Raw genomic sequence first — 57,671 nt, forward strand, 5'->3', positions numbered from 1 at the left:
GCGATTGATTTTCCATTATGTCAATCTGAAAAAGAATAATTTATTTTATCATTAATAATATTATTAGTGTTTTTTCAATTATTATAATAAATAGCCACTAGATTATTACTTTTATCAAAAATTCAATTTAATGAATAGTTTTTAGTAGTTAATGTTAGTGGTGATTTATTCAAAAAATTATAAACATTTTGATTATCAATAATTAAATTAATAATGTTACTAGTTAATTGATTGTTAATTTGCCCTTTTAAACTAGTTTGATTAATAAAATACACTGCTAAGTTATTAGCTATTGTCTTACTAATTTTATTATCATGTGTTGCTTTAGCAATATAATATAAACCTAGTGTTTCATTTAGATTATTGCTATGTTCAACTTTATCAGCACCTGCTTGATTAGAAATATCAATATGTTTTTCAATATCACCTTGTTGAATATATTTTCAATTATTATAACCAGTAAAGTATGAATCATAATATTCACTTTTACTATATGGATTATAATCATCTTTAATAATAGTTACTTTTTTGTGGCTGTTCATTTCTTGTTTTGTATTTTCAATATTTACTTTATCTTTATCAGGAATATTTATATTAGGGTTATAAACTAGGTTACCATAGTTATCTACTAAAAAAGTATTCCTTGCTTTAGGAAAAGTGTATTTTGCTAAAGATAATGTATCATAACTATAAAATTTATGATCTGTTATTGATTGATTAGTAATTCACTCACTATTGCTTAAATAGTTAAATTGGTTATTGAATGAAGTATTATTTTCTTCTAATTGATTTATTAGTACAGTATTTTCAATATTTTTATTATTAATATTGTTTCCTAAAAAAGTTAAAGGTGGTATCACACTTAAAAAAATTAAATATTTATTCATAATTTTATACCTCTATTTTTTAAATAATTATTTAAAAAATTAATAATTATATATTTTATAACACTTTAGTCATTAAAAAGTGTTGATTTAATTATAAACATTTTATTTGAAATTAGCAAAAACTAAAAAACTTAAATAAATAATGTGTATTAAATGTACTTTACAATATGTTTCAATATTAATAATTTGCATATTAAATAAGTTCTTTTTTAAGTTATAATATTTATTTATAACCCAATGAAAAAAAATAATAATTTATTTATTGGAAAAATATTATTATTATGATAATATTCTACAAAAGAATATAAAGTTTTTTAATCCTCTTATTTTAATTTTAAAATAAATGGGTTTTTTATTTTTAGAAAGGAAGAAAAAATAATGGCAGCTGAAACTTATATTAGAAAATTAAAATTATCGCCAACATTTGCATTCACAACACAACAAATCCGTTCATTGACAAAAGAGCAAAGAGAAGCGATTGATAAAAAACAAACACCAGTATTTACAATGGAACAAATAAGAACATTCACACTTGAACAAATGGAACAACTTGCAATTGATCCAAATCTTATTGCTGAAGCGATGAGATTATCAGAAGAAGAAGAACAAGTGGAACTGGCAAAAAAATTATCGTTAGAAAAAGAAAAACAATCTGACATAATAGTAAAAGAATTTAAAGAAACATCAATGCCCTCATCACAAACATTTAAAGTAGAGACAGAAGTAAAATTAGTTACTGAAGAGGAAATACTAAAACAAGGAGTAAGACCCAAAGGAAGTAAGATTATTCAACATACAAATAATAATCATCAAGAAAAGGTAATAATTTCCGAACCAACCATTTCACCATCTCTTTATGAAAGTAGTTTAGATTTACAAGCAACCAATGAAGATGATGAATTTGGTTTTGTAGTTGTTGATGAACCTTATAAAACATTACCATCAGAAGAAGTATCTGAGAAAGAAAGAGAAGATATTGATAGAGCGATTGCATTAGAGGCTTTATCATTAAAAAGACAGGAAAGAAATAATAAAGCAATTGGTTTATATTTAGAAGAACAAGAAGAACTTGAAAAATCAGCAAAAACACAATCAAATTTAATGCAAGTAATCAAAAAATCTGAAATAGAAGAAATTAAAGTTTTAGAACAACAAAAAATAAATATAATTTTAAATTTCTTAATTAAATTAGTAACTTTTGGAAAAATTAATAAAAATAAGAAAATTGAAATAGAAATTAGTCAAAAATGAAAAAAAATATCAGAATCATGTAGTAAAAAACCAAAAACAAATCCAACATTATTTTCAAAATCATCTGGAAAAGATTTTAATAAACAACAAGTAAACAATGAATCAGCAAACCTACCATTAATAAACTTAAATAAACCAAGAACATCACAAATGTAAAATATTAAGAAAAGAGTTATCTTATTTAAGATGAAATATTATTTTTTTTATCTTGGGGTGACCTTTTCTTTTTTAATTTGTTCAAAGATTCAATTTAGTTAAAATAAAATTATATTTTTTGTCATTATTATTTATACTTTTTTAATTATTTTTAAAAAATTACCTATTTTATTAAGAATATTGTTAATATTATATTAAATAATAACTATTAAAAATTTAAGGAGAAATTATGGAAAATAAAATTAATTTAGATAAATTAACTATTAATTCAATTCGTATGTTAGGAGTACAAGCAGTTAATGCTGCTAAAAGTGGCCATCCTGGTATTGTTTTAGGTGCTTCACCAATGACTTTTTCTTTATTTAAAAATCATTTATCTTTTAATCCAAAAAATCCAAAATGATTTAATCGTGATCGATTTGTTTTATCAGCAGGTCATGGTAGTGCTTTATTATATTCAATATTACATCATGCTGGTTATAAATATACAATCAATGATATAAAACAATTCCGTCAATTAAATAGTAATACACCTGGTCATCCCGAATATCATTTAGACTATGGAGTAGAGACGGCTACTGGACCATTAGGTCAGGGTATCGCTAATGCTGTTGGAATGGCGCTTACTGAGACTTTTCTTAGTGCTAAATATAATCAAAAAGATCTTAATATTATTGATCATTATACATATGCAATTTGTGGTGATGGTGATTTACAAGAAGGTATTGCACAAGAAGCACTTAGTTTTGCTGGACATTTTAAATTAAATAAACTAATTATTTTATATGATTCAAATGATGTTCAATTAGATTCATCTGTTAAATTAGTATATTCAGAAAATTTAAAAATGCGTCTTCAAGCATTAGAGTGAAATTATTTAAAAGTTGAAGATGGTGAAGATGATAAACTTATTTCTGAAGCTATTAAAAAAGCAAAAGTTAGTGATAAACCAACTTTAATTGAAATTAAAACTATAATTGGTTATGGGGCTAGTAAACAAGGAACACCGAGTGTTCATGGCTCTCCTTTAATGGAAGATATTAAAACAGTTGCTAAAAATTTAAACTGAGAATATCCTGAATTTACTGTTCCAAAAGAAGTAATTACTTACTTCACACAAACAGCACTTAATCATGGTTCTAAAATAGAATTAGTTTGAAATCAAAAAGTTGAAAAATATGCAAAATTATATCCAAAATTGTATAAAGAAATTAAATCAGCATTGAAAAATGAAATTTTTAATGAAGATTATCAATTAAATAAAATTGATTGAACTTCAATTATTGTGGTAAATCCACAAGCAACAAGAGTAGACTCTGGTAATATTTTAAAACTTTTATCAGCTCATTGTCCAACATTAATTGGTGGTAGTGCTGATTTAGCTGGCTCAACTAAAGCATTAGTAACAGACAAAGACTTTCTACCTCTTGATCATTCAGGAAGACATATTCATTATGGAGTAAGAGAATTTGCAATGGGCGCTATTGTTAACGGTATGACGTTACATCAAGGCACAATTCCTTTTGGTTCTACTTTTCTTGTGTTTAGTGATTATCTAAAGCCTGCATTACGATTAGCAGCTTTAATGTCAATTCCATCTTTGTTTATTTTTAGTCATGATAGTATCGCAGTTGGCGAAGATGGTCCTACCCATGAACCAGTTGAACAACTAACAATGTTAAGAACTATTCCTAATTTTAATGTAATTCGCCCCGCTGATACAAAAGAAACAATTGGTGCATATTTAATGGCATTATCTAGTAAAACTAACCCTAGTGCTATTATTATTACTAGACAAAATTTACCACAACTTGCAAATAGTAATATTGAGGCAGTTCAAAAAGGTGCTTATATTATTAGTAAAGAGAATAGTAGTAAAGCTTTAGATTTAATTATTATTGCTACCGGTAGTGAAGTTTCATTAGCTATTGCTAGTCAAGAACAACTATGAAACGATCAAAAACTTAATGTTCGTGTAGTTTCAATGCCTTCTACTTTTATTTTTGATAAACAAGATAAAACATATCAAAATAAAATTTTACCTAATGATATTATAAAAGTTGCTATTGAAATGGGTTCTAAAGATAGTTGATATAAATATGTTGCAGGTAATGGCTTTGTTATTGGCGTAAGTACTTTTGGTATTTCTGCTCCTGATAAGGTAGTACTAGAAAAATATGGCTTTACATCAAATCAAGTGTGTGATAAAATTAATAAGTTTTTAAACAATAAGTAAGGAGAAATTAATAATGATGGTTTGGTGAGCAGTATTAATCATTGGCATTGCTAGTGCGTTAATTGGTGGATTAGTTGGTTTTATTGTTACTAAGAAGATTTTCGAAAAACAATTACAGAAAAATCCTCCTATTAATGAAAATATGATTCGTGCAATGTATTTACAAATGGGGCGTAAACCTACTGAATCTCAAATTAAATCAGTAATGCAAGCAATGAAACGTCAACAAAGTACTACTAAAAAACGATAATTTTTATTAAATATAAGTTGTAAAATAGTTACCATTATGGTAACTATTTTTATTCATTATATTTGTGATAAATTTAATGTTTTATATATCCACTTGTTGATGACTTATTTTGTGGATAATTTTCTTCATTTAATTCTTGTTTAATTTTTTTCTGTCATTTTTTTCTTTTTCTTGATTAGTATTTAATTTATATGTTACATTTAAATATTTTCTTTATTTTTTGTTCAATTTTTAAAATTCTTTTCTTATCAATTTTGGACAGTTGTCAAAGTTACGAAATAATTTATTATCATATTAGTAACTTATTTCCAAAATTACCATTTAAAAATGATGATAGACAAATTAAATTCTCTTTTACCCTTAAATTTATATTCGACGTATTTTAAAAAAATATAGATTTTATAAGATAAAATAAAAATTATTAACAAGGAAAAAGACAAGAAATAATCTTGTCTTTTTTTTGTAATTGTAAAATTTTAAAATTTTTAATAAACCTCTTTAACGCTATTATCAACACGTGTTAGGGAACTAAAAAAGTGAACTACAACACAGTTGTTAAAAATAGTAGCTAGCATGTGGACTTGCATGGATAAATAAAAAGTGGAGTGATACCTAATAAAATATACTAACCATTAATGGTAATTCTTGGGGTGGGAGCGAATTGGAAACTAGTATATATAGACCTGTTGTAGGGACCTATTGTATTAATTCTATTCTTTATTTAACCAACCTTGCCACTCCCCAGTGAGCAAGTGTTGGTTTTATTTTTTATTTTTTTTGAAATTTATTTTTGAGCCCAGTTTTCATGGAATGAATAAAACTAATAGTAGTATTATTAATAATCTAAAAATCAAATTATATGTCCTTTATGCTAGGAAGCAACAGGACATATTAGGAAAGGATTATTATGCAAATAGAATTTAAAAAAGAACAAATTGTTAAAGATAAACCACAATCTATTCTTATTGATTATGGTGAATATAAATTACAATGTCCAAAATGAATGGTTAAAAATAATAGTTTTATTGCTGATGATAAATATACATATTGAGTTTTTAATTTAGAAAATATTAAAAGAGAATTAAGCGGTAATGAATTAATAAAATTATTAGAACCATATATTAAAGACCAAAAAATAACTGTTAATAAACCAACTATTCCAAAAGAATATTATATTAATGATATAAAACTTGAACCATTAACATTTTATGAACAGCATAATAGTTGATTTATGGGTGAAATAACAGATAACAAAACTAAAATTACTAATCCTTGTTTTAAATATAACATTACGTGAGAAGAAAACAGAAAAGGTTTTAAAATAAATAATCCATATAATAAAGATGATTTACCAATTAATTACATAGTTACTTCATATAAGGAAATTTCAACTCATAATGAAAAAGTATTTTTGTTGAACATGTAAACAACATAAATTTGATTATTTATTCTTTAATACTAATGATATAAAAACAAGAAAAAACTTTTTAAGAGACAAAAACGGTAAAGCAATTTGTTATGACTGTATCTTAAATATTAGGTTAAGTAGGAGGTATAAATATGAATAAACAAAAATCATTTTCTTATAAAGACCAAGAAATTATTAATGAATATAATAAAAAACGTAATCAAGAAATAACAAAAGAACATTTAAATAATATAGAAAAATTAAGAGAAGGTTTTAAAAAAGAAATAATTAATGAATATAAAGAAAAAATTATTAATAGAATACTTGATTATGAAACCTTTTATATTGGTGATACACAAGGTTTAACTCCATTCGGATTTATTATTAAATTAAGATATGAAATTAAAAATGGAAACTTTGATTAATAATGCAATATGACTTAATTATTGGAATTGACCCTGCTGGAATTGGTAATAATGGAATCGTTATATATTCAAATGAAACTAATAATATTGTTTTTAATGAAACATTCAATACATTAACTGTTTTATGAACTAAAAATATTTATAAAGAAAAATTTATTGATAAAAAAATATTAGTTATTGTAGAAAATTTCTTTTTAAGTTCAAAACAATTATTAACTAATCCATTAGCAACCCCTAAAATTATTGGTGCATTAATGGTATTAGTACAAGATGTTATAAATTGAGATTATCTAGAAAGTGAACCAAAAAATAAAACTAAAATAGAAAATTATAAAGGAAATATAAAATTAACAAAACATGAACAAGATGCTTATAAACATATTCAATATTATTTAAAAAATCATAAAAAAATATTAATTTTTGATAATTATTTAAGGAAATTATAAAAATGAAAGATAAAACAAATTATGTCAAATTAACAGTAAAACTTAGTAACACTATTGAAGCAAAATATTACGAAAAAGGTAATAAAGAATTATATTATAGTGTTCGTGGTCAATGAAATGGATTAAACTATGTTATTTTAATTTTTAATAAACCAAAACTTTATAGACGCTGTATTTTATTAAACAAAAACGATGAAATTATAGTAACTGGTGAAATCTTTAATACTTTAAATATTCAAAAAAATCGTGCATTTTGTTCAATTAATGTTAAATGATTTAAAAAATGAAAAGAGTAAAAAATGATATTATGAAAAATTTTATTAATAGTACCAATATTAATAACAAGTATAACACTAATAATAATTTTAATATTTATTATTAAAGAATTAAAAAATGAATATAAAGTATTGAAAATATTAAATGAAATTGCTAATCAAATTAAAAATAAGGAAATAAAATAATGAAATGTTTTCTTTGTATGGATGGAGAAATATATTCCCCAAAAACCTTATATAAAATAAAAAAACTGAAAAATTTAATTTATAAAGATAGAGATATTGATAGTGAAGATTTTAAAAAAAGATATGAATATCTTTTAAAAAAATTAGGTGACATTGATAAACAAATAATTTTAATAAATTTATTAATACATCAAGAAAAAAAATATAGAAAGGAAAGTAAATAATGAATAAAGAAAATATACCATGTTGTTTTAGTGAAGTTAATGAAGTTGGTAAACATAGCCACTTGCCACTTAGCCCTTTTTACTAGACCATTAATTTAAAAAATCTGAATGTATTCTAAAAACAATTGTGTTATATAATGAACACTAATTTTGACCTGAAAGGATTTTTATTAATGGATAAAATTAAACAAATAGCATTAATAATTAACAAATTAAATATCAAAGAAAAAATTAAAATTATCGATGATTGCAAAAATCAATATTCAATTAGAAACTTATGTCAATATCTTCAATTAAACAGATCAACATATTACTTTTTAAAAAATAAACAAAAACTTATTAAAAAAGAAAAAAATCATATTATTAATTGCAATCATAAATATCAAGAATTATGCCAACTTTTAATCGAATTTCATTCTACAAGAAAAGGTAGAATTTATGGATATTTAAGAATTTTTTCAGCTTTTAAAGAGTGATTAAAACAAGAGAAAAATATCATTTTAAATATAGAATTATCAACAAAACAAATGCGAAAAATTATGAAAAAACACAATATTCAAGGATTAAAACAAACTAAAAATAACTATCCTAAAAACAAAAAAAATCCAAATAAGTGAATACCTACAATGGATAAAGTAAACAAAGATTACAAAAGTACAACCGCTTCAAATCAAATTTGATCAATGGATACTAAACAAATAAACACCAAAGAAGGTTGACTATATCTTTTTGTAATTATTGATTTTTATTCAAATAATGTTGTTAGTTATAATACATTTTCAAATAAATCATATCAAGATTTAATTCTTCCTGCACTTGAAAAAATAAACAACCAATTTTCTTGAAATCAAATAAAAAACGTTATTTTACATTCAGATAACGCCAACGAATTTTATTGTCAAGAAATTACAAAATGAGCAAAAAACAAACAAATAATTTTAAGCAAAAAACAACCATATGATATTGGCGGTAATGTCATATCTGAAAATTGATTTTCACATTTATCTCAAGAATGATTGCCTAAAGACTCAAATCAATATTTAACAATCAATGAAGCTATTAATGATGTAAATCAATATGTTATGTTTTATAATTATGAAAGAATACATTCTAAATTTTTAAAACCACCAATATTACAAATAAAAATTTAGAAATATCTATCAAAATATGGTCCAGTAATTAGGGCTAACCACCACTAAATTAATTAGAACTGGTATAAGTCCAATTTGTGCAATGATTGGTACAAGTGCTTATTATGGTCAAGTAATTTCAAATCCAGTATTAGGTTCAATTAATAGTTTATTATTTGGTAAAAAATTAGGTTTAGATATTTGAAATTTAAATCAAATGCCAAGTGCAAAAACTAAATTAATTAATAGTAGTAAAAAAATATTACTAGGTTTAGGAACAATTGGTTTAGCAAATTATAGTAAATGAACAGAAAATAATATTACTCCAATTATTCCAACAACACCAACTCCAATAACTACTACAACTACAACTGAGGGTCCACCATGATTATTATTAGATAAACAAGATAATCAGTCATTAATGGATTGAGATACATATAGCTAACGAAAGTAATGTTTACTCATAAATAATGTAAAATAATAATATGTAATTTAAACAATTCTTGCACTTACAAGTATAATTCAGCAATAATTAAAATAGATTAGGAAGATTAAATTATGCCAAAACCATACAGTGAGGACTTACGAAGAAAAGTAATAGAAGTTTATGAAAGTAAAAACATGAAAATTAAAGAAATTTGTAAAGTGTTCAATATCACTAGAAAGACTTTATTTTTATGAAGAAAAAGAAAGCAAAAAACCGGAAATATAAAACCAATTTTGAATTATCAAAAAGGACATAGCCACAAAATAAAGGATTTAGATGAATTAAAAAATTATTTAGCAGAAAATAAAGATGTTACAGTTCAAAAAGTAATTGAAAAATTTGGTGATATGACAAAAGAAACAGTTTATAACTATTTCAAAAAACTAAATTATACATATAAAAAAAACTTTTCTATATGAACAAAGAGATAAAAATAAACAAGAAGATTTTTTAAAAGAAATAGCGAAAATAATGAATGAAGATTTGGTATATATTGATGAATCTGGAATTGATGATAATGAATTTTATAAATATGGTTGGTCTGAAAAAGGTAAAAGATTATTTGATAATAAACCTGCATATAAAATAAAGAGAATGAGTATAATTGGTGCACTAAATAAAGGTAAATTAAAAGCTCTATGAGCATTTGAAGGACATTGCAATAGTAAAATTTTTGAATCATATGTTAAAAATATACTAATTCCAGTATTAAAGTGTGGACAAATTATAGTTTTAGATAATGCGACGTTTCATAAATCTAAAGCAACAAAACAATTAATTGAAAATGCTGGATGCAAACTATTATTTCTTCCACCATATTCTCCTAATTTAAATCCAATTGAACATTTTTGATTTGCTATAAAACATAATATAAGAAAAATATTACCAAATTATTGACCAAATATTAAAAACGCGATTGATTTTGTTTTTCAAGATATGAGTAAACATTACTTTAGTTAGCTATATATTAGTTTAAATGCTTATGGTATTTCAAATCTTATTAGTGGATTAACTGAGTTAATACCTAATAAATTTGAAACAATAAGAAAAATTTGTAATATGGCAACTGGTGGATGTTTAATATCAAGTGGTGTAGCAATGGGTATAAATAATGATTTTAATAATGCTTATGCAGTACCTACCATAATTGCTGGTGCAAGTGAAATTATACATAATTTACTACCTATGGAAACTACACATCATAATGAAGAAATGCAAGAAACATCATTTAATGATGAAACTGCAAGATTAATTAATGACAATAGATTTAGTATTAATAGTGAAACAACTAGTCAATATGGTAGTGATAATATGAGGGAAGTACCATTAAATAATGATAATGCTTCATTAAATTGAGATTACAATCACATGAGTTTATAAGGGAGGTGAAAAGCAATGAATAAAGAAAAAATAATTGAATATTATAATCAAGAAATAAAAACATATAAAGAAAGAATGGAACAATTAAATAAAGAAATATCTTTATTAGTAAGTATTATAAGTAATTCACAATCAATGATTGAAAGAATTAATGGTGGTCAATTTGATGAATAATTAAAAATTAAAAATAAATAGTTGAAAGGAAAATATTCAAATGAAAGAATTTTTACATGAATTAATAATTATTGGAACAAGTGTTGGAACATTAATTTGCAGAGAAATTATTGTTTTATTAAAAAGATTTATCACAACTCCAAAACATGTTAGAGCAAATAACAAAATTATCAAACATCAAAAAAAATTAGAAAAATTAAACGAAAAAATTAATAAAGGAGAAAAATAATATGACAAAAATTGAATTTAATGAAAAATATAGAAAACAAGATATCAGTATTGATAGAGATTTTGATTTACATATTGATAATTGTTTTAAATTTTCTGATATTGATATATTAGAAAATGCAATTAATGATTATAAAAAATTAATAAGTGAAATTCCACAATTAGTTAAAGATTGATTATTGGGATAAGATTAGGAGAATGTTAAATGTTAGAAAATGAAAATAATGTTCAACAAACAACTGAACCTTTAACTGAAAACAATGCTTCTTCACAAGAAATAGAAAATAAAATTAATGAAGCAGAAAATAAGTTAAATAAACTTAATCAAGAAATTAAAGAAAAAGAAATTATTAATATATTTAAAAAATATCAAGTTAAAAATGAATTTTATGATTTTTTAAAATTTAAAACTAATAATTTAGAAAATTCAAAAATTGAAGAAACTATTAAAAAAATGATTAAAGAACAACCAGTATTTAAAGAAACAATTAATACAGGTGGCAAACCACAGACAATAATAACAAATCAACCAAATTCAATAAAAAGCACTTTATTAGATTATAAAAAGAAAAATAATTTATAACAGAAAGGAAAATAAAAAATGGCAGTACCATTCAATAAAAATTTAGATAATACCGAAAAATTAGTAGAAGCACCAGAATTTATAGAATTTTATAAACAATCAAATTCACCATGAGCAAGTTTTTTTCCCATTGAAATGGTTAATTCTACAAAAATTGAATTTATAGTTAAAAAACCAAAAAATCCAGAAATGAAAATACTAAAATGAAATGATAAAAGCAAAGGATTAGATGTTAGTTATGCTGAAACTATTAAAATTTTAAAAGAAATTAAAGAAGAAGCAGTTGCAGGTGAAATAATTGCTAATGTTGATTTAAATGCTGAAAATGGACAAAATTTATTAAATACAATGCAATATGAAGTTGCTAATGATTTAGCAGATTATTTAGCAAATAATGATACAAATGTAATTGCAAAATATGCAACTAAAGTAGATATTACTGATAAGTCACCAGTAGGATATTTAAAATCAATGTTAGATGCTTGAAATACTTTATTTCAATTAAGAAATAGTAATAATTGTCGTTTTTTTATTACTAATAATCTTTATGATAATATTGTTTATTTAGCTAATAATAAAGGTTTAATTACTGATAATCAGATTGCACAACAATTAAGATTAAATGGAAATGACTTATATATTAAAGGTGTGCTGTGTCAAATTGTAATGGATGATTATATGACTTTTACTGATAATAATGAAACTAAAATTATGTCTTTTGTTTTAGCTACACCAAGAGCAATGAAAAGATATATGTTACAAAATACAGTTGTATATGTTCAAGATATTGCTGATGGTAAAGTTGGAAGAAGATATTTAGTTGGAGGAGAAGTAACTGGTGAAGCAATACCCTATATAACAGATGAAGAAACAACTTCACGCTGAATGTTATGTGGAATTATTAATAGTAATAAAACTGATTTAAAAACTAAAATTACAAGTTTAACAACTGATATTACTGCAAATGTTAATAACAATAATAGTGAATTAAATACACAAATAAAAAGTACTAATGAACTTAAATCATTAAATCCTAATTTAACAAATCCAACTATTAAATATTTTAGTGATGCACAAGGAAAAACTAATGTAAGTAATCAAAAACAAAAAGCAAGTGACTTATATATAACTATTACTGCAAATGTTAATGACTTAAATTATAAAGGAACAACAAATCCAATTAAAATAACTCTTAAATAAAGGAAAATAAATGCCATGCCAATCGGTACAACTAGTACAGCAATACTTTTGAACATAAATAAATCCAAACATACTAGAATAAGTAAACAGCAAGAAAATAAAAGTTTTTGATGAGAAATTTTAGAAATGATTGGTGTACAGGTCATAGCAGTAGCACTTGCCCCTTTTACTGGTGGATTAAGTGAAAGTATAGCACTTGGATTAGGTGCAAGTGATTTAGTTGCTAGTATTAGTGCTGTTGGTGTAGAATTTTAACTGATTTTACTATTAATCAAGTTTATGATTATTTAAAAGGAAATGTAACAAAATTAAATACTTTCTTTAACATACTTCCTGCATTTGCTGGACTTAATAAAATTAGTCGTGGTTATCGCACTACTAAATTTATTAAGTTAGCACAAAAAACTAAAACATTAGAACAAGTTGGTATTAAAGAAGCAAAAAACTTACAAGAAATTATTAGTCAAGTAAGTGAAAAAGAAATTTTAACAGATAAAATTATTGGTAATAAACGTTATTTAATGAATTATAGTTTTACTCCTAATCGTGAAACAGTATTACGAGATTTAGGTTATGTTGCTGAAAGACAATATAAGAATAATTTTCAAAAATTAGAAACAGAAAAATTAATGGAACACTTATTATTACAAAATACATTAATAAAATTAAGTCCACAATTAATTCCTAAATTTAAAATTAAAGATATCGAAAAAGCAAATAACTTTTTAAAAAAATTTAATACTGATTTAAAAAAAGTACTATCTATGAATCAGCATGATTGATTAAATTTAGTTCATACAATACATACAGAAAATAGATATGGAAAAACTTTAATTTTAGATTTACAAAAAATTCGTGCTAATGCTATTAAATTTGATTTTAAAAATAATGTTATTCATCAACTTGTTTTAAAAGCAAATCAAACTTTTAAATATTTTGATATTAGATTTTACTTAAAAAAAGGTTTTAATAAATTTTGAAAAGAAACACCATATTTTGAAAAATTACGAGAAAGTATATATAAATTACAAGAAAAATTTGAAAAATTAGAAAAACAAGCATTTGAAAAAATTAATAAATTAAAAGAAAAAGCAACTGACTTATTTACTAGTGCAGAAAAACGAGCAATTAAACACGCACAATTAATTCCATTAAATTCACCAGTATTTATAGGTTGTAAAGTTCAACCTTTGTCATTAGATAAATGTGCAATTACTATTTATCATCGCAATCCTAAATATAAACCAATTACAGTTGTTGATAGTATTCTTAAAGCAAAAACTTTTGTTACTCAAATACATCCATTTCATTGATATCGTTGATATAGTGGTTGATACATTGGTTATGGTGTTAATCGTAATAAATGATTAAAAGCAATAGCATTTGCTCCACCAGTTGTTCAACAAATAATTAAAGATAGTTTTAAAGTATATAGAGAAATATTTAGAACTATTAGAACTTATCATAAAGTAGTAAATGTTATTAATAATCCTATTGAAAATATTAACAAATCATTTAAAAATATTGGTTTAAAATTTTCAGTAAATACTTTATTTGGTACAGGATTATTACATCATTTAGAAAAATTTGCATATAGTCAAGTTATAGCAAAAAGTAAGAAAAAATTAAAAAAAGGTAAAAATAAAATACAAAAAGAAATTGAGCATATAAGAACCTGTTTAGAATCTTTTTAATAAAATTGAAATAAAGGAAAGAACAACCATTTGTAAACTAGTATTTAGTTTTCTTTCACAATTTTTTCATAATCTTCTGCATTTTTCTAATCATGCAAAGCTTCGTTCTACAACTCATCTTTTTGGCAATACTACAAAAGAATGTAATTCATTACGTTTTACAACTTCAACATTTGCATTTATGATTGTTTTGATTGCAGAAGCAAATTTTTCACCAGTATAGCCAGCATCTACTATTATTTTTTGAACTGTAGAAAGATTTTCTTTTGGTAATGTTTAGTAATCTGTGTAACTTACAAAAATAACTATGTTTAATTAGTTCTAGTAAATATAATTAATTTTCTAGAAAGAGTGAGTTACAGATGGCTAAAAAGCAAAATATTAATAACAATGATCCAATATCACAAGCAGTAGATTTATTATTAGAAAATACTGAAGATTTAACAACAGTTTTTAAAGAGGGAGGATTATATAAAGAATTAACAAAAAGATTAGTAGAAAAAATGTTGAATTCTGAGATGCAAAATTATTTAGGATATGATAAGAATCAACATAGTAATAGTGACAATGCTCGTAATGGTATAAGTTCAAAAAAATTAATAACCCAACAAGGTAAAATTGAAATTGATGTACCAAGAGATCGTAATAGTAATTTTAATCCTGTAATAGTTGCAAAAAGACAAAGAAGATTTGATGGTTTTGATCAACAAGTTCTTTCTTTATATGCAAAAGGTATGACATTATCAGATATTAGAATGCAATTACAAGAGTTATATCATGGTGCTGATATTAGTGAAAGTGTTATTAGTCAAATTACTGATGATGTTATTGATGACGTCAAAGCATGGCAAAATCGACCATTAGATAGTGTTTATCCGATTGTTTATTTTGATTGTATAGTAGTTAAAGTACGACAAGATAAACGGATTATTAATAAATCAGTTTATATAGCTTTAGGAGTTGATTTAGAAGGTAAAAAAGATGTTTTAGGTTTATGAATTAGTGAAAATGAAGGTTCTAAATTTTGATTAGCCAATTTCACAGAAATGAAAAATCGTGGCTTAAATGATATTCTGATTGCTTGTAGTGATAATTTAACAGGCATGTCAGAAGCAATACAATCAGTTTATCCTAAAACCGAACATCAATTATGCATCGTTCATCAAATTAGAAATAGTTTGAAATATGTCTCATATAAGCATAGAAAATCTCTAGTTGCAGATTTAAAACCAATTTATACTGCATGTAGTGAAGAACAAGCAATGCAAGCTTTAGAATCATTTGAAAATAAATGAACTAAACAATATCCACAAATTGCTAAATCTTGATATAAAAATTGAGATAATTTAATGGTTTTTATTAGTTATCCTGCAGAAATAAAAAGGGTAATTTATACCACAAATGCTATTGAATCTGTTAATAGTCAATTACGAAAAGTCATCAGAAATAAAAAAGTTTTTCCTAACGATATGTCAGTTTTTAAAATATTTTATTTAGCAATTGACAATATAACAAAAAAATGAACAATGCCCATTCAAAATTGAAATACAGCAATTGCTCATTTTATGATAAAATTTGAAGACAGAATTAATCTGAATTAGTAACTTTGTAAAACAAAGAAACACAGATTATTAAAAAGCCTCTTTCTTTTTCACTTTTAATCATTATGATAGCACTATTACGATCTGTTTTTTCTGCTGTAGTTATGTAAATTGCATGTGGTAAACCTTGCGTATCAACTGCAATATGACGTTTTATTCCTGAAATCTTTTTACCAGCATCATAACCTTTATTTTCAGTAGTATCTGTATTTTTAACACTTTGCGAATCAATTATACAAAAACTAGTTTTTTCTTTTCGATGATTCTTAATACGAATCTTTTTAACTAATTTTTTTTAAAATTAATTGCAATACACTAGGTTCTTTATCATTGTTTTTACTTCAAATTTGGAAATAATAATATACAGTTTGTCATTTTGGAAAATTTTTTGGTAACATTCTTCATTGACAACCACTTTTTAATACATATAAAACTGCACAAAACACTTCATATAAATCTAAATTTCTTGGTTTTGTTTTCTTTTTGCTGTTTTCTAAAGTTGATTTTATGTTCTCAAATTGTTCTTTAGTAACATGACTTGGATAATTTTTATGCATATATACCTCTTATTTTAAAATATATAGTAATTTTACATTATTTTCTAAAAGATTCTAAACAGGTTCTAACACATAAAAAAACAAAAAAACATACTCATCATTATAAACAAGCATTTTTTAAGGAATGATAAATTATGATTAATAAACTTTGAACTGGTGTCAGTCTAGAAAATTATAATAACTGATATCCATTAACTGGAAAAATTACAGAAACCCCACCACAATATATCAATACATGACCAAATGTTAATGATTGATTTAAAACTTTTGCTATTCGCGCGCAAAATGATATTAATGCTTATCTTGATTTTATTTTATCTAAATTTCCTTTTGATAGTTTTAAAGATGAATTAATTAAAGAAACATTAAAAGATATGGTTTATGTAATGGTTGAACATTGAGTTTTTAATCGTACACCAATTGAATTTAATGTTGATGCTACTATTCAATTTAATAATGGTACTCAATTTAGTGCAAATAGTACTCCTACAATTAATGTTTGAGATTTAGCACCTAGTAGAATGAAAATATGAGCAAGATTAACAGAATTAAAACAAATATTTTCAAGTTATAATGATGATGAAATAGATGTTGAAAAAATTGACTTAAAAGCATTTTATACTAGAAATCAAGTTGATGAATTAATTGAACAACAAAAAGAATTTACATTATCAAAACAAATTAAATTATATGATGATTTAGTTGATGATAATGAAAATGAAATATATAGAGGTCCTGTTAGTAAATTTATTAATAAAGGTTATGTTGCAACAGATTACGATAAAGAAACTGAAACAATGATTTTAGATTGACCTGATGAAATTGGTACATTACCACCAGAAGCATTACAAAATAATCCGCAAATTGGTGATTTTACTCATGCACCAACTTGTGATTTTTCTGCTAAACAACAAAAACGAATTACTACTAATGAAAATGAAATTACCAAATTAAATAGTGAATTAATTAAAGCAAACGAAAATATTAATGATGTTAAAAATAATTGATTTAATATTGAAACTAGTCCTTTATGAAAGAAAGTTGAAAATAATAATATAGAAATATTTAAATGATATTTTATTAAAATCAGTTATCAATATTCAACAGAAAATAACTTTATGAAATTTTATAAAATAATTAAAATTTATTTAAATAATGTTTTTAATGAATTTGAATTGCTAAATGTTGATTCCATGACGTATAGTGAACAAATCCAAAATAAAAGAATTTTAAATACCGGAACGATTTACTATAACAATAAAAAGAAAGAATTTAGTGGTGGCGGTAATTCTTATCCTGAACGTGGAAAAATTAATTTAATTGGTGATATAGAAGAAATATATCAATATATAGGAAAAGATACACCAACTGAATTTATAGAAGAAGAAGATACTGAACGTGATTATTATACAAAACAAGAAACTAATATTGGAATGGCAACACTTTTTAGGACTATTTTTTGGTAGACATTTGTTGTTGATATTTAACTGGAGTTAAGTAGTTTAAAGTGCTGTGAATTCTTATATTGTTATATCAATTGATGTAATCAAATAATTCTAATTTTAATTGGATTAATGATGTAAAATTTTTATCATTAATAAATTCGGTTTTAAAAGTTTTAAAAGTTGCTTCAGCAACAGCATTATCATAAGGACAACCTTTTTTACTTAAAGAACGGTTAATGTTGAATGCTAGTAAAAGTTTATCAATAATTTTATTGTTAAATTCATTACCGCGATCACTATGAAATATTTGAATATCTTTTAAACAGCGATTTGATTGCATAAATGCTTGATGTACTAATGATGCATCTTTTTTAACTCCAACACTATGTCCGATAATTTCGCGGTTAAATAGGTCTATTAATAGGCAAATATAGTTTCACCTACCATTAACTTGTACATAAGTTAAATCACTAACAATAACTTCATTTTTAATCCTATTCTTAAATTTTCTATTAACAAGATTAGTTATTTGACTATCGTTAATTTTGTTATTATGATTTTTGAATGATAATTTAGTATATTTTGATATTAAATTATGTTCATTCATAATTTTTTTAATTTTTCTGCGCGATAAATAAATTTCTTGGTTTTCTAGAATTTTTTTTAATCTTCTAGTACCATAAACTTCTTTATTTTCTTTAAAAGCACTAATAACAGCTTCATCATAAATATTATTTTTGATTTTATTTTCTTTTTTCTTTAAATTAAAATAATATGTTGATTTAGATATTTTTAAAAAACGACACATTGTGCGAATTTTATATTTAGCTTTATTTTTGACAATAATTTCTATTTTCTGCCTATTATTAGTGCTGCTTGCTTTAAAATATCATTTTCCATTCGTAATTGCTTTAATTCTTTTCTTAATTTAATTAATTCATTTTCTTCAAAAGAACGATTATCTTTAGTTTTAAAACTTCCTGAATTACTAAATTGCTTAATTCAATTGTAAGTAGCTGCTCTTGTAACATTATATTCTTTAGCAAGGCAAGATACTGATTTGCCACTTTGATATAAAGCGGTGGTTAGCCCTAATTACTGGACCATATTTTGATAGATATTTCTAAATTTTTATTTGTAATATTGGTGGTTTTAAAAATTTAGAATGTATTCTTTCATAATTATAAAACATAACATATTGATTTACATCATTAATAGCTTCATTGATTGTTAAATATTGATTTGAGTCTTTAGGCAATCATTCTTGAGATAAATGTGAAAATCAATTTTCAGATATGACATTACCGCCAATATCATATGGTTGTTTTTTGCTTAAAATTATTTGTTTGTTTTTTGCTCATTTTGTAATTTCTTGACAATAAAATTCGTTGGCGTTATCTGAATGTAAAATAACGTTTTTTATTTGATTTCAAGAAAATTGGTTGTTTATTTTTTCAAGTGCAGGAAGAATTAAATCTTGATATGATTTATTTGAAAATGTATTATAACTAACAACATTATTTGAATAAAAATCAATAATTACAAAAAGATATAGTCAACCTTCTTTGGTGTTTATTTGTTTAGTATCCATTGATCAAATTTGATTTGAAGCGGTTGTACTTTTGTAATCTTTGTTTACTTTATCCATTGTAGGTATTCACTTATTTGGATTTTTTTTGTTTTTAGGATAGTTATTTTTAGTTTGTTTTAATCCTTGAATATTGTGTTTTTTCATAATTTTTCGCATTTGTTTTGTTGATAATTCTATATTTAAAATGATATTTTTCTCTTGTTTTAATCACTCTTTAAAAGCTGAAAAAATTCTTAAATATCCATAAATTCTACCTTTTCTTGTAGAATGAAATTCGATTAAAAGTTGGCATAATTCTTGATATTTATGATTGCAATTAATAATATGATTTTTTTCTTTTTTAATAAGTTTTTGTTTATTTTTTAAAAAGTAATATGTTGATCTGTTTAATTGAAGATATTGACATAAGTTTCTAATTGAATATTGATTTTTGCAATCATCGATAATTTTAATTTTTTCTTTGATATTTAATTTGTTAATTATTAATGCTATTTGTTTAATTTTATCCATTAATAAAAATCCTTTCAGGTCAAAATTAGTGTTCATTATATAACACAATTGTTTTTAGAATACATTCAGATTTTTTAAATTAATGGTCTAGTAAAAAGGGCTAAGTGGCCCATCCAAATACTTTAAAATTTTCAGCAAATACTATTAAAATTGGTTTTATTGATATTAATAAAGTATTAAAAACTATTGCAGTTGAAACATCTGATTTTACTATGCAATTAAATCAAAGAGCAAGTACAAATATTAATGATAATACAATTGAATATAGTATGACTGATATTAAAAATTTAATATTTCAAGAAATAAATTTATTAAATCAATTTAAGTTATATGCTGTATCTATTAATGAACCATTAACTGAAAATAATATTGATAATTTATATATCATTAATAATTATTCACAACCTTATCAAAATCCAAAAACTAGAAGTACTAAAAGTATAACTATTATTAAAATTAAAGATTTTAAAACAAGAGATGGTTATCCAATCATTATTAAATTACAAAAACCATTAGATAAAGATACCAAAGTAATTGGTTTAAAAATTAAATCCCCTAGAAGCATGATTTTTGGCAATATAAAGGTACTTGGTGAAGTTGACAATATGGAAGTATACCCAAAGTTATTTGTCAAAGATAAGATAGCATTTCCCTTGTTATCAATGCCTATTGAAACTCAACCAAAAGTTAGAATATTACAACAATGATTTAGTGAACAAATTTTACCTTGAAATTTAGCAAAACAATTTATTGGACAAGAAAAATCAGTTTTAGATTTAATTGCTATTGGTGGTGGCACTGAAACAAGAAAAGAAATTATTAATAATGCAAAAATAACATATGCCAAAATTGGTAAATATGATGGACCAGCACCAATACCTAAAAAATTAACTGATTTTGAAATGAAAAAGAATGAACAATATATAGCTAACTAAAGTAATGTTTACTCATATCTTGAAAAACAAAATCAATCGCGTTTTTAATATTTGGTCAATAATTTGGTAATATTTTTCTTATATTATGTTTTATAGCAAATCAAAAATGTTCAATTGGATTTAAATTAGGAGAATATGGTGGAAGAAATAATAGTTTGCATCCAGCATTTTCAATTAATTGTTTTGTTGCTTTAGATTTATGAAACGTCGCATTATCTAAAACTATAATTTGTCCACACTTTAATACTGGAATTAGTATATTTTTAACATATGATTCAAAAATTTTACTATTGCAATGTCCTTCAAATGCTCATAGAGCTTTTAATTTACCTTTATTTAGTGCACCAATTATACTCATTCTCTTTATTTTATATGCAGGTTTATTATCAAATAATCTTTTACCTTTTTCAGACCAACCATATTTATAAAATTCATTATCATCAATTCCAGATTCATCAATATATACCAAATCTTCATTCATTATTTTCGCTATTTCTTTTAAAAAATCTTCTTGTTTATTTTTATCTCTTTGTTCATATAGAAAAGTTTTTTTTATATGTATAATTTAGTTTTTTGAAATAGTTATAAACTGTTTCTTTTGTCATATCACCAAATTTTTCAATTACTTTTTGAACTGTAACATCTTTATTTTCTGCTAAATAATTTTTTAATTCATCTAAATCCTTTATTTTGTGGCTATGTCCTTTTTGATAATTCAAAATTGGTTTTATATTTCCGGTTTTTTGCTTTCTTTTTCTTCATAAAAATAAAGTCTTTCTAGTGATATTGAACACTTTACAAATTTCTTTAATTTTCATGTTTTTACTTTCATAAACTTCTATTACTTTTCTTCGTAAGTCCTCACTGTATGGTTTTGGCATAATTTAATCTTCCTAATCTATTTTAATTATTGCTGAATTATACTTGTAAGTGCAAGAATTGTTTAAATTACATATTATTATTTTACATTATTTATGAGTAAACATTACTTTCGTTAGCTATATATTATATAGTCATAGACAACCAACCCCACCATATCCTAGTAAATATATTGCTATTGAATTATCACAGAATTTTAATGATATTGAAATTGAAATAAATGATAAATCACCAATTGACAGTCTACAACAACTATTATTAGACATGTTAAGTTATACATATAACTATAATAGAAATTTTGAAGGTGATACATATAATGATAATGGTAAACCAAAAAATGAAATTGCAAAATTAAGAGCAAAATTTGAAGGACAAAAACCAGAAGATGTTATTACCAATTTATTTAAACAGTGAAAATTAGATTATCCTAATTATATTAATTTAAAACAAGTAAAAATATTTAAACAAATATTTATAATGTTATCAGAATATATTTATTCAATATTATCAATTAATAAAGGTTTAAATGATGATTATAAATTATTATTACCTTATTATTTTGAATTAAAATCAAGTCCAATACATCCTACTAAGGATGATATTTGAAAATTTAAAGATGCAAAAGTCATATTAAAATCAAAATATTTTGATTTTACTAATTTAAATAATATTAAATTAAAAAATAATGATATTAGTCAAAACGAATTATTTAAGTTAGATGATAATCAATTCAATTGATTATCAATTACCAATGAATTAGAAACTAATAATATACCTTCGTTAATCCCAGCAGATTGAACATTGGCAAATGGTGAATATGGAAAATATTTTACAAAAGCAATCATTAGTAATAATAAAATTGAAAATGCTTTAAATTTATATGGTTCAAATAAATCTCAATTATTTTCTAAATTAGAATTTTATAAAGAAATTTTACAAATTGATAATAACAGTGAATTTGAATTACAAATTGAAAACCCGATTAATAACTTAAATCGGGTAGAAATTAGTGGTATATTTGGTGCTGGTAATTATCATTTAATTTTAATAACTGATAAACAAGAAATAAATCTAACTAATATTAGTTTATTCGATAAATATAACGAAAATATTTCTTATATTAATTTAGAAATTTAATTATCAAAATATCCATTAGGATAAACACCATCTCATTTTATATCATAACTTTCATCTGGTTTAATTCCAAAATATAACTCTATTTTGTGTTCATCATTTGTTTTGTGAGACCATATAGTTGTTCCAGCCCCCCCCAGTAAACATTATACTGATGTCCTAAATAATATTGTAAATCATTTGTTTTATGATGTGATATTGAACCAATTATTAAACCAGTTGTTGCTAAAAATAATGCTAATATTGATGTTATTTTATAAAAATTTGCTTTTATTCATGTTTTCATTTTATTTTCCTTCCTATAAAAATATTTCTGTTTTTATTTTTCGTTCTTTTGTAGTCTTAATTGATTTAGATTTTTCCATTTTATTATCAATACTATTTATGACTTTTTTTAAAAAAGCTGGTTCTTTTTTAGTATTTAATATTAATAATATTTTATTACTTTGAGATATTTTTTCATTAAAATAATCTATCATAGATTCGTTATATTTTATTTTAGAATTTATTTTTTTATTTCAATCAGTAAAACCAAAAGTTATACCTTTTAAAGGTATATTATTAAATTTTTCTATTTTTTTCTTTTCTAAAAAAGATATTTCTGTGTAAGTATTTTCTATACTTTTCTTAAAATCTTTAATAGATTGTTCTATTTTCTGTTTTTCAAATTGATTCATATTTAATTACTCCTTTTTTATAAATGAAGTGCAGTTGAATTTATTTCATAAATTTTTGGAACTGAATAATATTCATCACCTAATTTATTTATTTCTTCAGATTCTTGAAAAATATTTTTATTTTTATGGTAAAATTTATTAGCTTGTAATTTCAAATCTTCATGTAAATTTGATGAATTTGAAATTAACATTTCATCCCTTAATCTTTGCAGTTGATCAAATATACTATTGTTTAAATCTTCTTCAAGTTCCAAAAATTCTTTTCAATTTTCTCTAGGTAAAAAGTCAATTATTGATTCTGGGTTTTCTTGGTCAATTTCATTAAGATGAATTCCAGTTAAAAACTTATCAGATAATATTTCATTTTTAAAATTAAATAGTTGTTTTGCTTTTTCTTTTATTGCTTTTTCTCTAGAAGTTCATTTAGCAAAAATTACTAAACATAAAGAATCATTAGATTTTCAAATTTTTTTATAACTTATAAATTTTGCAATGATGTCTTTTTCTGCTTCTGTTCCATCACCACTACCTTTGTATGTTTTTGTTAAATCCAAATTCAACATTGTTAAATCTATAGAAAAAAAATATCATAATTTTGTACTTGATTTATTTGCATAATGTTTACCTAAATAATAAATTTTTGATTTATCATTTTTAACATCAATTCCAGTTTCTTCTAACATTTCATTAATTACTGTTTGATAAGGGTCAAAATTTTCAAGACCTCCAGTGATAGTACCATATTTACTAATTTCTTTATCTTTAAATAATGGATTATTTTCTATAACTAGTAAATAATAATATTCATTGTTTTTAATAACATAAGGTAATATCGCAACTCCTTGGTTATTGCATCAAGGCTCTTCAACACCATGCATATAATCAGCTTTAACTAATTTTAAAAATTCTGGATTCATTAAATTACTCCTTTTTTTTAATTTTACTTTTAAATTGTACTATTTTTCATTATTTTTACAAGTATGCTTTTAAATGCAAAATAACGCCTAAATAAAAGACGTTTATTTTGTGATACCTATACTATTAATTATATTTTACTTGTTTATTATATTTTAAATATGAAAGTAGTTTTTTAAATAATTTTAATTTAATTTTAAATTACACTTATAGCTAACGAAAGTAATGTTTACTCATAAATAATGTAAAATAATAATATGTAATTTAAACAATTCTTGCACTTACAAGTATAATTCAGCAATAATTAAAATAGATTAGGAAGATTAAATTATGCCAAAACCATACAGTGAGGACTTACGAAGAAAAGTAATAGAAGTTTATGAAAGTAAAAACATGAAAATTAAAGAAATTTGTAAAGTGTTCAATATCACTAGAAAGACTTTATTTTTATGAAGAAAAAGAAAGCAAAAAACCGGAAATATAAAACCAATTTTGAATTATCAAAAAGGACATAGCCACAAAATAAAGGATTTAGATGAATTAAAAAATTATTTAGCAGAAAATAAAGATGTTACAGTTCAAAAAGTAATTGAAAAATTTGGTGATATGACAAAAGAAACAGTTTATAACTATTTCAAAAAACTAAATTATACATATAAAAAAAACTTTTCTATATGAACAAAGAGATAAAAATAAACAAGAAGATTTTTTAAAAGAAATAGCGAAAATAATGAATGAAGATTTGGTATATATTGATGAATCTGGAATTGATGATAATGAATTTTATAAATATGGTTGGTCTGAAAAAGGTAAAAGATTATTTGATAATAAACCTGCATATAAAATAAAGAGAATGAGTATAATTGGTGCACTAAATAAAGGTAAATTAAAAGCTCTATGAGCATTTGAAGGACATTGCAATAGTAAAATTTTTGAATCATATGTTAAAAATATACTAATTCCAGTATTAAAGTGTGGACAAATTATAGTTTTAGATAATGCGACGTTTCATAAATCTAAAGCAACAAAACAATTAATTGAAAATGCTGGATGCAAACTATTATTTCTTCCACCATATTCTCCTAATTTAAATCCAATTGAACATTTTTGATTTGCTATAAAACATAATATAAGAAAAATATTACCAAATTATTGACCAAATATTAAAAACGCGATTGATTTTGTTTTTCAAGATATGAGTAAACATTACTTTAGTTAGCTATATATATTTATATAATATATGTAGTAAATGATTTACAATAAATTTAGATTTTTTTAAAATAGTTAGGAGAAGTAAATGTGAATTTTAATTATAAATGAAATTTTAGAGAACAAAGTGCAAAAATTGATAAATTAGTTTTAGAACATATAACAAAGAAATGAGAAAAATGAGATTGAAGAATAAGAAATACAAGAGATAAAAAGAAATATAAAATTGTTGATTTTCAATATCGAACAAGAAAAACAATGTATGGATTAGTAACTTATAAAAGAAGAATTTACGAATATTTTGATGAAAAATTACAAAAATTAGTTCGTGTTTGTTTAGTTGATGAATGACTAGAATTACCTAAATATAAAAGAATTGGTGAAGATATTGAACAAACTATTATTGAATATTTTGCTGATGGAAAAAGATATCATGATATTTGTGCTATTTGTAAAAAAGCAGGTATTAGTGTTAGTACTGTTCATAGAGTTTTTAAAAATTTAGAAGTAATTGAAGCAAATCCAGAAAAAGTAAAATTAGAAAAAAATCAACCTATTGGATGGGGCCACTTAGCCCTTTTTACTAGACCATTAATTTAAAAAATCTGAATGTATTCTAAAAACAATTGTGTTATATAATGAACACTAATTTTGACCTGAAAGGATTTTTATTAATGGATAAAATTAAACAAATAGCATTAATAATTAACAAATTAAATATCAAAGAAAAAATTAAAATTATCGATGATTGCAAAAATCAATATTCAATTAGAAACTTATGTCAATATCTTCAATTAAACAGATCAACATATTACTTTTTAAAAAATAAACAAAAACTTATTAAAAAAGAAAAAAATCATATTATTAATTGCAATCATAAATATCAAGAATTATGCCAACTTTTAATCGAATTTCATTCTACAAGAAAAGGTAGAATTTATGGATATTTAAGAATTTTTTCAGCTTTTAAAGAGTGATTAAAACAAGAGAAAAATATCATTTTAAATATAGAATTATCAACAAAACAAATGCGAAAAATTATGAAAAAACACAATATTCAAGGATTAAAACAAACTAAAAATAACTATCCTAAAAACAAAAAAAATCCAAATAAGTGAATACCTACAATGGATAAAGTAAACAAAGATTACAAAAGTACAACCGCTTCAAATCAAATTTGATCAATGGATACTAAACAAATAAACACCAAAGAAGGTTGACTATATCTTTTTGTAATTATTGATTTTTATTCAAATAATGTTGTTAGTTATAATACATTTTCAAATAAATCATATCAAGATTTAATTCTTCCTGCACTTGAAAAAATAAACAACCAATTTTCTTGAAATCAAATAAAAAACGTTATTTTACATTCAGATAACGCCAACGAATTTTATTGTCAAGAAATTACAAAATGAGCAAAAAACAAACAAATAATTTTAAGCAAAAAACAACCATATGATATTGGCGGTAATGTCATATCTGAAAATTGATTTTCACATTTATCTCAAGAATGATTGCCTAAAGACTCAAATCAATATTTAACAATCAATGAAGCTATTAATGATGTAAATCAATATGTTATGTTTTATAATTATGAAAGAATACATTCTAAATTTTTAAAACCACCAATATTACAAATAAAAATTTAGAAATATCTATCAAAATATGGTCCAGTAATTAGGGCTAACCACCAACCACCCATTCCACTGTTTCTTTTGTCATATCACCAAATTTTTCAATTACTTTTTGAACTGTAACATCTTTATTTTCTGCTAAATAATTTTTTAATTCATCTAAATCCTTTATTTTGTGGCTATGTCCTTTTTGATAATTCAAAATTGGTTTTATATTTCCGGTTTTTTGCTTTCTTTTTCTTCATAAAAATAAAGTCTTTCTAGTGATATTGAACACTTTACAAATTTCTTTAATTTTCATGTTTTTACTTTCATAAACTTCTATTACTTTTCTTCGTAAGTCCTCACTGTATGGTTTTGGCATAATTTAATCTTCCTAATCTATTTTAATTATTGCTGAATTATACTTGTAAGTGCAAGAATTGTTTAAATTACATATTATTATTTTACATTATTTATGAGTAAACATTACTTTCGTTAGCTATATATAGTAATTTTACATTATTTTCTAAAAGATTCTAAACAGGTTCTTACAATATTTTTTAAGAAATGAAATTTATTAATCTTTATCAATAAAAATACTATACATTCATTATCTTTAATCATTTCTTTTCTATATTTTTTTATTTAGTTTTTATCTAATATTTTTTAAATTCTCTTTTCACAACGTAAAAATACTTTACGTTATAATCTACTTCTTAATTATAAATAGTATTTTTAGCAAATTATTTTGTTATATTCTTTGATTTAACTTTATTATTTTTATTTAAATTTATGACTAACTCAATTATGCCTGTTTTGTTTTTAAAAATGAATACACACTTAAAGACTATTCTAAACCTACCTTAATTGTTAACCTTTATTATAAATTAATAATATTAGTATATTAAAGTATTCTATAATTAAAATTAACAAATATAATAATTGTAATCTCTTTTCATAAAACTATAAACCAAACGAAACACGATCATAGCAAGATTTGTTTTTTTATTTTGTCGTATCATTTAAATAATATGATATTTTCGTTTTAATTGTTTTAAATTAATTAAATTAAATAAAGTTGAAATACTAAAAATAATCAAAATAATTAATAATGCAGTTATTAATAATCATATAGCCCCTGGAATACCATAAAAAGATTTGTCAATGTTTAAAAAGAAATATTGATAAGCTCAAACCTTTCCTGCTTGTCAACGAAATTCACCACGAATTAACATTATAACTGCTCAAATAACTGGATAAATATAGTACATTCACATACGCTTTTTTCAAAATTCTTTAGTTGTGAAAACACTACCTTGCTCTCTTGGCATAATAAAAAAGTAAATAATCATTATAATTGGAACTACCATATGTTGGACAATATTAGTAAATCATGCATAAAAGGTTTGTAGTTGATTTACTAAAGTTGGTAATAACATAACATTAAAAACAATACCTGTAATAGTAATAAAAGTTGTTACTGCTAAAGTCATATATTGGCCAAATCATTTACTATTAATTCTACCTTCTTGTTCTCAAAAAATAGCAGATGATATTAATCAAATAATAACAAAAACATTAGTTTGAATTGTAAAAAAAGAAAAATAATTTAAAATAAAATCTTCTTTATCTTCAGTAAATCACATTCAGTTTCTAGCATCTTTTTTTTGTTGATCAGTTACAGTAATTCCATTAATTAAAGGTGATAATAATCCATATAATAAAACTGCTAGAAAAAATAAACCAAAACCTAATTTAAAATAAAATTTTCAATCCTTAATACAATCATATCAACTTAAATCTATAATATATTTCCCCCTTTGTTTAATTGTAACACTTATTAGTTTTTAATAATTTTTAATACAAAAACTTATTTCAACACTTTTTTTCTTTTAGCACTACTTATAATTTTTACTTTTTATTAATCCAAAAATACAAATTTTGGCTGATTCTGGTTACCAAAATTACAAAAAAATCATAAAAAACATTTTTAACATTTAAAAAGTTTATAAAAAATCTATTGCTTTAAAATTAAAGAAATAGGATTTAAAATAAACTTGATATTAAGTTTATAAAATTATTGTAATATAGTTTTCTATACCATTATATTTTTATACAAATTAACATCGTTAAATGTTTTTAATATTTAATTCTAAACTATCAAATCAAAAACTAATTAATATTATTTTTAATAATATCTGTTATTTCTTTAACAGCAATATCTAAGTCATCGTTAATAACAATATAATCATATTCATGTTGAACTTTAAATTCTTCTTTTGCTTTATTTAATCTTTTCTCAATAATTGCTTCTGACTCACTAGCACGCATACGAATTCTTTGTTCTAATTCTTGATAAGAAGGAGGCATAATAAAAATACTCATAATATCATTGCGATGTTCATAATTTTTTAAAACTTGACTAGCACCATCAACCTCAATTTCCAAAATAACGTTATAACCTTGATTTTGCAAATTTAAAACATAACTCTTATTAGTACCATAGTAATTACCAATAAAATTTGTATATTCTAAAAAATCATTACCTTTAACATGATTTAAAAAAGTTGATACATCAACAAAAAAATAATTAATGCCATCTTGTTCTTTATTACGTGGTTTTCTTGTTGTCATCGAAACTGAATATGCTAAATTTAATGATTTATCAGCAAATAATTTAGCAATAATTGCACCCTTACCAACACCACTTGGTCCAGAAAGAATAATTAATTTTCCTTTTTTTTGTGCCATTTACATTCTACTTTCTACTTTTCATAAAATTGAATTATTTTAATATATATTTTACCGTATTTTTTATTAGATACTACTTTAAAATGGAAATTTAATTGTAAATTTTCAAGTGGTACATTTGTTTCTAAAACAATTAAAGCATTATTAGCAAGTAAATTATTTTTATAAAAGAAATCAATAATTCACTGTTGACAAGTAATATTTGCAAACGGTGGATCAATAAAAACAATATCACACTGTTGTACTAGTGTTTTACTAAAAATTTGATAATCCAAATTACTTAATTTAACTTGTTCTTGTAAATTACAAGCAAAACAATTTTGATTAATAATATTACAAGCAGCTTTATTAATATCATTTGCAAAAGCAAATTTTGCCCCTCGTGATAAACTTTCAAGAATTAAATTACCACTTCCAGCAAATAAATCAACAAAAATTTTATCTTCAAAACTACAATAATTTAACATAATATTAAAAATATTTTCTTTAATTCGATTTAAGGTTGGCCGTGTTGATAAACCATCTAAAGTAATTATTTTTTTTCCTTTTAATTTTCCAGCAATAATTTTCATGTTTTCTCCAAAATTTAGTTTATAATAACTTTATCATTAAATTTGATAAAAGCAAATTAGTTTAATTTATTATTTATTACAAACTGATGAAAGGATCTGCAATGTTAAAAAAATTACAAAACGAAGTACCATCAGCATCTTGAATTACTGAAGATACAAAACCTAGTTTATTAAAACCTTGTGCTGATGTTATTTTACCCTTAACACCTAAAGATGAAAATATTATGAAACGTATGATTGATTGAGTAAAAGCATCACAAGATAAAGAATTTAATGCTAACAACATTTTAACCGAAGCTATTGGTATTGCTGCACCACAAATTGGAGAAAATATAAAAATGTATTATATTTTATTACCAATTCCTGATAAAAATGAAAAGATTATTTACTATGAACATGCATTAATAAATCCAAAAATCATTGGTAAAAGCGAACAAATAGCTTATTTAAAAAAAGGTGAAGGTTGTTTAAGTGTAACTAATCACCCTCATGAAGGTTTAGTTCCACGTAGTTATAAAATCAACGTTACAGGTTATGACTATTTAAAAAAGAAAAAAGTAACTTTAACTGTTAGAGGTTATGAAGCAATTGTTTTTCAACATGAGCAAGACCATTTAGAAGGAAAACTCTTTTATCATCACATTAATAAGGATAATCCTTGACTTAATGATGATAAATGGATTATGATATAAAGTAGAATGATAAACTTAAGTTTTTAAATTGTTTTATTATAGTTAAATATAATATACCAAATAAGTAATAAGTAAAAACATGATTAAATTCATTACATTTTTTTATGTTATGTTTTATGTTATTTCCTTATAATTTTAAAATGAATGAAGGAGAAAAAATATGAGTGATACACCCACAAAAAATACTATGCCAGTTAAAAAGTTCGTCACGAAAATCTTTGCACTTGGTGGGCTAGAAGAAGTTGGAAAAAATACTTATGTAATTGAACAAGATAATGAAATTATTATTATTGATGCTGGAGTAAAATTTGCTGATGCTTCTATGCCAGGAATTGAAGCAGTAATTCCTGATTATAGTTACCTAAAAGAAAATAAACATAAAATTAAAGGAATATTTATTACTCATGGTCATGAAGATCATATTGGTGGTATACCATACTTATTAAAAGAAATTAGTGATATTCCAGCTATTTATGCTCCTAACTTAGCAGCAGCTTTAATTCGTCATAAAATTAAGGACAAAGGAATAAAATCAAAAATAAAAATAAATATTGTTGATGGTAATAGTAAAATTAAAACTAACAAATTTATTATTAGTTTTTTTGCTGTTAATCATTCAATTCCTGATGCATATGGAATTTGTGTAGAAAATTCAAATGGAACTGTTGTAACAACAGGTGATTATAAATTCGATTGAACACCTTTAGGTCATAAAGCAGATATTGATAAAATGGCACAAATGGGTCAAAAAGGAGTAACATTATTTTTAGCAGATTCAACGAATGCTGAAGTACCCGGTTATACAATGACAGAAATGCTTGTTGTTAAAAGAATTAGTGAAATATTTGCTAAAGCAAAGGGCAGAATTTTAATTTCTACTTTTGCTTCTAATGTACACCGTTTACAACAAATTATTGAAGTTGCAACAAAACATAATAGAAAAGTTATTGTTGTTGGAAGAAGTTTAGAAAGAATAGTTAATGTTATTCGTCAAATGGGACATTTAAAAGTTCGTGATAGTTCATTTATTAAAGCAGAAGAAGCTAAAAAATATGATAATAATCAAATTGTTATTATTTGTACGGGTTCCCAAGGTGAACCAATGGCAGCATTATCAAGAATTGCTAATCGCGAACATCGTCAAATAAAAATTATACCCGGTGATACAGTAATATTCTCTTCATCAGCAATTCCCGGTAACCGTGCTGACGTTGAAAGAGTAGTTAATAAACTAACACGACTTAGTGCGATTGTTGAAGAAAATTCACCATTAAATTGATTGCATACTTCTGGTCATGCTTCACAAGAAGAACAAAAATTAATGTTAAATTTAATTAAACCATCATACTTTATGCCAATGCATGGTGATTATCGAATGTTAAAAGTTCATAAAGAAACAGCTGTATCAATTGGAATCCCTGAAGAAAATATATTTATTTGTGCTAACGGTGATCCAATTATTATGGATAATGGTAAATGTTCTTTAAGCGATAAACGCATTGCTGCTGATCCTATTTATGTTGATGGTGGTAAAGATATGTCTGGAGTAACAACTGCTGCAGTAATCCGTGATAGACAAATTCTTTCTAAAGATGGTTTAATTGCAATTGTTGTTTCTATTGATTCACAAAATAATAAATTATTAGCACCACCAACGTTTATTTCTCGCGGTTCTTTCTATGTTCGTGATGCAGCACCTTTAGTATCTGAAGCAATATCATTACTAACAAAAGCTATTAATGAAGTATTAAAAAGTGAAAGACCTACTTTTGCTACAATAAAAAATGCTATCAAATCAACATTAGCACCTTATATATTTAAAAAGAAAAGAAGAAACCCTTTAATTATTCCTGTTATATTAAATAAAAAATAGTTTTTAAAACTATTTTTTATTTTTTTGATATATTTTATTAAACATAATTAGCATTGAATATGATGTTATTATTAAGGGTTAACTATTAATTCTTCTCCTACAAGAATCATAACTTCACCGATTTTAAATCTAACTGTAATTTTATCATTGGCCATAAAATTACCTGTTGTTTTATCATTTTTTGTTACTAATAATTTTAGTGGTCCTTTATTTAATAATTTTTGGATTCCAAAGATTGTTTTAACATTATCTTTAGAATTATCTAACATTGAAGTCAAATCACTCTTAATTTGAAATTTACTTACTGATTGACCTACTTTAAATTCACTTTGAAAATTACTATTAAAATCTGTTTTTTTAATTGGAAAAATATCATGACCAACTACTCCATTTGGACTTGTTTTTATAACTACTTTATATTTATCAGTTTTTGTAACACCATTTGTAAATATTATATTATATGAACCTTTTACAATGTAAAAATCATTTTTGTCTGTTACTGGATTTAATTCAACATTAATATTTGAAATAATAGTAGTTACACCACCATTTAATTCTGTTTCATTAAAAATAGCATCTTCTAATTTTGTGCCACTATCAATTTTAATATTTAAGGCATTTTTTAAAAATTGAAAACTTTCTTCATCTTTAGCTTTTTTATCATTTTTAACCAAATTTATTACCTTAATATTAGTTGTATTAATTTTTCAGGTTACTTGTGATTTATCATTTTCATCAATATTAATAGTAGGCATTAATAATCCTTCGCCAGTAGCATTAGTCAATTTTAAACCTTGTGAAACTTTTGCATTTAATAAATTTTCTTCGAAATCTTGATTATCACATGCAATAACTGAGCTTGTGCTAACTGTAGTTAAAGCAACTGCCGACATTAATCTTAATACCGATTTTATAATATTCATATTTTTCTCCTCAATCTTTAAATCTTTTTTTACTATATCTATTATATATAATTTTTGTTATATTACATTAATTATTATTTTATTATGATTTGAGTGTTTACTTAATTAATTGTATAAATTTAATCTGTATAATTAAATGAAAATTACCTTTATATTTGTAAAGTTTGTTTATTATTAATTGTTAAAAAAGTATTATCATCTTCAATTAAATTTATATTATTTTTAAAATAATCAAAAGCATCAATAGCAACTTCATCAACATCATAATAATAATTTATAATGTTAAATCTATTTTTATTAGCATTTTTATCTTTTTTATTTAAAGGTTTAATAAAACAAGATTTTTTTCTTGATAATAAATCAATATTTTTTTCTAAAAATATTCTATCTTCTTCATTTATTTGAACTTTTGATTTAATTGCTAAAGCATTTTCTTTTTTTAGTAACATACAAGCATGATTTCATGCTGAATTCCCCGAACTATCTTTATAATCAATATCAACTGATCATTTTGTTACTAAATAAGTTACTAATTTTTGTCAATCATTTAATACTGCTATATGCAATAATGAATAATTTTCCTCTTCAAATTTTAGACTATTAATAAATTCTTTTTTAAAAAAAGATTTAGTTGTCCATCAATATTTTTGGTTTTTTTATTAATATAATCTTCATAATTTTGCAATATTTTAATAAATTTTCTTTCTATTTTTTTTGAATAAATTCTTTCTTTATTTTTAATAAAAATAATATTCATTTTATTTATCATTTTTTTAATATTTAATAAGTTTTCTCTTTTTAAACTATTTACTTGAATGATTATCTTTTTTATCTGTCAATGATTATATTTGGTTGCAAATAATAAAGCAGTATTGCCATTTACATCTACATCATCAATATTAGCATTATGTGCTAATAAAGTTTTAACTATATCCAAATGGCCATTTTTAGCAGCTCACATTAAAGCATTGCAACCTTTTTCATTTATACAATTAACATTTGCACTATTTATTAATAAAGTTTTAACTATATCCAAATGGCCATTTTTAGCAGCAACAATTAAAGCGGTTTCTTCAATTATATTTTCATGATTAACATTAGCACCATTTTTGATTAAAGTTTTGACTACTTCTAAATGACCTTTTTCAGCTGCTCACATTAAGGCACTCAAACCATTGATAGTTACATGATTAACATTATTTCCATTTTTGATTAAGGTTTTAACTACTTCTAAATGACCTTTACCAGCAGCAGCAATTAAAGCAGTATAACCACAAATTTTTGTTATAGAGTAAACATTTGCACCTTTATTTAATAACAAATTAACTACTTCTAAATGACCATTCCTCGCAGCTCACATTAAAGGCGTATAACCAAACATATTTTTTCTATTAACATTAGGATAATTTGTTAATAAGGCATTAGCTATATCTAAATAATTAGATTTAATTGCTAATATTAAAGCAGTATTACCATTTATAGAGACATGATTAATATTAGCGCCATTTGCTAGTAAATCATTAACTATTTCTGTATATCCATTTTTAGCAGCGACTAACAAAGCAGTTTCGCCATATAGATTTTCATGATTAACATTAACATTATGTGTTAATAAATTTTTAACTATTTCCAAATTTCCATTTTCAGCACTTAAAATTAAAGCAGTATTACCAAATTGTTCCTCACAACTAAAATTAGCATTATGTTCTAATAACAGATTAACTATTTTTGTATAATTTTTTTTAGCAGCTAAGATTAAAGCAGTATTACCATTTACAGATATGTAATTAATATTAGCATTATGTGCTAATAAAACATTAACTATTTCTAGGTAACCTTTTTCAGCTGCTCACATTAAAGGCGTATAACCAGTTCTATCAATATAATCAATATTAATATCATATTTTAATATTTTATTAACTACATCTAACTTTTTATTTTTAATAGCATCTATCATTTTTGCTTCTTTGTTATTAATATTTATATTTATTCCAAATATTTCTCTAACTCACTCAAACATATTCTTTTCCTTTCATTGTTTTTTTTAAAAACAATGTATTTAAAATATTATTTTTTAAAATTTACCTTCATTATATATTTTTTTCTCCATTTTACAATGTTTAATTCCAGCGTCCAAAAATATTTCAGAACAAACTTTATAAGCCAAATTTTTATAAAAATTTAGTGCTTGAATTTGGGCATGAAGAGATATAACTTTAAATTGATTTTTAATTGCAACTTTTTCCATAAATTCCATTAATTTTTTACCAATACCTAATTTACGATATTCTTGTAATATACACACTCTTTCAATCTTTACAATATCTTCAACTTTTCGCATTCTACTAGTATCTATTGGTTTATTATTATCATCAAAAACTAAAAAGTGAGTCGATACATCTTCAAATTGATCAATTTCTTCTTCAAAAGGAACCTTTTGTTCATTAACAAAAACTTTTTTTCTAATCAAAAATGCTTGTTCTAACATTTCAATATTATTAACTATTTCAATTTTCATAGTTTTCTCCTTAAATATAAATAATATTTTAAATTAATTATATAATTAATTTTTAAATTTAATCTAACAATTAGTAAATTTTACCAATTAATAAGTGAATTTTTAATTAGTGCTATAATTTAAGTAAGCGATTTTAAAAAATATTTTTTTTGGGGGGAATAAATTTTGGAAGGACAAAAAATTCAATTTAAAAAATTACGACCGCATAATTTTTTGGGAGGGCAATATTTTGTTTTATTATTTTTTTGAATAATATTTATTACATTACTAATTACTGCATTAGTCTTATTTTTAAATGAAAGAACAAGAATTGATAAAGAAAATAATGTTAAAGAACTACTAGAACAAATTGCTAATGCAAAACAAAAAAGTGACAAAATTCCTTTCTATAAAAAATTAATGGATATTTATTATCCATTAATTGATTTTTCATTAATGTCATTTATTTTTACTAAACATGATGATTCACCAATAAGTGACTGAGGAAGCGCATGAACACAACGTTTAAATAGCATTAATACTGCTTATTCATATATCTTTATTACAATTTTAATCGCTTTAATCGCTTTACTTTTTTATATTATTATCATTATTAAACTTTATCGTCGTCGAGCATTTCAAAGAAAATATGGTTTAACAACTCAATTTGCTAATGATTATCCAATTTATGATATTAAAATGTATCTAGGTTTTACAGTTAATTTAGCTATTGTTTTTAGTTTTTTCAATTTTCTAACAACTATCATTGTATTAATTTATGGTACTATCTTGGTATTAACTTCTTATTTCTTTTGATATATTTTAAAAATTAAAACAGAAATATTAATTATGCATAAATGATGAAAAACACCAAACTTTGCTTTATTTTTATCTGTTATTTTATTTCAAAATGGTTATACTTTATTAAAATCAATATTTGCTCAAAAGTTTAATGTTAACTTAGACTTAATTTTATCAATTATTTTACCAATTGGAACAATTACCATCTTCATTACCTTATTAATCAAAAATATGCTTAATTCACAAGTTACAGCAGTAAAAAATGCTATTAAAACAATTGCTGCTAAAATTAGTGCTTTTCAAATTTTCTATTATACACAAAAAGAAAAATCTTTAGAAGACTACATGTTTGTTAGTCAATTGCCAACACTTGTTCGTATACCATTACAAAATAATAGCATTAACACCAAACAAGCAGTAACGCTAATGGCAACTATTGATGAAACAATAATATTTTTTAAAAAACACTTTCATAAACCAAAAGAATTAAACTATATGCTTTTTCACTTATTTAATAGAATAACTGATATTGAAGAAATTGAAGAAATCAAAAATAATATTCTTAAAATAGAAAAAAATAATTAATCAAAATTTAACAAAAAAAGTTTTAAAAATAGTTAATACCATAGAAAATAATAAAATTTGTTATAATTGAGTAGAGTAATTATGATATGAGGAAAGGAAGTTATATATATGTGACCATTTAAAAAAAGGGATAAAACTGGAGAAGCAAAAGATCAAAAAAAATGTGATGGTTGTGGGAAAATGAAAAATTCATCTGAATGTACTAAAGCAGCAGATGGTAAATGTTTGTGTAAAGATTGTGCTAAATAAATATATTAAATAAGTGTGTCATTAACACACTTATTTAATATATTTAGAAAGGAAGGATATAATGAAATGATTCAATAAAAAAAACAAAAAAACTGATGATGAATCTTTAACAAAAACTGTAAAATGTTTTGATTGCGGAATGATGTTTGAACCTTTTGACATTCTTGATACAAAAGAAGGAAAATCTTTATGTAAAAAATGTTTCATTAAAGAAGAAGAAAAATAAATTAATGATGTGTTTAGCAAAACACATTTTTTATTATTTAAAATAAAATAAATAACTATTTTCACAATATTTTATTATAATTATTATGATAAATTAAATTAATTAAAAGGAGAAAAAATGAACATTTTTATAGAAATATTGGGGTATCTTGCAGCCATTTGTATTCCTTTGGCATTCTTACCACAAACTATTAAACTAATTAAAACAAGAAATACTTCAGGTCTTTCTATTTTTTCATATAGTATCTATCAACTGGGGGGTCTTACTTTTTTAATATTTGGCATACTTCGTAATGATATTCCCATGATTACTTGTCAAACTATTACTGCTACACTAAATTTCATAATAATTGGGATTATTGTTAACAATTTAATTAAACAAAAAAATAAGGAGGAAAAAAATGTCTAATATTGCAATTGATATTATTGGATATATAGGTGCCTTTTTTATTTCAGTTGCCTTTTTACCACAAACTATTAAACTAATTAAAACTAAAAACACAAAAGGTTTATCGTTAATTTCTTATAGCATATATCAAATAGGCTTAACTTCATTCATAATTTATGCTAGTTTAATTAAAAACATTCCCTTACTAGCAGCAAATGCCTTTGGTACAGTTATTAATATCATATTATTAACATTAATAATTTATAATTTATATTATAATAATAAAGATAAAAAGAACAATTTAACTTCCAAAAAATAAAATTTTTATTAACATAATACTTGCACAAGAATGGAGAAAAAAATGGCACATATTAATCTATTAGGAACTTTTATTTTTATTATCATTGGTTATTTAATTGGCTCAATCTCACCTTCAATTATTATTAGTAAATTAAAATTTAAAACCGATGTTAGAGATTATTACTCTAAAAATGCTGGTGCTACTAATTCAACACGAGTTATGGGTGGTAAATGGGGAGCTATTATTTTAATTATTGATGGTTTTAAGCCCGCTATTCCTATTTTAATTGCATACGGTTTAACCTTTATTGATATTACTAATCCTAATTATGAAACAATGTTTAAACAAGCATATATTTATCCAACTGGTCTTGCTGCAATTATTGGTCACTGTTGACCACTATTTTATGGTTTTCGTGGTGGTAAAGGAGCTGCATCTTCATTAGGAGTACTATTAATGATTAATCCTATTTATTGCGTTATCACAATTGCTAGTTGATGATTTATTTTATATTTAAGTAGAATGTCATCTTTATCTTCAATGTTAATGATGATACTTGCTTTTATCTTATCATGAATACCGAATATACCACTGCATTCTTTTCTTTCCCAACAAGACACTCAATACTATATTGTTAATATAACTATGGCTCTAATTTGAATATTAATTATTATTCGTCATTGAGATAATTGTAAAAGAATTCTTAATCATACTGAACGTAAAGTGACTATTTTTGATAAAAAAAATAAAAAAGCAAATGAAGAAAAAAAATAAAAAATCATCTCTTTATACAAACTCAATAAAAATATTTTTTTAAAAATACTTGTTTTATGTTTAAAATTAATGTATTATTATAGCCGTGTTGACTTAACATTGTTAATATTCTCTCCGATATTAGCTTTGCTTAAGCCGAATTATATTTAAAGGAGAGTTGTCAAATATGGAACAAATTAAACAAGATGAATTGATTAAAAAATTTCGCTTAAATGCCAAGGATACTGGTTCTTCTGCAGTTCAAATTATTAATTTAACAAAAAGAATTTTAGAATTAACAGCCCATCTACAAGTACAAAAAAAAGATATTACTGCAAAACGAAGTTTGTTAAAAATGGTAGCAAGCAGAAAACGTTTCTTAAAATACTTTAAAAAACAAGATGTTGCTACATACAATAAATTATTAACAGCACTATCACTAAAAGATAACTAATATTAAATCAGTATTTACTTATTAATACTGATTTTTTTATATACATCTAAATAATATTAAACATAGAAATAGATTTACAAATGATTTAAACAATAATAAAATTAATACTAAAAGTGTTATAATATAATTATTAATTATTATATAGCTAACGAAAGTAATGTTTACTCATAAATAATGTAAAATAATAATATGTAATTTAAACAATTCTTGCACTTACAAGTATAATTCAGCAATAATTAAAATAGATTAGGAAGATTAAATTATGCCAAAACCATACAGTGAGGACTTACGAAGAAAAGTAATAGAAGTTTATGAAAGTAAAAACATGAAAATTAAAGAAATTTGTAAAGTGTTCAATATCACTAGAAAGACTTTATTTTTATGAAGAAAAAGAAAGCAAAAAACCGGAAATATAAAACCAATTTTGAATTATCAAAAAGGACATAGCCACAAAATAAAGGATTTAGATGAATTAAAAAATTATTTAGCAGAAAATAAAGATGTTACAGTTCAAAAAGTAATTGAAAAATTTGGTGATATGACAAAAGAAACAGTTTATAACTATTTCAAAAAACTAAATTATACATATAAAAAAAACTTTTCTATATGAACAAAGAGATAAAAATAAACAAGAAGATTTTTTAAAAGAAATAGCGAAAATAATGAATGAAGATTTGGTATATATTGATGAATATTACTATTAGATAAACAAGAACATCAGTCATTAATGGATTGAGATACTTATATTTCATTAAATGCTTATGGTATTACAAATCTTATTAGTGGATTAACTGAATTAATCCCAAATAGATTTGAAACTATACGTAAAATAGCGAATATGGGTACTGGTGGATGTTTAATATCAAGTGGTGTAGCAATAATAATGATTTTAGTAATGCTTATGCAGTACCTACCATAATTGCTGGTGCAAGTGAAATTATCCATAATTTATTACCTATGGAAACCACACATCATAATGAAGAAATGCAAGAAACATCATTTAATGATGAAACTGCAAGATTAGTAAATGATAATAGATTCACAATTAATAGTGAAACAACCAGTCAATATGGTAGTGATAATATGAGCGAAGTAGCATTAAATCACGATAATGCTTCATTAAATTGAGATTATAATCACATGAGTTTATAAAGGAGGTGAATAATTTATGAATAAAGATATGGAAAAAGATTTAAAAATTATAAAAGAGAAAAGAGAAACGCTTAAATTTGGTTATGAAAGATTAAATGAAGCATTAGATTTAAGAACCTGTTTAGAATCTTTTAGAAAATAATGTAAAATTACTATATATTTTAAAATAAGAGGTATATATGCATAAAAATTATCCAAGTCATGTTACTAAAGAACAATTTGAGAACATAAAATCAACTTTAGAAAACAGCAAAAAGAAAACAAAACCAAGAAATTTAGATTTATATGAAGTGTTTTGTGCAGTTTTATATGTATTAAAAAGTGGTTGTCAATGAAGAATGTTACCAAAAAATTTTCCAAAATGACAAACTGTATATTATTATTTCCAAATTTGAAGTAAAAACAATGATAAAGAACCTAGTGTATTGCAATTAATTTTAAAAAAAATTAGTTAAAAAGATTCGTATTAAGAATCATCGAAAAGAAAAAACTAGTTTTTGTATAATTGATTCGCAAAGTGTTAAAAATACAGATACTACTGAAAATAAAGGTTATGATGCTGGTAAAAAGATTTCAGGAATAAAACGTCATATTGCAGTTGATACGCAAGGTTTACCACATGCAATTTACATAACTACAGCAGAAAAAACAGATCGTAATAGTGCTATCATAATGATTAAAAGTGAAAAAGAAAATCTTTCTACAGTTCAAAAAATAATAGTAGATGCTGGCTATACTGGTGAAAAATTTGCTTCTGCAATCAAAACAATCATAAATGCAAATGTTGAAGTTGTAAAACGTAATGAATTACATTCTTTTGTAGTACTACCAAAAAGATGAGTTGTAGAACGAAGCTTTGCATGATTAGAAAAATGCAGAAGATTATGAAAAAATTGTGAAAGAAAACTAAATACTAGTTTACAAATGGTTGTTCTTTCCTTTATTTCAATTTTATTAAAAAGATTCTAAACAGGTTCTAAGAAATAAATTAGTTAATAGATATGATGGTATTGCAACTTCAAACCAACAAGAATTAAGTAACAAATTAAATAAAAAAATTGATAATCTTATTAGATTTATTTTAAAAAGTGAAAGTGAAATGGAAAATAAATAGTTGAAAGGAAAATATTGAAATGAAAGAATTTTTACATGAATTAATAATTATCGGAACAAGTGTTGGAACATTAATTTGCAGAGAAATTATTGTTTTATTAAAAAGATTTATCACAACTCCAAAACATGTTAGAGCAAATAACAAAATTATCAAACATCAAAAAAAATTAGCAAAATTAAACGAAAAAATTAATAAAGAAGAAAAATAATATGACAAAAATTGAATTTAATGAAAAATATAGAAAACAAGATATCAGTATTGATAGAGATTTTGATTTACATATTGATAATTGTTTTAAATTTTCTGATATTGAAATATTGGAAAATGCTGTTAATGATTATAAAAAACTAATAAGTGAAATGCCACAATTAGTTAAAGATTGATTATTGGGATAAGATTAGGAGAATGTTAAATGTTAGAAAATGAAAATAATGTTCAACAAACAACTGAACCTTTAACTGAAAACAATGCTTCTTCACAAGAAATAGAAAATAAAGTTAATGAAGCAGAAAATAAGTTAAATAAACTTAATCAAGAAATTAAAGAAAAAGAAATGATTAATATATTTAAAAAATATCAAGTTAAAACTGAATTTTATGATTATTTAAAATTTAAAACTAATAATTTAGAAAATTCAAAAATTGAAGAAACTATTAAAAAAATGATTAAAGAACAACCAGTATTTAAAGAAACAATTAATACAGGTGGCAAACAACAAACAATAATAACAAATCAACAAAATTCAATAAAAAGTACTTTATTGGATTATAAAAATAAAAATAAATTATAAGGAAGGAAAATAAAAAATGGCAGTACCATTCAAACAAAATTTAGATAATACCGAAAAATTAGTAGAAGCACCAGAATTTATAGAATTTTTTAAACAATCAAATAGTCCGTGGGCAAGTTTTTTTCCTATCGAAATGGTTAATTCAACAAGAATTGAATTTATAGTTAAAAAACCAAAAGACCCAAAAGTTAAAGTTCTTCAATGAAATGATAAAAGTAAAAGAATAGATGTTGGATATGCTGATACAGATAAAATTATTAAAGAAATTACAGAAGAAGCTGTTGCTGGTGAAACAATTGCAGCAAAAGATTTATTAGCAGAAAATGGTCAAAATTTATTACAAAGTATGCAATATGAAGTTGCTAACGATTTAGCGGATTATTTAGCTAATAACAATACTAATGTAATTGCAAAATATGCAATTAGATTTATGATTGAAAAATCAACAGAGCCAAAAGCACAAGCAATTAAATATGTAGAATCAATGTTGGGTGCATGAAATACATTATTTCAGTATAGAAATATTGCAAATTGTAGATTCTTTATTACTAATGCACTTTATGATAGTATAGTTTACTTGGCGGATAATAAAGGTTTAATTACTGATAATGAAATTGCACAACAATTAAGATTAAATGGTAATGATTTATATATTAAAGGTGTTTTATGTCAAATTGTAATGGATGACTATATGACTTTTAAAAATGATAAAAATGATGATGAAATTATGTCATTTGTTTTAGCAACACCAAGAGCAATGAAAAGATATATGTTGCAAGATACAATTATTTATGTTCAAGAAGTGGCAGATGGTAAAGTTGGAAGAATGTATTTAGTTGGTGGAGAAGTTACAGGTCAAGCCATACCTTATATTTCTAATAACGAAACAACATCACGTTGAATGGCATGTGGAATTATTAATACTGATAAAACTGATTTAAAAACTAAAATTACAAATTTAACAACTGATATTACTGCAAATGTTAATAACAATAATAGTGAATTAAATACACAAATAAAAAGTACTAATGAACTTAAATCATTAAATCCTAATTTAACAAATCCAACTATTAAATATTTTAGTGATGCACAAGGAAAAACTAATGTAAGTAATCAAAAACAAAAAGCAGGTGACTTATATATAACTATTACTGCAAATGTTAATGACTTAAATTATAAAGGAACAACAAATCCAATTAAAATAACTCTTAAATAAAGGAAAATAAATGCCATGCCAATTGGTACAACTAGTACAGCAATACTTTTGAACATAAATAAACCCAAACATACTAGAATAAGTAAACAGCAAGAAAATAAAAGTTTTTGATGAGAAATTTTAGAAATGATTGGTGTACAGGTCATAGCAGTAGCACTTGCTCCTTTTACTGGTGGATTAAGTGAAAGTTTTGCACTTGGATTAGGTGCAAGTGATTTAGTTGCTAGTATTAGTGCTGTTGGTGTAGAATTTTTAACTGATTTTACTATTAATCAAGTTTATGATTATTTAAAAGGAAATGTAACAAAATTAAATACTTTCTTTAATTTATTACCTGCATTTGCTGGACTAAATAAAATTAGTCGTGGTTATCGTACTACTAAATTTATTAAACTAGCAGAAAAAACTAAAACATTAGAACAAGTTGGAATTAAAGAAGCAAAAAACTTACAAGAAATTATTAGTCAAGTAAGTGGAAAAGAAATTTTAACAGATAAAATTATTGGTAATAAACGTTATTTAATGAATTATAGTTTTAGTCCTAATCGTGAAACAGTATTACGAGATTTAGGTTATGTTGCTGAAAGACAATATAAGAAAAATTTTCAAAAATTAGAAGCACAAGAGTTAAAAGATTACTTATTATTAGAAAATACATTAACAAAATTAAGTCCCCAATTAACTCCAAAGTTTAAAATTAAAGATATTGAAAAAGCAAATAATTTTTTAAAAAAATATAATACTGATTTAAAAAAAGTACTATCTATGAACCAACATGATTGATTAAATTTAGTACATACAATCCATACAGAAAATAGATTTGGAAAAACTTTAATTTTAGATTTACAAAAAATTCGTGCAAATGCTATTAAATTTAATTTTAAAAATAGTTCAATTCATAAGATAGTTTTAAATGCAAATAAAATTTTTAAGTATTTTGATATTAGATTTTATTTAAAAAAAGGTTTAAATAAATTTTGAAAAGATACTCCATATTTTGAAAAATTACGAGAAAGTATATATAAATTACAAGAAAAATTTGAAAATTTAGAAAAACAAGCATTTGAGAAAATTAAAAAAATAAAAGAAAAAGCAACTGATTTATTTACTAGTGCAGAAAAAAGAGCAATTAAACATGCACAATTAATTCCATTAAATTCACCAGTATTTATGGGTTGCAAAATTCAACCTTTATCATTAGATAAATGTGCAATTACTATTTATCATCGCAATCCTAAATATAAAGCAATTACAGTTGTTGATACTATTCTTAAAGCAGAAACTTTTGTTACTCAAATACATCCGTTCCATTGATATCGTTGATATAGTGGTTGATATATTGGTTATGGAGTTAATCAAAATAAATGATTAAAAGCAATAGCGTTTGCTCCACCAGTTGTTCAACAAATAATTAGAGATAGTTTTAAAGTATATAGAGAAATATTTAGAACAATAAGAACTTATCATAAAGTAGTAAATGTTATTAATAACCCTATTGAAAATATTAATAAATCATTTAAAAATGTTGGTTTAAAATTTTCAGTTAATACTTTATTTGGTAGTGGATTATTACATCATTTAGAAAAATTTGCATATAGTCAAGTTGTAGCAAAAAGTAAGAAAAAAATTAAAAAAGGTAAAAATAAAATACAAAAAGAAATTGAACATATAACACATAGAAAAACAAAAAAACATACTCATCATTATAAACAAGCATTTTTTAAGGAATGATAAAATATGATTAATAAACTTTGAACTGGTGTCAGTCTTGAAAATTATAATAACTGATATCCATTAACTGGAAAAATTACAGAAACTCCACCACAATATATAAATACATGACCAAATGTTAATGATTGATTTAAAACATTTGGAATACGTGCACAAAATGATATTAATGCTTATCTTGGTTTTATTTTATCTAAATTTCCTTTTGATAGTTTCAAAGATGAATTAATTAAAGAAACATTAAGAGATATGGTTTATGTAATGGTAGAACATTGAGTATTTAATCGTACACCAATTGAATTTAATGTTGATGCTACTATTCAATTTAATAATGGTAGTCAATTTAGTGCAACTAGTACTCCTACAATTAATGTATGAGATTTAGCACCTAGTAGAATGAAAATATTAGCAAGACTAACTGAATTAAAACAAATATTTTCAAGTTATAATGATAATGATGAAATAGATGTTGAAAAAATTGACTTAAAAGCATTTTATACTAGAAATCAAGTTGATGAATTAATTGAACAACAAAAAGAATTTACATTATCAAAACAAATTAAATTATATGATGATTTAGTTGATGATAATGAAAATGAAATATATAGAGGTCCTGTTAGTAAATTTATTAATAAAGGTTATGTTGCAACTGATTATGATAAAGAAACTGAAACAATGATTTTAGATTGACCTGATGAAATTGGAACATTACCACCCGAAGCATTACAAAATAATCCACAAATTGGTGATTATACGCATGCTGCAACGTGTGACTTTTCTGCTAAACAACAAAAACGAATTACTACTAATGAAAATGAAATTACCAAATTAAATACTGAATTAATTAAAGCAAATGAAAATATTAATGATGTTAAAAATAATTGATTTAATATTGAAACTAGTCCTTTATGAAAAAAAGTTGAAAATAATAATATAGAAATATTTAAATGATATTTTATTAAAATCAGTTATCAATATTCAACAGAAAATAACTTTATGAAATTTTATAAAGTAATTAAAATTTATTTAAATAATGTTTTTAATGAATTTGAATTATTAAATGGGACGTATTTCAAATGTGGATATAATTTAATTTTCTTTAAATAAAAGATAAAATAAATTATTAATTGTTGATATAATTATATCATATTATTTTTAATAAATAAAGTATTTTAGTGTTTTATTTTTATTAAAATAATTTAAAAATTCCTAACTACTTAGGTTTAGATTTATTAAATTTTATAAATTTAAACAAATACTTTTAATTTATTAATTCTTGCTTGTTTTAATTTTAATAAATTAAAAAATGCTTCTTTTGAATAAATTTTTGCATTATTATTAGATATAGATTTTATTAAATGATAAACATCACTTTCAGCACTACAACCTATATTTCAAATAGCATTTTGATTTCTAATACCTTCTTTATTATTTTTAAAATATTCATATATTTTTTCATCAGCATTATTTTCTTTTAAATAATCTAATAATTTATAATAACAACCATTTAAAAATAATTCATAATATGCATAACTTAATTTTTTATTATTTTCTTTTGTTCTTTTACCTTTTCCTACAATAAATACTTGTTTTAATTTTTGTAATGGATGTCATTTATCTACAGCATAATCAATTTTTAAATAATTAGCAGTAGATTTAAGATAAGTTGCACCATCACCAGTTAATTTTAAATTTTCATTAGTATAACCAATAAAAATATTATCTAAATTAGTTATTATTGATTTACCAAATTCTTTTTTAGTAATTCTTTGACCTTTTCTAGTTGAAATAACAAAAATATATTTATTTTCTAAAACATGTCTATTATCAGTAGATTTTTCTAAATCAAAACCTAAACTAATACTTACCGTTCTGTGTCTAAATTTTCTTTTTTGCTTATTATCAATTAAATTATTATATGATTCATCTGATTGTATATAAATATAATCAGATGGTAATATTTGTCTTTTTTCTTTTGGTAATTCTTGAACAAATATAATAGTTTCTTTTAATCTTCTACAAATAGTTGATAAAGATATATTTATTTTTAAATTATGTTTAATTATAGGATATGTAATATTATTTAAATCTGCATTAATTATTATTAATTTATTAACTCAATTTGTATAATTTTTATATTTATCAATATCAATATATATTCTTGTTGGAGTTATAATTTCATTTGTTAATTTATTTTTATATGTTCTTAATGGTAAATAAGATATTCCAAATTCACTTTTTATTAAATGTTTTCTACGTTTTATTAATTTATATTTATTTCTATCATATTCATTTAAAAATCAATTATTATCATATTTTAATATTTTATTATCATAATCTAATAACATTTGTTTTTCATGATTAATTTTATGTTGATAGTTGTCAAGTTTTTCAGATAGTAAAATCATAATGCTTTTGCCTTTCTAAATACATGACTTTGAGTATAACAATAATTAACTCGTGAGTGTTGTAAAATGATTTAGTTAAAATGTTATAATTAATATATAAATATTGAATATAGGTGATATAATATGCCAAAACAAAGAAAAGAATTAGGTAATTATAAAGAAAAGATACAAGAATATTTAAGAGAAAATAAAGATAATTTAAAAAAATGTACTAAACAAGAATTAAATTATATTTTAAATGTGGATAATAAATATATATTTGATTGCCGAAGAAGGTCGACAAAATGACAAAAAGATTTTATTAAAGAATATGATAAAGCATGTCTTAAAATAGGAATAGCAAGATTAAAAAATGTTACACAAGTACCTCAATATGAATGAGCTTATTTAAGAACAAATCATAGAGAGATGTTTGATGATTTAATAGATAATCAAGATATAGAAACAAATAATAGTAATATTATTATTAATATTTGTGAACCTAGAAAAATAGAAAATAATGATTAAAAACCTATAATAAATATAGGTTTTTTTCTTTATTTTAAAGGGGAAAAATGATATAATTTACATAAGGAAACAGTAGCCATTCTGTGAGAATAGGAGTTAAATATGGAAAGCTTTAACTGAGATAAAAATAAAAATTATAATAGTGAAGAATTAGAAAGTTTATTAGAACAACACCGAAATTTTGTTTATAAAACTACTAAGACTGAATTAGAACCTAAATTAAGTGAATATGAAATAAAAATAAAAGAATATGAAAATAAAGTTAATGAATATCAAGAAAAAGAATTGTTTAATGGTTTTAATGATAAACAATTAAAAATAGTTAAATCATTAATTAATACTGAATATAAAGACCTTGATAAACATTCTGCTTTAAATAAAATAAAAGAAGATTATGCAGAAATATTTAATAATAATTTACATAATAAAGAAATTAAAAAACAAGAAATTATTAAAAATGAAGAATCTAAACAAGAGTTTTTTAATCCAAAAACACTTTTTGAATTAGATAATAATATTACATCTAAAAATGAAGAATTATTAAAAAATACAGAAGTTGTTGGTGCAAAAACTAAACAAGAAATGATTAAATTTTTAGAATTTTTATTTAGTAAATAATTAAATATTTCTCAAAAGGAGAGATATTATGGCTATTCCACAAGTTCCAACTGGTTTAATTACTGGTGGTAATAATGGAAATAAAGCAATGTTAACTGCTATGGAAGCACAAGTAAAAGGTATACTTTATAATGATGAAAGTATGATGTTTTTAAAAGCAAGTGCAGTTGCAGAACAAATAAGTGAAATACCTGGAGCAGTAGAAGCATATTACCGTATTGCTGAACGTTTACGTTGAGGTTCAAAATATGATGTTGAAGTTGGAACAAATAAACAATGAACAACATTAAGAACAACTAGTGTTATTTTAGACCAAATATTAGTTATTGATTGAAGAACTGAAGATTTTGATATGAATAGATTTATGTCAAGTCCAATTCCATTAAAAGCAAATATGTTATCAATATGAGCAGAAAGTGCATTAAGAAATTATTTATTTATTCAAGAATGTATTTTTTTACAAGGTATTAAAGATTATTGTATTTCTAAATCACAAGTAATTCCTATTAATATGTTAGAAATGACAGAAGATACAGCAAAATCAGCATTTTATCAAATTGGTGATAAAATGAATGAATTATTAGGAAATATAACTGAAACTGAAATTGGTACAAATGTAAGTGATTTTATTGGTGCATTAGGATTTACTCCAATGTTACAATTAACAAAAGCATATTTAAGATTAAATTATGGTCAAATTGCAGCAGATACTGTAGCAAGTGGTCAATTATATAAACAATCAGTATTTGGTATGTTTTTATATAAACATATGTTTTTAAATAAAGATATGGTTAAAGATACTAAAACTGGTTTACATTTAGAAAAAACATTTGATTTAAAAAAAGTATTAGGAGTTTTTGTGCATAGAAATGCATTTGCACAACCTAATAGTTTTCAAAAAATAGTAAATTTAATTGATAATAATACATTAAATCAAAAAACATTAGGTAAAGCACTTTATGGTATAACAACAGCAATTCGTGGTTGATTATCATTTATTATTATGGAAAAAATGCCAACTGCTGATGAAATTAAAGAAGCACAAAAACGTTGTTGAACTAATTGAATTAAATTAACTCCAGCAGAAAGAGAAAAATCACCAGTAACATTTAAAATTGCTGATTTTGATGATTTTAGAATTAGTTTAAATGATTTAATTTATTTTAAAAATTTAGGAAAAATAACTATGACAGGAATAACTCCTACTAATGATGAATTAGAAACTGCAATAATAAATGCTGGTAATAATGGTTATGAAAAAGGTAAAGCAATATTTAGTAATATTACATCAAAAAGTGCTACTATGACTGGTAATGATAAAGATTATATTGAAGAAATAGAATTAAAATTTTCTAAAAAATAATTATGGAATATATTTATAAATATTTTGATGAAAAAGCACATATTACTATTTATTCACCAAAACCAGAAGATTTAACTACAAGTAATGATATTAGAGCAATTTTATTAGATGAATATCCTAAATTAAGAAATGATTATTTTATAGTAAGTGATGTACATGATAGTTATGCAATATGTGTTGGAAATAATATACATTGTGAAGGTAAAGTAATAATTAAAATAGAAAAACAAACTAATGTAAAAGGAGTTAATGAAAATGCCAAATGACACCATTGTACAATCAAATAATTATACTTTATTAAAAATAATTCGTTCTTCAATTAGTCCATTATCAGCAATGATAGGTATAAGTGCTTATTATGGTCAAGTAATATATAATCCAGTATTAGGTTCATTTAATAGTTTATTATTTGGTAAAAAATTAGGTTTAGATATATGAAATTTAAATCAAAGACCAACAACTAAAAGTAAATTAATTAATAGTAGTAAAAAAATCTTATTAGGTTTAGGAACAATTGGTTTAGCAAATTATGCTAAATTTACTAATACAAATATTAATCCGAATCCAACTCCTAATCCATTTCCAAATACAACACCAATTAATCCTTTTCCAGATGATTTATTATTTAGTAATAATAGGACTGATAATCATTTAATGGATTGAGATACATATATTAGTTTAAATGCTTATGGTATTTCAAATCTTATTAGTGGATTAACTGAGTTAATACCTAATAAATTTGAAACAATAAGAAAGATTTGTAATATGGCTACTGGTGGATGTTTAATATCAAGTGGTGTAGCAATGGGTATAAATAATGATTTTAATAATGCTTATGCAATTCCTACTATTGTTGCTGGTGCAAGTGAAATAATCCATAATTTACTACCTATGGAAACTACAAATCATATTCAAGAAATGCAAGAAACACCATTTAATAATGAAACTGCAAGATTAATTAATGATAATAGATTTACTATTAATACTGAAACATCTAGTCAATATGGTAGTGATAATATGAGCGAAGTACCATTAAATCATGATAATGCTTCATTAAATTGAGATTATAATCATATGAGTTTATAATGTTACCTTTAATTATTGAATGAATATATTATGCATTAGCAAGTAATGATATTAAATTAGCATTAATAAATGCTTTAAAAACTTATTATAAAAATCAATCATTAAAAGCAATATTTGATAGTGAAAATATTAGTGAAAAAGAAATACATCAACCATATAGTGTTTTTAATCCAAATATACTTAAAAAATTAACAAGTATATTAAAACCAAGTGAATTATCTATATTACAAAATGAAATTAATAAATTTAAAAATCCAATAAATAGTTTTAAAAAATCTATTATGCCAACAGAAATTAGAACTGTTAAAAATTATGTTAATAAATTTAATAATTTATTTAAAGAAAATGAAGAAGAAATACCAGAAAATTCATGAGAAGTATTATCAAGTTCATGATTTAAAAAAGGAAGATTTATTGTTGATAATAAAAATTTAAAAATTGGAACTTTAACAACATTATTTCAAAGTGATAATGATAAAAGACAAATATGATATGGTCCATATACTTATCCAACATTTCCACAAGAAATATGAATATTAATGACACAAGCTAAAGGTAAAAATGGTTCTGGTGCTGGAACTATATTTTGAAAATTTTGAAATAGAAAATGATTACCAAGTCAATTAAGAAAATATGTTAAAAGTGAATTAGCAAAAAAAGGTAAATATTATGGTTCACAAGATACTAGTGTAATTTATCCTAATAATATTAATGTACAAAAAACTATGAATTTTATTAATAGATTAGAAAAAGGTTTTTTTAAATTAAAAGAATATAAAACTTTATCTAAAAATGAAATAGGAAGTAATCAATGAAGATATGAAAGAAAACAATTATTAAAAAATTCTTTACATACAAATAAATATATAAAAATTAAAAGAAATTCTAATTTTTATAAAACATGAAAGTAGGTGATAATTATTATTGAATTAGATAAACCAATTAAACCAATTGGTATATGAAATACTATTAATCCAATATCAAAAGATAATAAAGAATATAAAAGATTAAATAAGATTTGATTTAATAAAAATAGTACTCATATAGATAAAATTAAAATTTTAATATCAAATATTTTAAAAATAACTAGTCATAGTCTTGGTATGTTTATAACATTATTTTTTACAATAACACCTTGATTAATACCGAAAATACCAATAGAAATGGGAATTGGAAGTTATACAAGTCAATATAATTTTACTTGACCTGACCATTTAATATTAACGTTATTTCCTATGTTTGGTCATATTGGATTAAATCTTATTACTAAATTAGGTAATTATGGAAAATTAATTAAATATTTATTAATAACTATACCAATTATTATTACAAGTCCATATTTAATATATCAATATAAACATATTAGAAAACATAAAAAAGAATGTCATTTATGTAAACAACATTCAAATAAAATACAATTGGAGGAATAAAAAATGAATTTATCAAAAGAATTAATAACAGCAGTATTAAGTGGAGCAATAACTACCGGAATTATAGTTACTATTGTTTTACTTTTCTTATCTAAATTTATTAAAAAATCAAAACAAAACAAAATATCAAAAGAATTAAAAAGAGATAAAGAAATTCAATTTATTATTGAAAATATTAAGCAAATAAATTCTCAATTACAATTAGAAACAACATCAGTTGCAAAATTACTTGATAGTTTTAATAATGATATTGAAAAAGATGAAGTATTTAAAAATACTATTATTAGTCAAAGAGCAAAACGTAAAGAATTATCAGAAAAAGATAAGAAAAAAGCAACTAAAGTTGGAATTTAAAGGGTTTAAATACCCTTTATTTTACATTAAGGAGTAAATTATTATGGCTATTAAAGACCCATTAATGTTTATAACAATTGAAGAATTTAAAAATTGAAAAGGTTTTAATAAATCATTATTTGATGAAGTTACAACACCAGATAGTGAAATTAGATATGCAATAGAAATTGCAAGTAGTAATATTGATTTTTTAAGTGGTTTTACTATTTCAAAAAAATGACCAGAAATAAATCCAACAAAATTTACAGATAATATTCAAACTGCAACTACTCATTATGTTAATTTTTTATTAGGTAAAGGTGTTGAATATGCACGTGGTCAAGCAAGTATTGGTCAAGGTGGTATTACTTATTCACAAAATAATCCAGAAGACCCTTATTATATTGTTCCACAAGTATTTAATTATTTAAAAGAAATAAATGAATATCCAATTATGCAAGGTTTTAATCTTAATGTTTCTTCAAAACAAAATTGATTTAAAAAATTTATGGGTAATGGTGGTGAGCAAAATCCATGAGAAATTTATGTACAATCAAATAATATTAAAAGTAGTGATGATAGGACTAAAATTACTATTACTCATCCAAAAAATATTATGGGTTCAGTAGTTGATATTGATACTAGGGGCATTAAAACAAATATTGATAATTCATTATGAGAAGTTGATAAAGATAATATTAATTTTGTTAAATTAAAAGATGATAAAGGTATTAGTGCTAATGATAAAAGAATTATTGATGTTGGTACACCTACATTTTTAACTGATGCTACAAATAAAGTATATGTAGATGATTTATTAGATAAAAAACAAGATAAAATAGATAATTTACAAGATAAGATATTTAATAATAAAGATGATAAAGATAGTACTAGAAGATTAGTTAATGAAATTATTAAAACTAATGTTGGTGGTAAAACTTTAATTTATAGAAATAATCCAGTTATAACTGATGATTTAGATATTCCAAATAAAAAATATATAGATGATAAAATAGATAAAAAGCAAGATAAAGAAAATTGAGTTGTAATAGGAAAGAAAGTTGATAATAGAACATGAGATAATTTTAATATTGACCTTAATAAAACATATCGTGTATTTATAACATGACACAGAAATGCACCTGAGCAAAATGGTTATCCATTAATGTTATTGTTTAAATCAGCACAAGCAGTTGGAACTGGTACATGAACTCTTTTAATTGGTAAAATTGATAATAAAGATGCTTCTTTAATTCTTAAGGCTGATTATACTAAATCTACTAATAAATGAAGTTTATTTATTAAATGTGAAATTGATGGTGGTGCTATATTTAGTTTTGAAGAATTAAAAGAAAATACTTATCAAATTACTAGTAATACATTAAATATTACTTCACCAAGTGTAATTAATATAGATAAACCTATAAAAATTAATTCAAAAAGTTTAGAAACAAATGAAATAGAAGAAAATAATTGAGATATTGAATTAAAAAATAATCCAACACCAAGTCCAACTATTCCACAATGAAAAGAAGTAGGAAAAAGAGAAAAAAATAAATTAGATAATTGACAAATTACTTATGATTTTCAAGAGAATAAACATTATAGAGTTTATTATTCTTGAAGTATATATAATCCAGTTTATACTATTCAAGAATTTATTATAACTAATAAAAAAATTGCTGGTGTACAAATACAAACCTTTAATGATAGTGCTAATATAGTAATTTTATCAGTTCAACATGCTAAATTGATTACTATTTATACTGGAAAAGGTAATTTAAAAGGTAATGTATGAAAATTAGAAGAATTACAGGAATAAAATTATGAATAAAGAATTTACTTATTTACATGAAATTAGTTATTGATTATTAAATAAAAGTGATTTTACTCATAGTGAATATAATTTAAGTGGTAGTAGATATTCAAGTAAAACATATAGTATTGCAGAAGAATTAGCAATATTAATTGCTATTTCAATTAAAGTAAATAAATCAATTGCTATATATTGTTTTAGAAAATTAAATAAAGATATTAATGAATTAACAAAAGAAATTGATGAAGCATTAATTAATATTGGTTTTGATTATAAAGATTTTAATTTAAAATATCCTAATAAACAAGCAGATTTTCGTTTTAAAGGTAGTAAATCATTTATTAGAGTTATGGGTGTATATAGTAATTCAAATGATAGAATACCACTTAAAGGGCTTTCTCGTAGTGAAATAAAAGGTTTTGATTTAGCAATTGAATGATGTGAAGAAGCAAATGAATTTAGTCAAGCAGAATTTCAAGCAATAACATTTGCATTAGGTAATGCTAAAAAAACTATTAAAATTAGAAGTTGTAATCCAGATAATATTTATCAATATTTTATTACTTATATGAATGAACGTGTACCTTTTAATTTAGAAATTATGAAATGTAATAATGAACAAATAAAATCAATAGAAGAAAATCAAATGTTTAAATTATTTCATTATTCAAATTGAAAAGTAAATTCTCATAATTTAAAACAAGATAAGATTAATAATCTTGAAGAATTAAAAATATTAGACCCTATAAAAGCACAAAGTTGATATTATGGAGTTCCTAGTGTTTTACAAGGGGCTATATTTGCAAGATATTTAGATAAAGTAAATACTGAATTAGATTTTCAAGTTTCTAAAATAACTGGTGGATTAGATATAGGTATGGCAACAAGTAGTAGTGGTCATCCAACTGCTACTTCATTATGATTTATTGGTGAAAATCATAATGGAAGAAGAGCACATAAAGTAAGTGAATTTTATCATAGTAATGTTACAATGAAATTTAAAAATACTTATGAATTAGCAAATAGTATTATTGATTATTATTTAATTGAAGCACAAAAATATTTTGCTATGTTTAAAGGTTTTATTTGTTATGTTGATTATGGTAATGGTGGTCAAGCATTTATTGATGTTTTAAATGTAGAAAAAAATAAAAGAAATATGAATTGATTAAATTTTGAACCAGTAGATAAATCAGTAATGTATTTAAAAGATAGAATTGATTTTACTACTACTGGATTAATTAAAAATATATTAAGTTATGATTGAAATAATTGTCCAGAAACTAAAAGACAATATAGTTTAATTCAATGATTATCTAAATCTAAAATAGAAAATTCAAATAATGAACCTAAA

Annotated in this window: 75 protein-coding genes and 2 pseudogenes (2 of these 77 only partly in view); 58 read left to right on the plus strand and 19 right to left on the minus strand. The window is 23.1% G+C overall.

Annotated features, from left to right (window positions below; genetic code table 4):
- Positions 1-887, minus strand: partial view of a hypothetical protein gene (locus AACL11_RS09970; protein ID WP_338987691.1) — the 5' portion only. The gene continues 124 nt to the left of window position 1, outside the view; 887 of the gene's 1,011 nt are visible here — the first part of the coding sequence; its start codon is at positions 885-887; its stop codon lies beyond the left edge, outside the window.
- 378 nt (positions 888-1,265) lie between these two features.
- Between AACL11_RS09970 and AACL11_RS09975 the strand changes: the two genes are divergently transcribed.
- The 21 genes from AACL11_RS09975 (at position 1,266) to AACL11_RS10075 (ending at position 14,620) form a co-directional block, all read left to right on the plus strand.
- Entirely contained in the window at positions 1,266-2,294 is a 1,029-nt protein-coding gene (locus tag AACL11_RS09975; RefSeq protein ID WP_338987693.1) for a hypothetical protein, read from the plus strand.
- Positions 2,295-2,523: 229 nt separating this feature from the next.
- Positions 2,524-4,530 carry a transketolase gene (gene tkt, locus AACL11_RS09980; protein WP_338987695.1) on the plus strand — a complete coding sequence of 669 codons (2,007 nt, stop codon included), beginning with the start codon at positions 2,524-2,526 and terminating at the stop codon, positions 4,528-4,530.
- A gap of 13 nt (positions 4,531-4,543) precedes the next feature.
- On the plus strand, positions 4,544-4,780 hold the full coding sequence (locus AACL11_RS09985; RefSeq protein WP_252319938.1) for a YneF family protein: 237 nt from the start codon (positions 4,544-4,546) through the stop codon (positions 4,778-4,780).
- Between the two features lie 907 nt (positions 4,781-5,687).
- A complete protein-coding gene (locus tag AACL11_RS09990) occupies positions 5,688-6,206 on the plus strand; it encodes a hypothetical protein (RefSeq protein ID WP_338987696.1) in 519 nt (172 codons plus the stop codon).
- Positions 6,207-6,340: 134 nt separating this feature from the next.
- Complete coding sequence (locus AACL11_RS09995; protein ID WP_338987650.1) at positions 6,341-6,613, plus strand: hypothetical protein; 273 nt, start codon at positions 6,341-6,343, stop codon at positions 6,611-6,613.
- Between the two features lie 2 nt (positions 6,614-6,615).
- Complete coding sequence (locus tag AACL11_RS10000) at positions 6,616-7,059, plus strand: hypothetical protein (protein WP_338987697.1); 444 nt, start codon at positions 6,616-6,618, stop codon at positions 7,057-7,059.
- Positions 7,060-7,061: 2 nt separating this feature from the next.
- Positions 7,062-7,355: a hypothetical protein gene (locus AACL11_RS10005; protein ID WP_338987698.1), complete on the plus strand. Its 294-nt coding sequence runs from the start codon at positions 7,062-7,064 to the stop codon at positions 7,353-7,355.
- A gap of 3 nt (positions 7,356-7,358) precedes the next feature.
- On the plus strand, positions 7,359-7,520 hold the full coding sequence (locus tag AACL11_RS10010; protein ID WP_338987699.1) for a hypothetical protein: 162 nt from the start codon (positions 7,359-7,361) through the stop codon (positions 7,518-7,520).
- 17 nt (positions 7,521-7,537) lie between these two features.
- Complete coding sequence (locus AACL11_RS10015) at positions 7,538-7,744, plus strand: hypothetical protein (RefSeq protein ID WP_338987700.1); 207 nt, start codon at positions 7,538-7,540, stop codon at positions 7,742-7,744.
- A 137-nt stretch (positions 7,745-7,881) separates the two neighbouring features.
- Entirely contained in the window at positions 7,882-8,895 is a 1,014-nt protein-coding gene (locus tag AACL11_RS10020) for an IS3 family transposase (protein ID WP_338986622.1), read from the plus strand.
- A gap of 82 nt (positions 8,896-8,977) precedes the next feature.
- Positions 8,978-9,319: a hypothetical protein gene (locus tag AACL11_RS10025; protein WP_338987701.1), complete on the plus strand. Its 342-nt coding sequence runs from the start codon at positions 8,978-8,980 to the stop codon at positions 9,317-9,319.
- Positions 9,320-9,432: 113 nt separating this feature from the next.
- Positions 9,433-9,792 carry a helix-turn-helix domain-containing protein gene (locus AACL11_RS10030; protein WP_338973555.1) on the plus strand — a complete coding sequence of 120 codons (360 nt, stop codon included), beginning with the start codon at positions 9,433-9,435 and terminating at the stop codon, positions 9,790-9,792.
- 28 nt (positions 9,793-9,820) lie between these two features.
- On the plus strand, positions 9,821-10,321 hold the full coding sequence (locus AACL11_RS10035; protein WP_338988468.1) for an IS630 family transposase: 501 nt from the start codon (positions 9,821-9,823) through the stop codon (positions 10,319-10,321).
- 99 nt (positions 10,322-10,420) lie between these two features.
- Positions 10,421-10,741 carry a hypothetical protein gene (locus AACL11_RS10040; RefSeq protein ID WP_338987702.1) on the plus strand — a complete coding sequence of 107 codons (321 nt, stop codon included), beginning with the start codon at positions 10,421-10,423 and terminating at the stop codon, positions 10,739-10,741.
- A 15-nt stretch (positions 10,742-10,756) separates the two neighbouring features.
- Positions 10,757-10,915, plus strand: a complete 159-nt coding sequence (locus AACL11_RS10045; RefSeq protein ID WP_338987704.1) for a hypothetical protein — start codon at positions 10,757-10,759, stop codon at positions 10,913-10,915.
- Positions 10,916-10,955: 40 nt separating this feature from the next.
- The gene (locus AACL11_RS10050; RefSeq protein ID WP_338987613.1) at positions 10,956-11,144 is read left to right on the plus strand and encodes a hypothetical protein; all 189 of its coding nucleotides are present in this window, start codon (positions 10,956-10,958) and stop codon (positions 11,142-11,144) included.
- 1 nt (position 11,145) lies between these two features.
- Entirely contained in the window at positions 11,146-11,331 is a 186-nt protein-coding gene (locus tag AACL11_RS10055) for a hypothetical protein (protein ID WP_338973874.1), read from the plus strand.
- 17 nt (positions 11,332-11,348) lie between these two features.
- The gene (locus AACL11_RS10060) at positions 11,349-11,726 is read left to right on the plus strand and encodes a hypothetical protein (protein WP_338987705.1); all 378 of its coding nucleotides are present in this window, start codon (positions 11,349-11,351) and stop codon (positions 11,724-11,726) included.
- An 18-nt stretch (positions 11,727-11,744) separates the two neighbouring features.
- Positions 11,745-12,926, plus strand: a complete 1,182-nt coding sequence (locus AACL11_RS10065) for a hypothetical protein (RefSeq protein WP_338987706.1) — start codon at positions 11,745-11,747, stop codon at positions 12,924-12,926.
- A 15-nt stretch (positions 12,927-12,941) separates the two neighbouring features.
- Positions 12,942-13,181, plus strand: coding sequence for a hypothetical protein (locus AACL11_RS10070; protein WP_338987707.1), 240 nt, complete (start codon positions 12,942-12,944; stop codon positions 13,179-13,181).
- 266 nt (positions 13,182-13,447) lie between these two features.
- Entirely contained in the window at positions 13,448-14,620 is a 1,173-nt protein-coding gene (locus tag AACL11_RS10075; protein WP_338987708.1) for a hypothetical protein, read from the plus strand.
- Here the strand turns inward: AACL11_RS10075 and AACL11_RS10080 are convergent.
- A pseudogene (locus tag AACL11_RS10080) lies at positions 14,606-14,887 on the minus strand (transposase); the annotation flags it as partial. The gene AACL11_RS10075 and the pseudogene AACL11_RS10080 overlap by 15 nt on opposite strands.
- 95 nt (positions 14,888-14,982) lie before the next feature.
- Here AACL11_RS10080 and AACL11_RS10085 point away from each other — a divergent pair.
- On the plus strand, positions 14,983-16,221 hold the full coding sequence (locus AACL11_RS10085) for an IS256 family transposase (RefSeq protein WP_338986680.1): 1,239 nt from the start codon (positions 14,983-14,985) through the stop codon (positions 16,219-16,221).
- A 58-nt stretch (positions 16,222-16,279) separates the two neighbouring features.
- Here the strand turns inward: AACL11_RS10085 and AACL11_RS10090 are convergent.
- Positions 16,280-16,778, minus strand: a pseudogene (locus tag AACL11_RS10090) (IS5 family transposase); the annotation flags it as partial.
- A gap of 134 nt (positions 16,779-16,912) precedes the next feature.
- On the opposite strand from AACL11_RS10090, the gene AACL11_RS10095 reads away from it, so the two are divergent.
- Positions 16,913-18,244, plus strand: coding sequence for a hypothetical protein (locus AACL11_RS10095; protein WP_338987709.1), 1,332 nt, complete (start codon positions 16,913-16,915; stop codon positions 18,242-18,244).
- Here AACL11_RS10095 and AACL11_RS10100 read toward each other — a convergent pair.
- Positions 18,231-19,318, minus strand: a protein-coding gene (locus tag AACL11_RS10100) for an IS3 family transposase (RefSeq protein WP_338988520.1) whose coding sequence is annotated in 2 segments (ribosomal slippage) — positions 18,231-19,108 and positions 19,108-19,318 — 1,089 coding nt in all. Because the reading frame shifts where the segments join, the coding sequence is not laid out codon by codon here. The two genes, AACL11_RS10095 and AACL11_RS10100, sit on opposite strands and share 14 nt — an antisense overlap.
- Positions 19,319-19,346: 28 nt before the next feature.
- Positions 19,347-20,360 carry an IS3 family transposase gene (locus tag AACL11_RS10105; protein ID WP_338986622.1) on the minus strand — a complete coding sequence of 338 codons (1,014 nt, stop codon included), beginning with the start codon at positions 20,358-20,360 and terminating at the stop codon, positions 19,347-19,349.
- A 68-nt stretch (positions 20,361-20,428) separates the two neighbouring features.
- On the opposite strand from AACL11_RS10105, the gene AACL11_RS10110 reads away from it, so the two are divergent.
- On the plus strand, positions 20,429-21,259 hold the full coding sequence (locus tag AACL11_RS10110; protein WP_338987710.1) for a hypothetical protein: 831 nt from the start codon (positions 20,429-20,431) through the stop codon (positions 21,257-21,259).
- On the opposite strand, the gene AACL11_RS10115 is transcribed toward AACL11_RS10110, so the two are convergent.
- Positions 21,252-21,824: an IS630 family transposase gene (locus AACL11_RS10115; RefSeq protein ID WP_338988471.1), complete on the minus strand. Its 573-nt coding sequence runs from the start codon at positions 21,822-21,824 to the stop codon at positions 21,252-21,254. The two genes, AACL11_RS10110 and AACL11_RS10115, sit on opposite strands and share 8 nt — an antisense overlap.
- Positions 21,781-22,140, minus strand: coding sequence for a helix-turn-helix domain-containing protein (locus tag AACL11_RS10120; protein WP_338973555.1), 360 nt, complete (start codon positions 22,138-22,140; stop codon positions 21,781-21,783). Before AACL11_RS10120 ends, AACL11_RS10115 begins: the two co-directional genes overlap by 44 nt.
- Positions 22,141-22,189: 49 nt before the next feature.
- Between AACL11_RS10120 and AACL11_RS10125 the strand changes: the two genes are divergently transcribed.
- The gene (locus AACL11_RS10125; protein WP_338987711.1) at positions 22,190-23,275 is read left to right on the plus strand and encodes a hypothetical protein; all 1,086 of its coding nucleotides are present in this window, start codon (positions 22,190-22,192) and stop codon (positions 23,273-23,275) included.
- A 79-nt stretch (positions 23,276-23,354) separates the two neighbouring features.
- Here AACL11_RS10125 and AACL11_RS10130 read toward each other — a convergent pair whose 3' ends face one another.
- Genes AACL11_RS10130 through AACL11_RS10140 form a run of 3 tightly spaced genes read right to left on the minus strand, consistent with a single transcriptional unit; the run spans position 23,355 to position 24,866 of the window.
- The gene (locus tag AACL11_RS10130; protein WP_338987712.1) at positions 23,355-23,558 is read right to left on the minus strand and encodes a hypothetical protein; all 204 of its coding nucleotides are present in this window, start codon (positions 23,556-23,558) and stop codon (positions 23,355-23,357) included.
- Between the two features lie 13 nt (positions 23,559-23,571).
- A complete protein-coding gene (locus tag AACL11_RS10135) occupies positions 23,572-23,949 on the minus strand; it encodes a hypothetical protein (RefSeq protein WP_252320899.1) in 378 nt (125 codons plus the stop codon).
- A 17-nt stretch (positions 23,950-23,966) separates the two neighbouring features.
- Entirely contained in the window at positions 23,967-24,866 is a 900-nt protein-coding gene (locus tag AACL11_RS10140) for a hypothetical protein (protein ID WP_338987713.1), read from the minus strand.
- A gap of 328 nt (positions 24,867-25,194) precedes the next feature.
- On the opposite strand from AACL11_RS10140, the gene AACL11_RS10145 reads away from it, so the two are divergent.
- The 4 genes from AACL11_RS10145 to AACL11_RS10160 all read left to right on the plus strand — a co-directional run bounded on the left by AACL11_RS10145 (position 25,195) and on the right by AACL11_RS10160 (position 27,725).
- Positions 25,195-25,554: a helix-turn-helix domain-containing protein gene (locus tag AACL11_RS10145; protein ID WP_338973555.1), complete on the plus strand. Its 360-nt coding sequence runs from the start codon at positions 25,195-25,197 to the stop codon at positions 25,552-25,554.
- 28 nt (positions 25,555-25,582) lie between these two features.
- Positions 25,583-26,083, plus strand: coding sequence for an IS630 family transposase (locus AACL11_RS10150; protein WP_338988468.1), 501 nt, complete (start codon positions 25,583-25,585; stop codon positions 26,081-26,083).
- A gap of 80 nt (positions 26,084-26,163) precedes the next feature.
- Complete coding sequence (locus AACL11_RS10155) at positions 26,164-26,673, plus strand: UPF0236 family transposase-like protein (RefSeq protein WP_338987714.1); 510 nt, start codon at positions 26,164-26,166, stop codon at positions 26,671-26,673.
- 38 nt (positions 26,674-26,711) lie between these two features.
- A complete protein-coding gene (locus tag AACL11_RS10160; protein ID WP_338986622.1) occupies positions 26,712-27,725 on the plus strand; it encodes an IS3 family transposase in 1,014 nt (337 codons plus the stop codon).
- 34 nt (positions 27,726-27,759) lie between these two features.
- On the opposite strand, the gene AACL11_RS10165 is transcribed toward AACL11_RS10160, so the two are convergent.
- From AACL11_RS10165 to AACL11_RS10180, 4 genes are all read right to left on the minus strand, one after another.
- Positions 27,760-28,074, minus strand: a complete 315-nt coding sequence (locus AACL11_RS10165) for an IS630 transposase-related protein (RefSeq protein WP_338987715.1) — start codon at positions 28,072-28,074, stop codon at positions 27,760-27,762.
- 640 nt (positions 28,075-28,714) lie between these two features.
- Positions 28,715-29,338 carry a Pr6Pr family membrane protein gene (locus tag AACL11_RS10170; RefSeq protein WP_338987716.1) on the minus strand — a complete coding sequence of 208 codons (624 nt, stop codon included), beginning with the start codon at positions 29,336-29,338 and terminating at the stop codon, positions 28,715-28,717.
- Between the two features lie 526 nt (positions 29,339-29,864).
- Positions 29,865-30,443, minus strand: a complete 579-nt coding sequence (gene gmk, locus AACL11_RS10175; protein WP_252319969.1) for a guanylate kinase — start codon at positions 30,441-30,443, stop codon at positions 29,865-29,867.
- A 14-nt stretch (positions 30,444-30,457) separates the two neighbouring features.
- Positions 30,458-31,015 carry an RsmD family RNA methyltransferase gene (locus AACL11_RS10180; protein WP_338987717.1) on the minus strand — a complete coding sequence of 186 codons (558 nt, stop codon included), beginning with the start codon at positions 31,013-31,015 and terminating at the stop codon, positions 30,458-30,460.
- Positions 31,016-31,116: 101 nt separating this feature from the next.
- Between AACL11_RS10180 and def the strand changes: the two genes are divergently transcribed.
- Entirely contained in the window at positions 31,117-31,707 is a 591-nt protein-coding gene (gene def / locus AACL11_RS10185; protein WP_338980486.1) for a peptide deformylase, read from the plus strand.
- A gap of 160 nt (positions 31,708-31,867) precedes the next feature.
- Positions 31,868-33,580, plus strand: coding sequence for a ribonuclease J (locus AACL11_RS10190; protein ID WP_338987718.1), 1,713 nt, complete (start codon positions 31,868-31,870; stop codon positions 33,578-33,580).
- A gap of 71 nt (positions 33,581-33,651) precedes the next feature.
- Here AACL11_RS10190 and AACL11_RS10195 read toward each other — a convergent pair whose 3' ends face one another.
- The 4 genes from AACL11_RS10195 to AACL11_RS10210 all read right to left on the minus strand — a co-directional run bounded on the left by AACL11_RS10195 (position 33,652) and on the right by AACL11_RS10210 (position 37,021).
- Positions 33,652-34,503, minus strand: coding sequence for a hypothetical protein (locus AACL11_RS10195; RefSeq protein WP_338987719.1), 852 nt, complete (start codon positions 34,501-34,503; stop codon positions 33,652-33,654).
- A gap of 149 nt (positions 34,504-34,652) precedes the next feature.
- On the minus strand, positions 34,653-35,069 hold the full coding sequence (locus AACL11_RS10200; RefSeq protein ID WP_338987720.1) for a hypothetical protein: 417 nt from the start codon (positions 35,067-35,069) through the stop codon (positions 34,653-34,655).
- Positions 35,070-35,095: 26 nt separating this feature from the next.
- The gene (locus AACL11_RS10205; RefSeq protein ID WP_338987721.1) at positions 35,096-36,523 is read right to left on the minus strand and encodes an ankyrin repeat domain-containing protein; all 1,428 of its coding nucleotides are present in this window, start codon (positions 36,521-36,523) and stop codon (positions 35,096-35,098) included.
- A gap of 54 nt (positions 36,524-36,577) precedes the next feature.
- Positions 36,578-37,021 carry a GNAT family N-acetyltransferase gene (locus AACL11_RS10210; protein WP_338987722.1) on the minus strand — a complete coding sequence of 148 codons (444 nt, stop codon included), beginning with the start codon at positions 37,019-37,021 and terminating at the stop codon, positions 36,578-36,580.
- A 165-nt stretch (positions 37,022-37,186) separates the two neighbouring features.
- Here AACL11_RS10210 and AACL11_RS10215 point away from each other — a divergent pair, with 165 nt between their 5' ends.
- The 17 genes from AACL11_RS10215 (at position 37,187) to AACL11_RS10295 (ending at position 47,863) form a co-directional block, all read left to right on the plus strand.
- Positions 37,187-38,386, plus strand: a complete 1,200-nt coding sequence (locus AACL11_RS10215; RefSeq protein WP_338987723.1) for a hypothetical protein — start codon at positions 37,187-37,189, stop codon at positions 38,384-38,386.
- A 108-nt stretch (positions 38,387-38,494) separates the two neighbouring features.
- Entirely contained in the window at positions 38,495-38,635 is a 141-nt protein-coding gene (locus AACL11_RS10220; RefSeq protein ID WP_252319951.1) for a hypothetical protein, read from the plus strand.
- Between the two features lie 61 nt (positions 38,636-38,696).
- Positions 38,697-38,861, plus strand: coding sequence for a hypothetical protein (locus tag AACL11_RS10225; protein WP_174481051.1), 165 nt, complete (start codon positions 38,697-38,699; stop codon positions 38,859-38,861).
- Positions 38,862-38,978: 117 nt separating this feature from the next.
- Positions 38,979-39,269 (plus strand): SemiSWEET family sugar transporter, encoded by a 291-nt coding sequence (locus tag AACL11_RS10230; RefSeq protein WP_174481052.1) that lies wholly within the window; start codon positions 38,979-38,981, stop codon positions 39,267-39,269.
- Positions 39,262-39,567: a SemiSWEET family sugar transporter gene (locus tag AACL11_RS10235; RefSeq protein WP_281748102.1), complete on the plus strand. Its 306-nt coding sequence runs from the start codon at positions 39,262-39,264 to the stop codon at positions 39,565-39,567. Before AACL11_RS10230 ends, AACL11_RS10235 begins: the two co-directional genes overlap by 8 nt.
- Positions 39,568-39,609: 42 nt before the next feature.
- Positions 39,610-40,323, plus strand: coding sequence for a glycerol-3-phosphate 1-O-acyltransferase PlsY (gene plsY, locus AACL11_RS10240; RefSeq protein ID WP_252319945.1), 714 nt, complete (start codon positions 39,610-39,612; stop codon positions 40,321-40,323).
- 166 nt (positions 40,324-40,489) lie between these two features.
- Entirely contained in the window at positions 40,490-40,756 is a 267-nt protein-coding gene (gene rpsO, locus AACL11_RS10245) for a 30S ribosomal protein S15 (protein ID WP_252319942.1), read from the plus strand.
- A 262-nt stretch (positions 40,757-41,018) separates the two neighbouring features.
- On the plus strand, positions 41,019-41,378 hold the full coding sequence (locus tag AACL11_RS10250) for a helix-turn-helix domain-containing protein (protein ID WP_338973555.1): 360 nt from the start codon (positions 41,019-41,021) through the stop codon (positions 41,376-41,378).
- Positions 41,379-41,608: 230 nt separating this feature from the next.
- On the plus strand, positions 41,609-41,908 hold the full coding sequence (locus AACL11_RS10255) for a hypothetical protein (protein WP_338987724.1): 300 nt from the start codon (positions 41,609-41,611) through the stop codon (positions 41,906-41,908).
- Between the two features lie 16 nt (positions 41,909-41,924).
- The gene (locus tag AACL11_RS10260; RefSeq protein ID WP_338987726.1) at positions 41,925-42,050 is read left to right on the plus strand and encodes a hypothetical protein; all 126 of its coding nucleotides are present in this window, start codon (positions 41,925-41,927) and stop codon (positions 42,048-42,050) included.
- A 37-nt stretch (positions 42,051-42,087) separates the two neighbouring features.
- A protein-coding gene (locus AACL11_RS10265; RefSeq protein ID WP_281747819.1) for an IS5 family transposase occupies positions 42,088-42,877 on the plus strand; the annotation gives its coding sequence in 2 pieces (ribosomal slippage) (positions 42,088-42,348 and positions 42,350-42,877; 789 coding nt in all).
- A gap of 164 nt (positions 42,878-43,041) precedes the next feature.
- Positions 43,042-43,230 (plus strand): hypothetical protein, encoded by a 189-nt coding sequence (locus AACL11_RS10270; protein WP_338987728.1) that lies wholly within the window; start codon positions 43,042-43,044, stop codon positions 43,228-43,230.
- Between the two features lies 1 nt (position 43,231).
- On the plus strand, positions 43,232-43,417 hold the full coding sequence (locus AACL11_RS10275) for a hypothetical protein (protein WP_338986930.1): 186 nt from the start codon (positions 43,232-43,234) through the stop codon (positions 43,415-43,417).
- A gap of 17 nt (positions 43,418-43,434) precedes the next feature.
- A complete protein-coding gene (locus AACL11_RS10280; protein ID WP_338987729.1) occupies positions 43,435-43,812 on the plus strand; it encodes a hypothetical protein in 378 nt (125 codons plus the stop codon).
- 16 nt (positions 43,813-43,828) lie between these two features.
- The gene (locus AACL11_RS10285; protein WP_338987730.1) at positions 43,829-45,028 is read left to right on the plus strand and encodes a hypothetical protein; all 1,200 of its coding nucleotides are present in this window, start codon (positions 43,829-43,831) and stop codon (positions 45,026-45,028) included.
- A gap of 15 nt (positions 45,029-45,043) precedes the next feature.
- Positions 45,044-46,762: a hypothetical protein gene (locus tag AACL11_RS10290; RefSeq protein WP_338987731.1), complete on the plus strand. Its 1,719-nt coding sequence runs from the start codon at positions 45,044-45,046 to the stop codon at positions 46,760-46,762.
- A gap of 3 nt (positions 46,763-46,765) precedes the next feature.
- Entirely contained in the window at positions 46,766-47,863 is a 1,098-nt protein-coding gene (locus tag AACL11_RS10295; RefSeq protein WP_338987732.1) for a hypothetical protein, read from the plus strand.
- A gap of 140 nt (positions 47,864-48,003) precedes the next feature.
- Here AACL11_RS10295 and AACL11_RS10300 read toward each other — a convergent pair whose 3' ends face one another.
- Positions 48,004-49,164: an Mbov_0401 family ICE element transposase-like protein gene (locus AACL11_RS10300; RefSeq protein ID WP_338986816.1), complete on the minus strand. Its 1,161-nt coding sequence runs from the start codon at positions 49,162-49,164 to the stop codon at positions 48,004-48,006.
- Positions 49,165-49,287: 123 nt separating this feature from the next.
- Here AACL11_RS10300 and AACL11_RS10305 point away from each other — a divergent pair, with 123 nt between their 5' ends.
- From AACL11_RS10305 to AACL11_RS10350, 10 genes are all read left to right on the plus strand, one after another.
- A complete protein-coding gene (locus AACL11_RS10305; RefSeq protein WP_338986814.1) occupies positions 49,288-49,671 on the plus strand; it encodes a hypothetical protein in 384 nt (127 codons plus the stop codon).
- 102 nt (positions 49,672-49,773) lie between these two features.
- Positions 49,774-50,289: a hypothetical protein gene (locus AACL11_RS10310; protein ID WP_338986811.1), complete on the plus strand. Its 516-nt coding sequence runs from the start codon at positions 49,774-49,776 to the stop codon at positions 50,287-50,289.
- A 28-nt stretch (positions 50,290-50,317) separates the two neighbouring features.
- The gene (locus AACL11_RS10315; protein WP_338987733.1) at positions 50,318-51,652 is read left to right on the plus strand and encodes a hypothetical protein; all 1,335 of its coding nucleotides are present in this window, start codon (positions 50,318-50,320) and stop codon (positions 51,650-51,652) included.
- Between the two features lie 2 nt (positions 51,653-51,654).
- The gene (locus AACL11_RS10320; RefSeq protein WP_338987734.1) at positions 51,655-51,939 is read left to right on the plus strand and encodes a hypothetical protein; all 285 of its coding nucleotides are present in this window, start codon (positions 51,655-51,657) and stop codon (positions 51,937-51,939) included.
- The gene (locus AACL11_RS10325; protein WP_338987735.1) at positions 51,908-52,738 is read left to right on the plus strand and encodes a hypothetical protein; all 831 of its coding nucleotides are present in this window, start codon (positions 51,908-51,910) and stop codon (positions 52,736-52,738) included. The genes AACL11_RS10320 and AACL11_RS10325 overlap by 32 nt, the downstream gene beginning before the upstream one ends.
- Positions 52,738-53,649 carry a hypothetical protein gene (locus AACL11_RS10330; protein ID WP_338986802.1) on the plus strand — a complete coding sequence of 304 codons (912 nt, stop codon included), beginning with the start codon at positions 52,738-52,740 and terminating at the stop codon, positions 53,647-53,649. The genes AACL11_RS10325 and AACL11_RS10330 overlap by 1 nt, the downstream gene beginning before the upstream one ends.
- Positions 53,650-54,168 carry a hypothetical protein gene (locus AACL11_RS10335; RefSeq protein ID WP_338986801.1) on the plus strand — a complete coding sequence of 173 codons (519 nt, stop codon included), beginning with the start codon at positions 53,650-53,652 and terminating at the stop codon, positions 54,166-54,168.
- A 3-nt stretch (positions 54,169-54,171) separates the two neighbouring features.
- Positions 54,172-54,522, plus strand: a complete 351-nt coding sequence (locus AACL11_RS10340; RefSeq protein WP_338986798.1) for a hypothetical protein — start codon at positions 54,172-54,174, stop codon at positions 54,520-54,522.
- A 43-nt stretch (positions 54,523-54,565) separates the two neighbouring features.
- Positions 54,566-56,323, plus strand: a complete 1,758-nt coding sequence (locus AACL11_RS10345; RefSeq protein ID WP_338987736.1) for a hypothetical protein — start codon at positions 54,566-54,568, stop codon at positions 56,321-56,323.
- A 4-nt stretch (positions 56,324-56,327) separates the two neighbouring features.
- Positions 56,328-57,671, plus strand: partial view of a hypothetical protein gene (locus tag AACL11_RS10350; protein WP_338986795.1) — the 5' portion only. Its footprint extends 159 nt past the window's final position; 1,344 of the gene's 1,503 nt are visible here — the first part of the coding sequence; the start codon lies at positions 56,328-56,330; its stop codon lies off the right edge, out of view.

This window comes from Spiroplasma endosymbiont of Dasysyrphus albostriatus (assembly GCF_964019495.1).
GTDB lineage: Bacteria > Bacillota_I > Bacilli_A > Mycoplasmatales > VBWQ01 > Spiroplasma_E.